44 protein-coding genes and 1 pseudogene (1 of these 45 only partly in view) are annotated in these 48,893 nt (G+C 66.4%); 31 read left to right on the forward strand and 14 right to left on the reverse strand.

Annotation, left to right across the window (positions count from 1 at the left end; translation table 11 throughout):
* On the reverse strand, positions 1-383 hold the 5' portion of the coding sequence (locus EF834_RS17605; RefSeq protein ID WP_127948513.1) for a 2'-5' RNA ligase family protein. Its footprint begins 145 nt before the window's first position; only the first 383 of its 528 coding nucleotides appear in the window; the start codon lies at positions 381-383; the stop codon falls past the left edge of the window.
* A 19-nt stretch (positions 384-402) separates the two neighbouring features.
* Between EF834_RS17605 and EF834_RS17610 the strand changes: the two genes are divergently transcribed.
* From EF834_RS17610 to EF834_RS17625, 4 genes are all read left to right on the forward strand, one after another.
* On the forward strand, positions 403-1,500 hold the full coding sequence (locus EF834_RS17610; protein ID WP_127948514.1) for an isocitrate/isopropylmalate dehydrogenase family protein: 1,098 nt from the start codon (positions 403-405) through the stop codon (positions 1,498-1,500).
* A 132-nt stretch (positions 1,501-1,632) separates the two neighbouring features.
* On the forward strand, positions 1,633-2,559 hold the full coding sequence (locus EF834_RS17615) for an ABC transporter substrate-binding protein (RefSeq protein ID WP_127948515.1): 927 nt from the start codon (positions 1,633-1,635) through the stop codon (positions 2,557-2,559).
* Positions 2,560-2,580: 21 nt separating this feature from the next.
* A complete protein-coding gene (locus EF834_RS17620; RefSeq protein ID WP_127948516.1) occupies positions 2,581-3,549 on the forward strand; it encodes an amino acid ABC transporter permease in 969 nt (322 codons plus the stop codon).
* Positions 3,546-4,307: an amino acid ABC transporter ATP-binding protein gene (locus EF834_RS17625; RefSeq protein WP_328590568.1), complete on the forward strand. Its 762-nt coding sequence runs from the start codon at positions 3,546-3,548 to the stop codon at positions 4,305-4,307. The genes EF834_RS17620 and EF834_RS17625 overlap by 4 nt, the downstream gene beginning before the upstream one ends.
* Positions 4,308-4,708: 401 nt before the next feature.
* Here EF834_RS17625 and EF834_RS17630 read toward each other — a convergent pair whose 3' ends face one another.
* Complete coding sequence (locus EF834_RS17630) at positions 4,709-4,945, reverse strand: hypothetical protein (protein ID WP_127948517.1); 237 nt, start codon at positions 4,943-4,945, stop codon at positions 4,709-4,711.
* A 377-nt stretch (positions 4,946-5,322) separates the two neighbouring features.
* On the reverse strand, positions 5,323-6,171 hold the full coding sequence (locus EF834_RS17635) for a class I SAM-dependent methyltransferase (protein WP_127948518.1): 849 nt from the start codon (positions 6,169-6,171) through the stop codon (positions 5,323-5,325).
* 318 nt (positions 6,172-6,489) lie between these two features.
* Here EF834_RS17635 and rpsA point away from each other — a divergent pair, with 318 nt between their 5' ends.
* Positions 6,490-7,965 carry a 30S ribosomal protein S1 gene (gene rpsA, locus EF834_RS17640; RefSeq protein WP_127948519.1) on the forward strand — a complete coding sequence of 492 codons (1,476 nt, stop codon included), beginning with the start codon at positions 6,490-6,492 and terminating at the stop codon, positions 7,963-7,965.
* Positions 7,966-8,107: 142 nt separating this feature from the next.
* On the opposite strand, the gene EF834_RS18555 is transcribed toward rpsA, so the two are convergent.
* Positions 8,108-8,320, reverse strand: coding sequence for a hypothetical protein (locus EF834_RS18555; RefSeq protein ID WP_127948520.1), 213 nt, complete (start codon positions 8,318-8,320; stop codon positions 8,108-8,110).
* 129 nt (positions 8,321-8,449) lie between these two features.
* On the opposite strand from EF834_RS18555, the gene coaE reads away from it, so the two are divergent.
* Positions 8,450-9,673 carry a dephospho-CoA kinase gene (gene coaE, locus EF834_RS17650; protein ID WP_206615324.1) on the forward strand — a complete coding sequence of 408 codons (1,224 nt, stop codon included), beginning with the start codon at positions 8,450-8,452 and terminating at the stop codon, positions 9,671-9,673.
* 17 nt (positions 9,674-9,690) lie between these two features.
* Here the strand turns inward: coaE and EF834_RS17655 are convergent, their stop codons facing one another.
* Positions 9,691-10,197 (reverse strand): DUF402 domain-containing protein, encoded by a 507-nt coding sequence (locus EF834_RS17655; protein ID WP_235871294.1) that lies wholly within the window; start codon positions 10,195-10,197, stop codon positions 9,691-9,693.
* Between the two features lie 181 nt (positions 10,198-10,378).
* Here EF834_RS17655 and uvrB point away from each other — a divergent pair, with 181 nt between their 5' ends.
* Positions 10,379-12,535, forward strand: a complete 2,157-nt coding sequence (uvrB, locus tag EF834_RS17660; RefSeq protein ID WP_127948523.1) for an excinuclease ABC subunit UvrB — start codon at positions 10,379-10,381, stop codon at positions 12,533-12,535.
* 43 nt (positions 12,536-12,578) lie between these two features.
* Here the strand turns inward: uvrB and EF834_RS17665 are convergent, their stop codons facing one another.
* Positions 12,579-13,778: an RNA-guided endonuclease InsQ/TnpB family protein gene (locus EF834_RS17665; RefSeq protein ID WP_127948524.1), complete on the reverse strand. Its 1,200-nt coding sequence runs from the start codon at positions 13,776-13,778 to the stop codon at positions 12,579-12,581.
* Positions 13,779-13,802: 24 nt separating this feature from the next.
* Here EF834_RS17665 and tnpA point away from each other — a divergent pair, with 24 nt between their 5' ends.
* The 3 genes from tnpA (at position 13,803) to EF834_RS17680 (ending at position 15,800) form a co-directional block, all read left to right on the forward strand.
* The gene (gene tnpA / locus EF834_RS17670; protein ID WP_127948525.1) at positions 13,803-14,219 is read left to right on the forward strand and encodes an IS200/IS605 family transposase; all 417 of its coding nucleotides are present in this window, start codon (positions 13,803-13,805) and stop codon (positions 14,217-14,219) included.
* Between the two features lie 103 nt (positions 14,220-14,322).
* Positions 14,323-15,192 (forward strand): SCO6745 family protein, encoded by an 870-nt coding sequence (locus EF834_RS17675; protein ID WP_127948526.1) that lies wholly within the window; start codon positions 14,323-14,325, stop codon positions 15,190-15,192.
* A 155-nt stretch (positions 15,193-15,347) separates the two neighbouring features.
* Entirely contained in the window at positions 15,348-15,800 is a 453-nt protein-coding gene (locus EF834_RS17680) for a universal stress protein (protein ID WP_127948527.1), read from the forward strand.
* 38 nt (positions 15,801-15,838) lie between these two features.
* On the opposite strand, the gene EF834_RS17685 is transcribed toward EF834_RS17680, so the two are convergent.
* Positions 15,839-18,121, reverse strand: coding sequence for a HelD family protein (locus EF834_RS17685; RefSeq protein WP_127948528.1), 2,283 nt, complete (start codon positions 18,119-18,121; stop codon positions 15,839-15,841).
* A 166-nt stretch (positions 18,122-18,287) separates the two neighbouring features.
* Here EF834_RS17685 and EF834_RS17690 point away from each other — a divergent pair, with 166 nt between their 5' ends.
* Positions 18,288-18,920, forward strand: a complete 633-nt coding sequence (locus EF834_RS17690; RefSeq protein ID WP_127948529.1) for a hypothetical protein — start codon at positions 18,288-18,290, stop codon at positions 18,918-18,920.
* A gap of 59 nt (positions 18,921-18,979) precedes the next feature.
* Here the strand turns inward: EF834_RS17690 and EF834_RS17695 are convergent, their stop codons facing one another.
* On the reverse strand, positions 18,980-19,672 hold the full coding sequence (locus EF834_RS17695; protein ID WP_127948530.1) for an MBL fold metallo-hydrolase: 693 nt from the start codon (positions 19,670-19,672) through the stop codon (positions 18,980-18,982).
* Between the two features lie 148 nt (positions 19,673-19,820).
* Between EF834_RS17695 and uvrA the strand changes: the two genes are divergently transcribed.
* Positions 19,821-22,778 carry an excinuclease ABC subunit UvrA gene (gene uvrA, locus EF834_RS17700; RefSeq protein WP_127948531.1) on the forward strand — a complete coding sequence of 986 codons (2,958 nt, stop codon included), beginning with the start codon at positions 19,821-19,823 and terminating at the stop codon, positions 22,776-22,778.
* A gap of 71 nt (positions 22,779-22,849) precedes the next feature.
* On the opposite strand, the gene EF834_RS17705 is transcribed toward uvrA, so the two are convergent.
* A complete protein-coding gene (locus EF834_RS17705; protein WP_127948532.1) occupies positions 22,850-23,227 on the reverse strand; it encodes a DUF1844 domain-containing protein in 378 nt (125 codons plus the stop codon).
* Between the two features lie 340 nt (positions 23,228-23,567).
* On the opposite strand from EF834_RS17705, the gene infC reads away from it, so the two are divergent.
* The 7 genes from infC (at position 23,568) to EF834_RS17740 (ending at position 30,040) form a co-directional block, all read left to right on the forward strand.
* Positions 23,568-24,221 carry a translation initiation factor IF-3 gene (gene infC / locus EF834_RS17710; protein ID WP_127948533.1) on the forward strand — a complete coding sequence of 218 codons (654 nt, stop codon included), beginning with the start codon at positions 23,568-23,570 and terminating at the stop codon, positions 24,219-24,221.
* A 53-nt stretch (positions 24,222-24,274) separates the two neighbouring features.
* Positions 24,275-24,469, forward strand: a complete 195-nt coding sequence (gene rpmI, locus EF834_RS17715; protein ID WP_127948534.1) for a 50S ribosomal protein L35 — start codon at positions 24,275-24,277, stop codon at positions 24,467-24,469.
* Positions 24,470-24,530: 61 nt separating this feature from the next.
* Positions 24,531-24,920 carry a 50S ribosomal protein L20 gene (gene rplT, locus EF834_RS17720; protein ID WP_127948535.1) on the forward strand — a complete coding sequence of 130 codons (390 nt, stop codon included), beginning with the start codon at positions 24,531-24,533 and terminating at the stop codon, positions 24,918-24,920.
* A 23-nt stretch (positions 24,921-24,943) separates the two neighbouring features.
* Positions 24,944-25,744: a TrmH family RNA methyltransferase gene (locus tag EF834_RS17725; protein ID WP_127948536.1), complete on the forward strand. Its 801-nt coding sequence runs from the start codon at positions 24,944-24,946 to the stop codon at positions 25,742-25,744.
* Between the two features lie 128 nt (positions 25,745-25,872).
* Entirely contained in the window at positions 25,873-26,943 is a 1,071-nt protein-coding gene (gene pheS / locus EF834_RS17730) for a phenylalanine--tRNA ligase subunit alpha (RefSeq protein WP_127948537.1), read from the forward strand.
* A gap of 65 nt (positions 26,944-27,008) precedes the next feature.
* Positions 27,009-29,498, forward strand: a complete 2,490-nt coding sequence (gene pheT / locus EF834_RS17735; protein WP_127948538.1) for a phenylalanine--tRNA ligase subunit beta — start codon at positions 27,009-27,011, stop codon at positions 29,496-29,498.
* A gap of 77 nt (positions 29,499-29,575) precedes the next feature.
* Positions 29,576-30,040: a hypothetical protein gene (locus EF834_RS17740; RefSeq protein ID WP_127948539.1), complete on the forward strand. Its 465-nt coding sequence runs from the start codon at positions 29,576-29,578 to the stop codon at positions 30,038-30,040.
* A 50-nt stretch (positions 30,041-30,090) separates the two neighbouring features.
* On the opposite strand, the gene EF834_RS17745 is transcribed toward EF834_RS17740, so the two are convergent.
* Positions 30,091-31,815, reverse strand: a complete 1,725-nt coding sequence (locus EF834_RS17745; protein ID WP_127948540.1) for an acyl-CoA dehydrogenase family protein — start codon at positions 31,813-31,815, stop codon at positions 30,091-30,093.
* A gap of 148 nt (positions 31,816-31,963) precedes the next feature.
* Here EF834_RS17745 and argC point away from each other — a divergent pair, with 148 nt between their 5' ends.
* The 10 genes and pseudogenes from argC (at position 31,964) to EF834_RS17795 (ending at position 44,085) form a co-directional block, all read left to right on the forward strand.
* Positions 31,964-33,046: an N-acetyl-gamma-glutamyl-phosphate reductase gene (gene argC, locus EF834_RS17750; RefSeq protein WP_127948541.1), complete on the forward strand. Its 1,083-nt coding sequence runs from the start codon at positions 31,964-31,966 to the stop codon at positions 33,044-33,046.
* Between the two features lie 47 nt (positions 33,047-33,093).
* Positions 33,094-34,296, forward strand: a complete 1,203-nt coding sequence (gene argJ / locus EF834_RS17755; RefSeq protein ID WP_206615325.1) for a bifunctional glutamate N-acetyltransferase/amino-acid acetyltransferase ArgJ — start codon at positions 33,094-33,096, stop codon at positions 34,294-34,296.
* A pseudogene (argB, locus tag EF834_RS17760) lies at positions 34,293-35,222 on the forward strand (acetylglutamate kinase); the annotation flags it as partial. The gene argJ and the pseudogene argB, both read left to right, overlap by 4 nt.
* A gap of 107 nt (positions 35,223-35,329) precedes the next feature.
* Positions 35,330-36,562, forward strand: a complete 1,233-nt coding sequence (locus EF834_RS17765) for an acetylornithine transaminase (RefSeq protein WP_127948543.1) — start codon at positions 35,330-35,332, stop codon at positions 36,560-36,562.
* Positions 36,563-36,566: 4 nt separating this feature from the next.
* A complete protein-coding gene (gene argF, locus EF834_RS17770) occupies positions 36,567-37,508 on the forward strand; it encodes an ornithine carbamoyltransferase (RefSeq protein ID WP_127948544.1) in 942 nt (313 codons plus the stop codon).
* Positions 37,505-38,023, forward strand: coding sequence for an arginine repressor (locus EF834_RS17775; protein ID WP_127948545.1), 519 nt, complete (start codon positions 37,505-37,507; stop codon positions 38,021-38,023). The genes argF and EF834_RS17775 overlap by 4 nt, the downstream gene beginning before the upstream one ends.
* Before the next feature lie 49 nt (positions 38,024-38,072).
* The gene (locus EF834_RS17780; protein WP_127948546.1) at positions 38,073-39,272 is read left to right on the forward strand and encodes an argininosuccinate synthase; all 1,200 of its coding nucleotides are present in this window, start codon (positions 38,073-38,075) and stop codon (positions 39,270-39,272) included.
* 2 nt (positions 39,273-39,274) lie between these two features.
* Positions 39,275-40,726: an argininosuccinate lyase gene (argH, locus tag EF834_RS17785; RefSeq protein WP_127948547.1), complete on the forward strand. Its 1,452-nt coding sequence runs from the start codon at positions 39,275-39,277 to the stop codon at positions 40,724-40,726.
* A gap of 89 nt (positions 40,727-40,815) precedes the next feature.
* Positions 40,816-43,800 (forward strand): acyl-CoA synthetase, encoded by a 2,985-nt coding sequence (locus EF834_RS17790; RefSeq protein ID WP_127948548.1) that lies wholly within the window; start codon positions 40,816-40,818, stop codon positions 43,798-43,800.
* A gap of 66 nt (positions 43,801-43,866) precedes the next feature.
* Positions 43,867-44,085 carry a Trm112 family protein gene (locus tag EF834_RS17795; RefSeq protein ID WP_127948549.1) on the forward strand — a complete coding sequence of 73 codons (219 nt, stop codon included), beginning with the start codon at positions 43,867-43,869 and terminating at the stop codon, positions 44,083-44,085.
* Here EF834_RS17795 and EF834_RS17800 read toward each other — a convergent pair.
* From EF834_RS17800 to EF834_RS17810, 3 genes are read right to left on the reverse strand one after another with little or no spacing between them, the layout of a single operon-like run.
* Positions 44,049-44,699: a TetR/AcrR family transcriptional regulator gene (locus EF834_RS17800; RefSeq protein WP_127948550.1), complete on the reverse strand. Its 651-nt coding sequence runs from the start codon at positions 44,697-44,699 to the stop codon at positions 44,049-44,051. The genes EF834_RS17795 and EF834_RS17800 overlap by 37 nt on opposite strands.
* Positions 44,699-45,454: an ABC transporter permease gene (locus EF834_RS17805; protein ID WP_164874173.1), complete on the reverse strand. Its 756-nt coding sequence runs from the start codon at positions 45,452-45,454 to the stop codon at positions 44,699-44,701. Before EF834_RS17805 ends, EF834_RS17800 begins: the two co-directional genes overlap by 1 nt.
* Positions 45,455-45,456: 2 nt before the next feature.
* Positions 45,457-46,224 (reverse strand): ABC transporter ATP-binding protein, encoded by a 768-nt coding sequence (locus EF834_RS17810; protein WP_127948552.1) that lies wholly within the window; start codon positions 46,222-46,224, stop codon positions 45,457-45,459.
* Between the two features lie 140 nt (positions 46,225-46,364).
* Between EF834_RS17810 and EF834_RS17815 the strand changes: the two genes are divergently transcribed.
* Positions 46,365-46,976 carry a DNA-3-methyladenine glycosylase gene (locus tag EF834_RS17815; protein ID WP_235871289.1) on the forward strand — a complete coding sequence of 204 codons (612 nt, stop codon included), beginning with the start codon at positions 46,365-46,367 and terminating at the stop codon, positions 46,974-46,976.
* A gap of 24 nt (positions 46,977-47,000) precedes the next feature.
* On the forward strand, positions 47,001-48,278 hold the full coding sequence (gene tyrS, locus EF834_RS17820) for a tyrosine--tRNA ligase (RefSeq protein ID WP_127948553.1): 1,278 nt from the start codon (positions 47,001-47,003) through the stop codon (positions 48,276-48,278).
* Positions 48,279-48,693: 415 nt separating this feature from the next.
* On the opposite strand, the gene EF834_RS18345 is transcribed toward tyrS, so the two are convergent.
* On the reverse strand, positions 48,694-48,893 hold a 200-nt coding region (locus EF834_RS18345), incomplete at its 5' end, for a hypothetical protein (RefSeq protein WP_206615322.1).

Consider the following 48,893-nt stretch of genomic DNA (forward strand, 5'->3'; position numbering starts at 1 on the left):
AGCGTCACGTGGGGCGTCCACTCGCCCGGCATGATGTGCGGGGGAACACCCTCGCAATCCATCATCAGCTCGTAGACGATGCGCTGGAGCGTCAACAGCTCGGTGGTGGGTACGACCAGTCGGGCCAGGGTGAGGCGGCGGCCGCCGAACACGACTACGCCGCCCAAGCGGATCGGCAGCGGCCCGCACGGAAGCTCCCGTTCGAGCGCGTCCTCGACATCGGGCGGAATGTGACTGGCGACCCCGAGTGTGACGTGCGGCCGGTTGGACTCGGCCGTGATGCGATCCTGGCTGGGCAGGCGCGCCTTCGACAGCCGACGCCACTCGGCTCGTACGGTCGCGTCGACATCACTGTCGAGCAGCAACTCCACGGACTGGACCATCGTCAGCAATGATGGTCCGATGGGGAGCGCGAGTACAGGAAATTTGGAGAATCCACGGATCGGCCTGCTGCTTGGTGACGGGATCGGCCGCGAAATCGTGCCGGCTGCGCGGGACGTCGTCGATGCCGCGGTTGCGGCGGTGGGGTTGCCGGACGTCGAGTGGGTGCCGCTCCCCATCGGGTTCGAGGCGATCTCCACCTACGGCACTCCTACGCCCGAGCACACGCTTGTTGCACTCGCCGAACTCGATTCGTGGATCCTCGGCCCGCACGACAGCGCCGCGTATCCCGAGCCCTTCCAGATGCAGCTCACTCCGGGCGGAATGATCCGCAAGCGCTTCGACCTCTACGCGAACATCAGGCCGGCGCGCGCTCTGTCGGGGACGCAGGCCGTGTCACCACGAATGGATCTGGTCATCGTTCGGGAGAACACCGAGGGCTTCTATGCGGACCGCAACATGTTCGTCGGCAGCGGCGAATTCATGCCGACTCCGGACGTCGCCATGGCGGTGGGGGTCGTGACCCGGCAGGCGTGCGAACGCATCGCTCGTGCCGCGTTCGACCTCGCGCGCCGTCGACGCAAGCGGGTGACGGTTGTGCACAAGGCCAACGTGCTCTCGACGACCACCGGACTGTTCCGCGACGTGTGCCGTGAGGTCGGTCAGAACTATCCCGACATCGCTGTCGACGACGAGCACGTTGACGCCATGGCCGCGTACTTGGTCCGTCGCGGCGAGGACTACGACGTGATCGTCACCGAAAACATGTTCGGCGACATCCTCTCCGACCTCGCCGGCGAACTGTCCGGCTCGCTCGGAATGGCTGCATCCATCAACGCGTCAGAAACGAAGGCGATGGCTCAGGCCGCGCATGGGGCGGCGCCCGACATCTCCGGCCGTAATCGTGCCAACCCGACAGCGCTGATCATGTCGTCGGCGATGCTCCTCGAATGGCTCGGTGCGGCCCGCCAAGAGGCCGGGCTCGGTGCCGCGGCAGCGCGGATCCGCAGCGCGGTGGAACGGACGGTCGAAGCCGGCGTCGCCACTGCCGACCTTGGCGGGCTGGCGTCGACGGGTGAGTTCACCGAGTCGGTGATCGCCCGGGTGTTCCGGCGATGAACCCGTGTGAACGAACACCCAGCTGAATGAACACCCAGAAGGATGAAGGTGGACCGCTTGTCCAGCCCCTCAGCCGCCGAGCCAGTAGGGTTTCTTTCAGTCGGCCGTTCGGCGACGTAGGGAGCACGGGCGATGTCCGGACCAGGTGCAGGTATCCGACCTGATGCGCGCAGGAACTTCTTCCGCGCGGCTGTGGCGACGCTGCTGGCACTCATCGTTTTCAGTACCGCGGGGTGCGTCGTCAACAACGAGGGACTGGTGCCGGTGGTCACCGGCGTTGACGTCCACCGCGTCGACTCGATTGCCGATCAGCTTCCGCCGCAGATCGCCGCGTCCGGCCGACTCCTCGTCGGCACGAACCCTCCCTACGCACCCAACGAGTTCAAAGACGAGAGCGGGACGATAGTCGGTTTCGATGTCGACCTGATGACCGCTGCCGGTCAGGTTCTCGGGCTCACCGTCGAACTCCAGGAAGCCGACTTCGACAAGATCATCCCGGCGGTGCAGGCCGGGACGTTCAACGTGGGGGCGTCTTCGTTCACCGACACGCTCGAGCGGGAGAAGTCGGTGGACTTCGTCACCTACTACAGCGCTGGCGTGCAGTGGGCCCAGCGACCCGACGACGACATCGATCCCAACAACGCGTGCGGGCTGCGGGTGGGGGTCCAGACCACCACGATCGAGGACATCGAGGAAGTGCCGGCCAAGAGTGCCGCGTGCGTTGCCGCCGGCAAGCCCCCGATCGAGAAGATCAAGTACGACAGCCAGGATGAGGTCGCCAACGCACTGATCCTGGGTCGGATCGACGCGCTGTCCGCGGACTCTCCTGTGACCGCCTACGCGATCAGGCGCAGTGACGGCCGGATCGTGCCCGCCGGTGAGGTGTTCGACGCGGCGCCGTACGGCTGGGTGGTAGCGAAAGGTTCGCCGCTGGCTCCGGTGCTTCAGCAGGCGATGCAGTACCTGATCGACGGCGGCCAGTACCGGGCGATCGCCGAAGCGTGGGGTGTCGAGGCGGGGGTGATCGAGACTTCGGTCATCAACGGCGCCATGAGCTGATGTCGTGAGAGGCGGACAGCCATGTCACACAAAGAGAGCCGATCTTCAGGGGTTTCGACGGAACCTGAGCCGGAGCCGATCGAGGCCGTCCCACTGAGGCATCCTGGCCGGTGGATTGCCGCGGTGATCGTGCTCGTGTTGTTCGGGCTGTTCGTCTACGGGGCCGCAACAAACGAGGCGTTCCGCTGGGACATATACGGCCAGTACCTCTTCGACAGACGGATCACGGAAGCAGCATGGGTGACGATCCAGCTGACGGTGCTGTCCATGACGATTGCCGTCGTGCTCGGCATGGTGCTGGCGATCATGCGTATGTCACCGAATCCGGTGTTGCGCGCAGCAGCCTGGGTGTACCTGTGGGTGTTCCGCGGCACGCCGGTGTACGTCCAGTTGGTGTTCTGGGGACTGTTCACGGCGATCTACCAGACGCTGGACCTTGGGATACCGTTCGTGTACCAGTTCGCGCACATCGAGCTGCACGGTCTCCACGAGGCATTCTTGTTCGCGGTGATCGGTCTCGGTCTCAACGAGGCCGCCTACATGGCCGAGATCGTGCGGGCCGGCATCAGTTCAGTGAGCGAGGGGCAGATCGAGGCGTCGACGGCGCTGGGCATGTCGTGGGCGCAGACGATGCGTCGCACCGTCCTGCCGCAGGCCATGCGCGTGATCATTCCACCGACCGGCAACGAGCTGATCGGCCTGCTCAAGACCACGTCGCTGGTGTCGGCCGTCCCTTACACACTGGAGTTGTACGGCCGAGCGCGGGACATCTCCGGAGCGAACTTCCAGCCCATCCCGCTGTTGCTCGTCGCCGCCACCTGGTATCTGGCGATAACGAGCATTCTGATGATCGGCCAGCACTACCTCGAGCGGTACTACTCGAAGGGCGCCTCTCGAAAGCTCACCGCGCGGCAGTTGCAGGCCCTCGCGGACGCAGAGGGCCGGCCCGTCGTCATCTCGCCGGATACGGCGGGAGGAGAACGGCAATGACGCCGATGCTCCAGGCCGACCGGGTGTGCAAGAACTATGGTGCGCTGCAGGTGTTGCGGGGAGTCTCGCTCGAAATCGAGCGCGGCCAGGTGCTGTGCTTGGTGGGTCCTTCCGGATCCGGCAAGTCGACTTTCCTGCGCTGCATCAACCATCTCGAGCGGGTGAATGCCGGCAGGTTGTATGTCGACGGCAAGCTAGTCGGCTATGCAGAACATGGCGGCAAGCTCCACGAACTGACCCCCCGGGCGGCGGCCCGCCAGCGGCGCGAGATCGGAATGGTGTTCCAGCACTTCAATCTCTTTCCCCACCGCACCGCGCTGGAGAACATCATCGAAGCACCCATTCTCGTCAGGAAGATCCCGCGGGCGAAGGCCGTCGAGCGCGCGCGTGACCTCCTCGCCCGGGTGGGACTGGTCGACAAGGCCGATGCGTACCCGGCGCAGTTGTCCGGTGGGCAGCAGCAGCGGGTCGCCATCGCCCGTGCGCTCGCCATGGACCCGAAGCTCATGCTGTTCGACGAGCCCACCTCCGCGCTCGACCCCGAACTCGTCGGTGAGGTGCTGTCAGTGATGAAGCACCTCGCGCAGGAGGGCATGACGATGGTCGTCGTCACCCACGAGATCGGATTCGCGCGCGAGGTCGCCGATCAGTTGGTGTTCATGGATGCCGGTGTGGTCGTCGAGTCGGGGGAACCTCGGGAGTTGCTGGCCAATCCCCAACAGGATCGGACCAAGGCTTTCCTGTCCACGCTGCTCTGACCGGCTTTCTCGGCGGCTTCGCTGACGGCCTTCCCCAGGCCTCGCGGTTGTCGGCGCGTAGCTTCTGGCTCTCGCGGCGCAGACGCCGGACCTCACCGAGAGTCGGTGGCAGTTGACCACTGGACTTGTCGGCCCCGCCGTCGCTCTTGTCCGCCTCGGTGGCGGCCGGTGCGTCGGGGGTGGGCCTTCTTGCCGTTCGACTTGATGATCGAGCCGATCGGCTGCCCGTACTTCTTCGCGCCCGAAGCGGTTTGGACCTTTTGAATCCTCTTCTTAGGACGGGCGGCGGCTCCTTCGGCCAACAGAAAAAGCCCGTCGTAGCGGGTTCTTCTCGGGGGCTGAACAGCACTCGGCCCCTGGTTCCTGGCGGGGAAGCCAGGGGTAGGCAAGTGTGGGCGGGTCTACGGTTTGGGGTGTTCGGCGTGGAATGCGTCCCACGCCCGAGTCACCGCGTCGGCCCGGTTGTCGGTGCCGGGGTCGGTGTCCATGACCTCGATCAGCGTGCCCTCGATCTCGTCACTGATAGGGGTGGGACAGCAATAGTCGATGAGCTCGCCGTCCTCGGCGTGCGCGAGTGCAACTTCGAAGGTGCGCCGCCACTCCTCGTAGGTCGGTGGGGTATCTCGCCGCTTGTACACTCACTTCCTCCGCTCCCGGATTTGTTCGAGGACCTCGAGTGTAAGGCGCGGGAGGCCTCGCTGGCGTACATGCCGTTGATCTCGACGTCGAGTGTCGCCGGCCCTGCGATGAAGCTAGACCGCCCGTCACAGCTAGACCGCTCGTCGAGGAGCGTTCGATACTGCGGGTGAGGGTCGCGTGGAAGCGTTCGTCGGGATTGCCATGCCACGATTCGGCTAGGGAGCCAGTCGATTTCGGTCACTGATCCCGCTCCATGTGACGTGGGGATCGGTCAGGTATCTGGCGTCTAGCGGTTAGCTAATGCCAGGGAAGGAAGCAATTCCTCGCCGCTCCGCTCTAACTCCGTGTCGCTCTAGCGGAGAGCTGACCGGGGGTCTCAGGCGGGCTTGCGGGTGACGAAGATTGCGGTCCCCGGGAACAGCTGGCCGCGCAGCGGACTCCACTGGCCCCACTCCCGGTCGAGCCACTCGGGCCACTCCGGCTCGACTATGTCGCGCACTTCGAGGCCGGCTGCGACTGCCTCGCGGACGCGATCGCCCATCGTCCGGTGGTGTTCGACGTAAGTGGGAACGCCGTCGTCGTCGATCTCGACGTAAGGGGTGCGGTCGAAGTAGGGGAGTGTCGCCGTCAGGCCCTGTGGTCCGGGGTCGTCCGGGAAGATCCAGCGTATCGGATGGTTCACCGCGAACACCCACGACCCGCCCGGTCGCAGCACCCGTGCTACCTCTTGCATCACCTGTGCGGAATCCGCGACGAACGGAACCGCACCAAAAGCCGAACACGCCAGGTCGAAGCTTGCATCCGAGAAAGGCAACGCCTCCGCGCCGGCCTGGACGAGGGCGACTCTCGGTCCACCCCGTTCCATCGCTGCGACTCCCCGCTCGAGCATCCCCATCGAGATGTCGAGTCCGACGACGTCGGCGCCCTCGGCGGCGAGCCAGCGCGCGCACGGGGCCGACCCGCAGCCGACCTCGAGGACCCTCTTCCCGGCGACCTCGCCGAGCAGACGGACGTCGCCCTCGTGAAGGCCCTCCGGGCACCACACGAACTCGCCGTCCGTCGAGTCGACGCCGAGGAACTCGCCGTGGGTGCGGTGGTAGTCGTCGGCGTCGGCGTCCCACCAGGCCCGGCTAGCGCGCTCACTGGCCTCGGTTCCGATCCGTGTTCGGCTCACACCGCTGGTGCCCAGAGCGAAGATGGCGGCGGCGTGACGATCGTCGGACATGGTGGCCAAGAGTAGACCGAGGCTGGGTTTGCCCAGCTAGCCCGCGGTCACGTACCCTGTGGAACGCGAGTGTCTTCGATGCAGCTTCTAAATGCTGCGACCCGACACAGTTTCTCGACGCGGCTCCTCGTTGGCCGATGTACAGGCCGTGAGGATTGCGTGGGGTCTGTGGGTGGGGCGTGCGGGGGCTGCGGAACGGCCTCGTAGCGGGTCAGATGGCCAGACGACTGCGGAAACCACCGTGATCGGAGGTCCTTCGGCCCGCGCATCTGACAGAAGACCAACCCGACTTTCAACCTGTCCGGAGCAACCCAACACATGCCCTCCAACACCGTGACCTCGCCGCAGGTAGCCGTCAACGACATCGGCTCCGCCGAGGACTTCCTCGCCGCCATCGACGCCACGATCAAGTACTTCAACGATGGCGACATCGTGGAAGGCACGATCGTCAAGGTCGATCGTGACGAGGTCCTTCTCGACATCGGTTACAAGACCGAAGGCGTCATTCCTTCCCGCGAGCTCTCCATCAAGCATGACATCGACCCCAACGAGGTCGTCTCCGTCGGCGACGAGGTCGAAGCCCTGGTCCTCACCAAGGAGGACAAAGAAGGCCGCCTGATCCTGTCGAAGAAGCGCGCACAGTACGAGCGTGCTTGGGGCACCATCGAGGAGCTCAAGGAGAAGGACGAGGCCGTCAAGGGCACCGTCATCGAGGTCGTCAAGGGCGGCCTCATCCTCGATATCGGCCTGCGTGGCTTCCTTCCTGCATCCCTCGTCGAGATGCGTCGCGTCCGCGACCTCCAGCCGTACGTCGGCAAGGAGATCGAGGCGAAGATCATCGAGCTCGACAAGAACCGCAACAACGTGGTCCTGTCGCGTCGTGCCTGGCTCGAGCAGACCCAGTCCGAGGTCCGCAGCGAGTTCCTACACCAGCTGCAGAAGGGCCAGGTCCGCAAGGGCGTCGTGTCCTCGATCGTCAACTTCGGTGCGTTCGTCGACCTCGGCGGGGTCGACGGTCTGGTGCACGTCTCGGAGCTGTCCTGGAAGCACATCGATCACCCGTCCGAGGTTGTCGAGGTCGGCACCGAGGTCACCGTCGAGGTGCTCGACGTCGATCTGGACCGCGAGCGTGTCTCCCTGTCGCTGAAGGCGACCCAGGAGGACCCGTGGCGTCAGTTCGCCCGCACCCACGCCATCGGCCAGATCGTGCCGGGCAAGGTCACCAAGCTGGTTCCGTTCGGTGCGTTCGTTCGCGTCGAGGAGGGCATCGAGGGCCTGGTGCACATCTCCGAGTTGGCCGAGCGCCACGTCGAGGTTCCGGATCAGGTTGTGGCCGTCGGCGACGACGCGCTCGTCAAGGTCATCGACATCGATCTCGAGCGTCGTCGTATCTCGCTGTCGCTGAAGCAGGCGAACGAGGACTACAACGCCGAGTTCGATCCGTCGAAGTACGGCATGGCCGACTCGTACGACGAGCAGGGCAACTACATCTTCCCCGAGGGCTTCGATCCCGAGACCAACGAATGGCTCGAGGGCTTCGAGAAGCAGCGTGAGGAGTGGGAGTCCCGCTACGCGGAGGCCGAGCGGCGCCACAAGATGCACACTGCCCAGATGGAGAAGATGGCCGCGGACGAGGCGGCCGAGGCGGCTGCCGGTGCGTCCGGCGGCGGCAACTACTCCTCGGAGTCGGGCGCGGACGAGGCCGCGGCCGCGGCTGCCGAGTCCGCAGGTGGCTCGCTGGCGAGCGATGCCCAGCTTGCGGCACTGCGCGAGAAGCTGTCGGGCAACGCCTGACGCTTGATCACCGAAAGACCTCGGTCCTGCTCGCAGGGCCGGGGTCTTCGGCGTTCGTGGCCAACTGATGGCAGCCACCTGACGACAGTGGCCCCGCTCCCGTGCGGGGAGCGGGGCCACTGTGCATGTCGTACACGGTCGGTCAGTTCGCCACGGCCGGCACCCATCGGGTAGGCATGGTCGCCGTACGCTTCCGGACAGCGGCAAAGCTGTGGCGGGCGGGAGTCAGAACACGGTGGAACCAACTGCGCCGATGCTCTGCGAGTGCAGCCGCAACCTCTGGGATGAGGATCGCGTGAACGCCGTTTTCCATGCCGAGACGGTGCCGACCGGGACGGGTGGAAGTACTGCGCATCTGCGGGTTCTACTCGTATCTCGAATCGGCTGGTCGGACGGTCGAGGAAAGGTTATCCGACCAGGTCGTCGCACCGCCACATTTGATCCACTGATGATCTTCGGTTTGATTGGTGCGACACTGGTCGGCGTGTTGAGAGTGGGCCTCACGGGAGGTATCGGAGCCGGCAAGTCGACCGTATCGAAAGTCCTCGCGGACCTCGGAGCGGTCATCGTGGACGCCGACATCATCGCGCGGGAGGTCGTCGAACCGGGCACACCCGGTCTCGCGGCGCTCGTCGAGGCGTTCGGTGCCGACATCCTGCACTCGGACGGTTCGCTGAACCGGCCGGCCCTGGCGGAGCGGGCTTTCGGAAGCGACGAGTCGAGGCTGCGGCTGAACTCGATCCTGCACCCGCGGATCGGTCAACGGACCGCGGAGATCGTGAACGGTGCCCCTGCGGACGGCATAGTCGTCCAGGACATCCCGCTTCTCGTCGAGGGGCGAATGGGCCCGGCATTCAACCTCGTGATCGTCGTGCACGTCGATACGGAGGAGCGGGTGCGCCGCCTGGTCGAGTTGCGTGGGATGACGGAGGCGGATGCTCGGGCGCGGATTGCGGCCCAGGCCACCGACGATCAACGGCGGGCCGCCGCCGACGTCTGGCTCGACAACAGTGGAACTGTCGAGCAGATCGAAGAGCAGGTGCGGTCGCTGTTCACCGGCCGGCTCGTGCCGTTCGAACGCAACCTGCGCAGCCACACCGTCGTGACCGTGCCGCCGGTCCTCTGTGGACCCGACCCGGAGTGGGAGATGCAGGGCGAGCGGCTGGTCGAGCGCCTTCGTGCGGTGTGCGGAGAGCGCATCGTCCGCGTCGACCACGTCGGCTCCACCGCGGTGCCGGGAATGGATGCGCGAGATCTGATCGATATCCAGATCACCGTCCCGGACCTGGCCGCGGCCGACGCCCTGAGCGAACCTCTGGCGGCGGCCGGCTTCCCGGCGCTGGCGGAGGTGACCCGTGACGAGCCGATCCCGACCTACGGGGTCGGCGGCGAGGCAGACCCGGCACTGTGGGACAAGCGGACGCACGGCGGGGCGGACCCCGGACGACCCGTGCGGATCGACCTGCGGGTCGATCGCTGGCCCGGCCAGCGGTTCGCGCTGTTGCTGCGCGACTGGCTGCGCGCCGACGCCCAGGCACGCACCGAATTCCTCGAGTTGAAGCGAGGCGCGGCGGCCAAAGCCGCAGTTGACGCGCGCGAGGGCGATCCCACGGTCACGTATGCGGACGTCCTTGCCCCGTGGTTCGACCTCGGGTACCGGCGGGCATGGGCGTGGGCTGAGTCCACCGGGTGGGCGCCCGAGCGGTAGTCCTCAGCGGACTACACTCAGCGCCAACTGACGGGCATTCCCTTCGACGCGAGCCAGGCTTCCACGTCGTGGCCGTGGCGGGCGATCCCGTCCACGGCCGCCATTGCGCGCTGGACTGCCCGGTTGGCAGTCTGCGGCGAGATGTAGCCGTGTGCAGCTGCCGAGATCAGTTCGTCTACGTCGAGTAGTTCCGTATCCCGGCCCGTCCGAACGACGAGGTCGAGGTAGTGGTCCTCGGCTTTCCACACGTCCGAGCCCCGTGTGAAGTCGCCGATGTCGATGTAGTGGTCCTGATCGCGGTCGTGATACGGGTGGAAGTGGAAGATCGAGGCGCGGATACCGAGGTCCGGTATCAGCCAGGATTCCAGATAGTGGAATCGCATGTGGTCGGCCGTCCGGGCCATGTACAGCCCCCATGGTTCCAGCCGGTAGTGCTCGACAGGACGGACGAACCCCTTGGGGTCGGTGTTGGTGCGCTCGGTGACGTTGAAGTACTCGACCTTGGGTCGATGTGCCGGAACCATGTCGAGCGTCGGCACGTAGATAGGTGCCGGGGGTTGGGGCAGGGAGGCTTCGGCGGTACCGGGTTCGACGTTCTCCATATAGTAAGAAAGTACCGTCAAACGGTTGGTCGGTCATCGGGCGGCGACCCGGCCGCCGACAGCGTTATGAGAACTTGTCAGAAGGGGCGCATACCCTGGTCTCATGGCGTTCGCATCCGAGCACCCCGTGGTAGCACACTCCGAGTTCCGGCCGGTCAGCGAGATCGAACGTTCCGACGGCCGTTTCGAGGTCGTCAGCGAGTATCAGCCCGCGGGCGATCAGCCGGAGGCCATCGAAGAACTCCAGCGCCGACTCGGCACGGGGGAGAAGGACGTCGTCCTTCTCGGCGCCACCGGCACCGGCAAGTCCGCGACCACGGCGTGGCTCATCGAACAGGTGCAACGTCCGACACTCGTGATGGCCCCGAACAAGACGCTGGCAGCGCAGCTCGCCAACGAACTACGGGAGATGCTGCCCAACAACGCCGTCGAGTACTTCGTCTCGTACTACGACTACTACCAACCCGAGGCCTACATCGCTCAGACGGACACCTACATCGAGAAGGATTCGTCGATCAACGACGACGTCGAGCGGTTGCGTCACTCTGCCACCTCGAGCCTGCTCTCGCGGCGTGACGTCGTCGTCGTGGCGTCGGTGTCGTGCATCTACGGCCTCGGTACACCGCAGTCGTATCTGGACCGATCGATTCAGCTCGAGGTGGGTGTGGAGGTCGACCGGGACGCGCTGCTGCGGCTCCTCGTCGACGTGCAATACACCCGCAACGACATGGCGTTCACGCGCGGTTCGTTCCGGGTACGAGGCGACACCGTCGAGATCATCCCGTCGTACGAGGAACTCGCGGTCCGTATCGAGTTCTTCGGCGATGAGGTCGAGGCGCTCTACTATCTGCACCCACTGACCGGTGACGTGGTGCGCCAAGTCGACACGGTACGCATCTTCCCTGCGACCCACTACGTCGCCGGTCCGGAACGGATGGAGCGCGCGGTTCAGGACATCGAGGCCGAACTCGCCGAGCGGCTCGAGGATCTCGAGAACCGGGGCAAGCTACTCGAGGCGCAACGGCTGCGCATGCGGACGCAGTACGACCTCGAGATGATCAAGCAGGTCGGCTTCTGCTCGGGCATCGAGAACTACTCGCGGCACATCGACGGCCGCCCGGCCGGATCCGCGCCGGCGACGCTCATCGATTACTTCCCCGAGGATTTCCTTCTGGTCATCGACGAGTCCCACGTGACGGTCCCGCAGATCGGCGCGATGTACGAGGGCGACATGTCCCGCAAGCGGAACCTGGTCGAGTTCGGGTTCCGCCTCCCGTCGGCCACCGACAACCGGCCACTCACCTGGGAGGAGTTCGCCGGCCGGATCGGGCAGACCGTCTACCTCTCGGCAACGCCCGGAGCGTACGAGCTGGGACGGACCGGCGGGGAGTTCGTCGAGCAGGTCATCCGCCCGACCGGACTTGTCGACCCCGAGGTGGTCGTCAAACCGACCAAGGGGCAGATCGACGATCTCGTCCACGAGATCCGTGAACGCTCCGAGCGCGACGAGCGCGTCCTCGTCACGACACTTACCAAGAAGATGGCAGAGGACCTGACCGACTACCTGCTCGAGCTCGGCATCCGCGTGCGCTACCTGCACTCCGATATCGACACGCTGCGCCGCGTGGAGTTGCTGCGGCAATTGCGGTTGGGCGAGTACGACGTTCTGGTCGGCATCAACCTGTTGCGGGAGGGCCTGGATCTGCCGGAGGTGTCACTGGTCGCGATCCTCGACGCCGACAAGGAGGGCTTCCTGCGCAGCACCACCAGCCTGATCCAGACCATCGGCCGCGCGGCGCGCAACGTCTCCGGCCAGGTTCACATGTACGCAGACAAGATCACCGACTCCATGCAGCAGGCGATCGAGGAGACCGAACGCCGTCGCGAGAAGCAGATCGCGTACAACCTCGAGAAGGGGGTCGATCCGCGACCGCTCCGGAAGAAGATCGCCGACATCCTCGACCAGGTGTACGAGGAGGCCGAGGACACCGAGGTCGAGGTCGGCGGTTCGGGCCGCAACGCCAGCCGTGGTCGCCGCGCCCAGGGTGAGGCGGGGCGCGCGGTCAGCGCGGGCGTCTACGAGGGCCGCGACGTCAAGGCGATGCCGCGGGCCGAACTGGCCGACCTGATCAAGGAACTGACCGACCAGATGATGAACGCGGCGCGCGATCTTCAGTTCGAACTGGCGGGCCGGCTGCGTGATGAAATCGCTGACCTGAAGAAGGAACTGCGCGGGATGGACGCGGCGGGCCTGAATTGACGTCCTCCCCGGCCTGAAGGCGGGGGATTCCCTACCGTGCCCCTCACGCGGCACCTCGGCGGGTTCCTGCTTCACTGCTGACCGCTTCGGTGGACCGAAGTCTTCCGTCTGCTCCACAGGCGTTTAGCCTCTCCGCGCGTCCCGCGGCGAGTATGTTCTTGGCTGCGTTGATGTCCCGGTCGTGGACGGCTCCGCACGGGCAGATCCACTTCCGAACGTGCAGCGGCTTCTTCGCCCCGGCCGCCCCGCACCCCGAACACAAGCGGGTAGACGGGAACCAGCGGCCGATCTTGACGAACGTCCGCCCGTGCCGCTGCGCCTTGTACTCGAGCATCGCCGTGAAGCTCGACCACCCGGAATCGTGAATCGACTTCGCCAGCCGGGTACGAGCGAGGCCGTTCACGGACAAGTCCTCGGCGTACACCGCTTGGTTTTCGCGGATGATCCGTGTCGAGAGCTTGTGGTGGAAGTCTCTGCGCCTGTCGGCCACCCGGGCGTGCGCGCGGGCCACCTCGAGGCGTGCCTTCTCCCGGTTCCTCGAGCCCTTCTGCTTCCGAGACAGGGCTCGTTGCGCCTTCTTCAAACGGCGTTCGGCCTGCCGGAAGTACTTCGGACTTGCGATCACCTTGCCGTCACTCGACACCGCGAACGAGGTGAGTCCGAGGTCGATGCCCACCTCGGTGTCGACCTGGGGCAGGGTCTCGTCGTCTCCGGTCTGTACCACGAACGAGGCGAAGTACCGGCCGGAGGCATCCTTGACGATCGTGACCGAGGACGGTTCCGAGGGCAGATCACGGGACCAACGGACCGCCACGTCCCCGATCCTCGGAAGACGCAGGCTCCCATCCTCGAGTACCTTGAACCGAGCGTTCTTGGTGAACCGGATCGCCTGCCGGTTGTCCCTGCGGGACCGAAACCGCGGCCGGGAGACCTTCGGCCCCTTCCGCTTCCCGGAGATCGAGGAGAAGAAGTTCCGGTAGGCGGTGTTCAGGTCCGCGAGAGCCTGCTGCAGGACGACCGCGGAGACCTCACCCAGCCAGGCACGCTCCTCGGTTTTCTTCGCGTCGGTGATGAGCTGCTTGGACAGCTCCTCGTCCTTCGGATACGGCAGCTGCTGCTCGAACGCCGACAACCGGACCGCGAGGGCGTCGTTGAAGACCACCCGCGCACACCCGAACGCCCGGACCAGCGCCTGGCGCTGGCCCGGGGTCGGGTAGACCCGGTAGTTGTATCGAAGCTGCACCAGAACAGACTAACCTGTCGGTTTATGGGAGAGCTCGATTCGATACGAACTGGAAGACAGTCCGTTTTGCTTCTCCATGCCCACTTGGTTTTCGTCACCAAATATCGGCACCCGGTCTTCTCGGACGTCCACCTGCGACGAATGGAAGAGGTCGTGCAGAACGTGTGCGAGGACTTCGAGTGCGAACTGGTCGAGTTCAACGGCGAGTCGAACCACGTGCACCTGTTGGTGAACTTCCCGCCCAAGGTCGCCCTGTCCAAACTGGTGGACAGCCTCAAGAGCGTCTCGCCTCGACGGATGCGGCGGGAGTTCCCCGAGCGGGTCGAGCACTACTGGCGGGCGCATCGGCTTTGGGTCGGTTCCTACTTCGCCGGTTCGGTAGGTGGCGCACCGATCTCCGTGCTCCGCCAGTACATCGAAGCGCAGGACCGTCCTGTCTAGGGCACGCTCGGGCAGGAGAGCCCTCCCGCGTGTGCCTTAACCACCACCCTGAAGGATGGAGCACTGGCGCACACCACGGTAGCGCCCGCTAACGTCTTCGAGCATGGATGCACGTCTGGCCGGTCGCACCGCCCGCTCTCTCGAACTGCTGCACTCGCTCTGCTACTTTGCGCCTGAGGTCGAGTCCGAGCTGGTCGGTGTCGGGCTGGAACCGCGAAGGATGACCTACTTCGCTGGTCGCGCTGCCCCGATGGGTGCGGTCGGAGGTGGTGTCGTTGCCGCTGCGTTCTACAACTTCAACCCGGAGTTGATCGCGGGGTTGATCCCGCGAGCCTGGAAGCTCGCCGACCCCGTCGAGATCACCCGGGCGAGGTACCGCGGCGTCGATGCCGCGTACCGCCAACTGTTCGGTGACGGCGTGTCCTCAACTGCCATGGCCGAAGCCGCGCAGCTGGCGGCGATCGCGGCACAGGCCATTCCCGGTGTCGACGGGCGCGCCTTGTACGCGGGGTACGCCGGCCTCGATTGGCCCGAGGAACCGCATCTCGTGCTGTGGCATTCGCTGACCCTCCTGCGGGAGTACCGCGGCGACGGTCACATCGCGGCTCTCCAGACCGCCGGGCTCAACGGGATCGAGGCATTGATCACACACACCGCGACTGGAATCGGCTTCGAGAAGGATTTCGCCCAGCGGCGACGCGGCTGGGACCAATCGGAATGGGACGCCGCCGCGGCCGGTCTTCGTGATCGCGAACTCCTCGACGAGCACGGCGACCTGACTGACGATGGATGCGAATTACGTGAGGTGGTAGAGGATCTCACCGATGAACTGGCTGCGGCGCCCTGGGTCGAGCTGGGGGAGGACGGTGCGGCACGACTCGTCGAAGTCTCGGAACCGTGGCGAAGGGCCGTGCGTGAGTCTGGTTTGTTCCCGCGCTCACTGTTCGGCCCGCGGTACGGTGAAGCACGCTGATGCTCGACTCCAGCGGTGTCGCCCGTGGTGAAATGGTTGTGCCGCAATTCCACCGGGCTGTGCTCTGAGGCTAATGTCAGCGCAGCGAGGTGTCGTCACGGTCGAACAGGGCACCAAAGCCGTTGTTCGCGATCAACGCACACATGGAGGGATCAATGAGCGCCTACGGGACCGTCGTCGTCGGAACTGATGGATCGGACTCTTCGTATCGAGCGGTGGACAAGGCGGCGGCACTTGCCAACGACGCCGAGGCCAAGCTCGTGATCGCGTGTGCGTACTACCCTGCCGATCCCAAGGACACCCAACCCGCCCAGGACGTGCTCGGCGAGGACGCCTACCAGGTGAGCGGATCGACCCCCACGTACGAGATCCTGCGGACGGCACGCGAGCGAGCTCTGGCTGCCGGTGCCAAGAACGTCGTCGAACGCGCGATCGTCGGCGAGCCCGTCGACTCGCTGCTCGCCCTTGTCGACGAGGTCGACGCAGATCTTCTCGTAGTCGGCAACCGCGGTCTGAGCACGCTGAGCGGACGCTTACTCGGTTCCGTGCCGTCGGATGCAGCGCGCAAGTCGACCTCCGACGTCCTGATCGTGCACACCGTGCCCTGATTTCAAGTTCGCGCCTGATTTCAAGTTCGCGCCTGATTTCAGGTTCTCGACGGAACCACGGACGCGTCGAGCGAGGAGAGGACGGTCGGTAGCGGTCGGGCGTGCACGATTCCGAGCCGTTGGGTCGCGCGGGTCAGCGCCACGTACAGATCGTTGATACCGCGCGGCGAGCCATCGAGCACATCCTGCGGCTCGACGATGATCACCGAATCGAACTCGAGCCCCTTGGCGTCCTTGACGGTCAGAACACTTACCGTGTCCGAACGCAGGTCTGCTAGGCGCTCGACCTGGTCGTGCCCCGCGAGAACGGCTGTCAGCCCGGGACCGGTCTCCTCCGCGACCCGGCTCCGGACCACATCGAGGAGGTCCGACGTGTCCACAAACTGTGCCCACGGGGCAAACCCGGATTCGCGAACCGATTGGGGCACGGTCTGATCGGGGTCAATCTCCTCGAGCACCCGGCGCGCAAGGTCCATGATCTCCGACGGTGTCCGGTAGTTCACAGTCAGTTCGGTCAGCTTCCAGCGCTGAGCCACATAGGGCCCGAGCGCGTCCTGCCACGACGAGCTGCCCGCCGGATCACCGGTCTGGGCGGTGTCGCCGACCAGCGTCATCCACCGATTCGGGATGCGCCGCATGAGCATTCGCCACGCCATCTGCGACAGCTCCTGTGCCTCGTCGACGATGACATGACCGTAGGTCCACGAGCGGTCTGCGGCCGCCCGCTCGGCGGTCGTGTACTGGTGGCCGTGGTCCTGGCGCTCGGCGAGCTGGCTGGCATCGATCAGGTCATACGCCATGAGGATCTCGGGATCGAGTTCATCCTCGAGATCCTGCGGAGCCGAACCGGTGAGAATGTCGAGCGCGCCCTGTGCTTCGGCGATCTGGGCCCGCCAGCGACGCTGCGCGCGTTCGCGTTCTGCGGCGTCGTCGACTCCAAGCAACTCGGCCAGCTCGTCGAGCAACGGTGCGTCGGCCGCACTGAATCCGAACCCCGCGCGCAGCAACGTCGTTCGCTCGTCCTCACTGAGATCAGGCGCAGCCGACGCGAGTCGTTCGGGGGAGGCGAGCAGGTCGGTGAGCACCTGCTGGGGTGTCAGGTCGGGCCACAGCGCGTCGAGCGCCTCCATGATCGCCGCGTCCTCACGCATCTCGTCGCGGATGTCGGCGATGTCGCCGCGGCTGAGCAGATTCCCGTCGTCGACGATGTTGGCGCCGAGTGTCGAGGCGAACTGCTCTGCCAGTGCCTCGATCGCGGCGGCGACGAAGATCGGGCGCGCCAGGTTGTGCGGACGCCGGGATGATCGGGCGCGCCCCCGCGCGCGGGTGACGATCTTCCGGTCGAGCGTGATCGGATAGGTGTCGAACCGAAGCTCGAGTGGTTTGCTCGGTACCTCCTGCCGATCCCGGACGGCCTTCTTCAGGACATCGATCATCGAGAGTGATCCCTTGAGTTCGCTCGCCTCGAGTGAGTCCTCCCGAGTGGCCCGCACCCCGGGGTAGAGATCGCCGATGGTGGACAGGAGTACTCCGGTCTCTCCGAGCGACGGAAGGACCTGGCCGATGTAGTCGAGGAAGGTCTCGCTGGGACCGATGATGAGCACGCCGGACTTCTCCAACTGCTGGCGATACGTGTACAGCAGGTAGGCCGCGCGGTGCAGCGCAACCGCCGTCTTCCCGGTGCCCGGTCCACCCTGCACGACGAGGACACTCTTGTGGTTCGAGCGGATGATCGTGTCCTGCTCGCTTTGAATCGTTTCGACGATGTCCCGCATGTGACCCGTGCGCGCGGCCTCGAGCGCAGCCAACAACGCACTCTCGCCCGCGACGCCGCCGGCCCCGGTGTCGCCGCCGTGCGCCTCGGCCGCGGCCAGGTCCAGGTACTCGTCGTTGAGTGCGGTGACCTGCCGGCTGCGGGTGCGGATGTGCCGACGGCGGGTCACACCGTCGGGCGCGGCCGGGGTAGCAAGGTAGAACGGTCGAGCGAGGGGTGCCCGCCAGTCGAGCAGCAGCGTCTCGTAGTCGTTCACCTCGTCGAGGATCCCGATCCGGCCGATGTAGCGCGGTTCGGTGCCGTCTTCGACGTCGATCCGTCCGAAGCACAGGCCGTTCTCGGCGGCGTCGTAGCGCGTGAGATCCTCGCTGTACATCCGGGTGAACGAGTCGCGTTCGCTCCGCGCCTGCGGCGTGCCGCCGGACTCGAGGAGAACCTGGCTGAGCCGCTGCTGCGCATACGAGCGCAGGTGATCGAGGCGCTCGTACAGCGCCGACACATATCTCTGCTCATGCTCGAGATCGGGGTGCACACGGGCGTCGGGCAAAAGGACTCCTCGGTTGGATGGGCCGGCAGAAAAGTGCCCGAGAAGTTTAGTGCCAAGTGCCGATATGTGCAGGGTGCCTGGTGAGGCGGTCGCCTGAATCCGGCGTCGCGGTCTCACAGCGACTGCACGAACGAGAGCGCAATGTGTGGTGCGATACTGGCGCGCGATGAAGAGCGGCAGGATCAACCGACGGGCGTGGATAGCACTTCTCACGCTCGGTCTCGTCCTCATGCTCGGTCTTGTCACTGCATGTTCCGCGGAGGAACCGGTCAACCCATACTCCGATGCCTCCGCGGCGGTCTTCTCGAGGAACGGCGATACCGGTCCACGGGACCTGCCCGAGGTACCTGAGCTCCCCACTTCGACGGTGCCGGGTGCGAGATTCACGCTCGACGGTCTGTGGTCCGGCACGGCGGTCACCGACGATCCAGCGGATCTGTCGTGTGGCTACGACACCAGGGACAAGAGGTGGACATACAGTGTCACGACTGAGGCGATGAAGCAGTTCTCCGGTGTCGACAACTATCCGACCGAGGACTTCTATGCCCTCCAGGTGGTCGTCTCCGATAATCCACAGTTCGAAGGCGAGGTCGAATGGACCGCGCAGGCTGTGGTGCTCTTCGCGGATTCGACAGGCACGTACGTCCGGATGGCGGCACCCGACCCCGACAGCATCGTCGCCTACGCCAACGAGGACAGATCCGCGGTCGCATTCTCGATGATCAATGCTGCGGAGGACGATCGAGGTAGGGGGTCGCCGACCACGGTGGTCGGCACCATCACGTGTCCGGCCCCGTGATTGCCGCTACAGTTCGACGGCCCGACGAGGCGTCGGCTCGGGGCTCGGCTTCGGTGCCGTCACCAGCCTCGCTCACGCCATTCGGCGAGGTGCGGACGCTCGGCACCGAGGGTGGAGTCCTTGCCGTGGCCGGGGTAGAAGGCGGTGTCGTCGGGGAAGCGGTCGAACAACTTGGCCTCGACGTCGTCCATCAGTGACGTGAAGTGCTCGGCATCGGGGGTCTTGCCGACGCCGCCGGGAAACAGCGAGTCGCCGGTGAACAGGTGGACACGTCCGTTCTCGTCCCGCTCCGTCAGTGCGAGTGTGATGCCACCGGGCGTGTGCCCACTCAGATGGATCACTTCGAGCACGAGATTGCCCACGGTCACCGTGTCCCCGCCCTCGAGGCTGCGCGCCGGCGAGACCGACAGGATCGCCGAGTCCAGCGGGTGCGCGGCGGTGGGTACGCCCGTCTTCTCGGCGACTTCGGCGAGTGCGAACCAATGGTCGTGGTGCTGGTGGGTCGTGACGATAAGTTCGAGCTGGGGGGCCTGTTCCTCGACGAGTTGCAGGATGCGGGCGGCGTCGTTCGCGGCGTCGACGAGCACCGACCTCCCCGTCTCGGAACACGTGATCAGGTACGTATTGTTGTCCATAGGGCCGACGGACATCTTGATGATCGTGGCGCCGGGAACGGTCCGCCGTTGCGCCGCGTCACTGTCGGAGAGGTCGCCGGTGTAGTCGTCGTCGATGGTGATGCGCTGCTGCTCCATGATCGGCAGGCTACCGTCGATTCGCGGTGCCGACGGTCACGGCCGCCCTCGCGAGCTCTGCTGGCAGGCGAGTTTGTCGGTGCCCGCGCCTACGATGGCTGCGCTCGGTCGACTGTCCGGGCGATGGCCGAACCGAGAAGGGAACAGTGTGGCGGACCGCCTGATCGTGCAAGGTGCACGCGAGCACAATCTGCGAGGGATCAACCTCGATCTGCCCCGGGACAGCCTGATCGTCTTCACTGGTCTGTCGGGGTCCGGCAAGTCCAGTCTCGCCTTCGACACGATCTTCGCCGAGGGACAACGGCGCTACGTCGAGTCGTTGTCGGCGTACGCGCGCCAGTTCCTCGGTCAGATGGACAAGCCCGACGTCGACTTCATCGAGGGGCTCTCGCCGGCGGTGTCGATCGACCAGAAGGCGACCAACCGCAACCCGCGCTCGACGGTCGGCACCATCACCGAGGTCTACGACTACCTGCGTCTGCTGTACGCCCGGGCCGGCACGGCGCACTGCCCGGTGTGTGGGGAGCAGATCGCCCGGCAGACGCCGCAGCAGATCGTCGACCAGGTCCTCGAGATGGAAGAGGGGACCCGGTTCCAGGTGCTGGCGCCGGTGGTTCGCACCCGCAAGGGCGAGTTCGTCGACCTGTTCGAGCAGCTCAACACCCAGGGGTACTCCCGGGTGCGCGTCGACGGCGTGGTGCACCCGCTCACCGACCCGCCGAAGCTGAAGAAGCAGGAGAAGCACGACATCGAGGTCGTCGTCGACCGTCTCACGGTGAAGGCGAGCGCCAAGCAGCGGCTGACCGACTCGGTCGAGACGGCCTTGCGGCTCGCCGACGGAATCGTCGTCCTCGACTTCGTCGACCGCGAGGAGGATGCCCCGGATCGCGAGCGTCGGTTCTCGGAGAAGCTCGCGTGCCCCAACGCGCACCCGCTGTCGATCGACGATCTCGAGCCACGCTCGTTCTCCTTCAACTCGCCGTACGGTGCGTGCCCCGAGTGCACGGGCTTGGGCATCCGGAAGGAGGTCGACCCAGACCTCGTGATCCCGGATCCGGAAGTGTCCCTCGCGGACGGTGCGATCGCGCCGTGGTCCATGGGCCAAAGTTCCGAGTACTTCGGTCGCCTGCTGTCCGGGCTCGGTGACGTCATGGGCTTCGGCATGGACACGCCGTGGAACAAGTTGCCCGCGAAGGCGCGCAAGGCGATCCTCGAGGGCAGCACCGAGCAGGTGCACGTGAAGTACAAGAACCGCTACGGCCGCACCCGCTCGTACTACGCCGAGTTCGAGGGCGTCATGCCGTTCCTGCACCGTCGGCTCGAGCAGACCGAGTCCGAGCAGATGAAGGAACGCTACGACGGCTACATGCGCGACGTCCCCTGTCCCGCATGCAACGGTGCACGTCTACGTCCGGAGATCCTGTCGGTCATGATCTCGTCGGAGACGTTCGGGCACAAGTCGATCGCCGAGGTGTGCGAGCTGTCCATCGCCGAGTGCTCGGCGTTCCTGAACAGCTTGACCCTCGGTGCCCGCGAAGAAGCCATCGCCGGACAGGTCCTCAAGGAGGTCCAGGCACGCCTGGGGTTCCTTCTCGACGTCGGACTGGACTACTTGTCGCTGGCGCGTGCGGCCGGCACCCTGTCCGGAGGCGAGGCCCAGCGCATCCGTCTCGCGACACAGATCGGGTCGGGATTGGTCGGCGTCCTTTACGTCTTGGACGAGCCGTCCATCGGGTTGCACCAGCGTGACAACCGTCGCCTCATCGAAACCCTCACGCGCCTACGTGATCTCGGCAACACACTCATCGTCGTCGAGCATGACGAGGACACCATCCGAACCTCGGACTGGGTAGTCGACATCGGCCCGTTCGCGGGCGAACACGGTGGCCGTGTGGTCCACAGTGGACCATACGAGGAGCTGCTCGCCAACCCCGAGTCACTCACTGGCGCATACCTTTCCGGTCGGAGCACGATCGAGGTCCCCGCGGAGCGTCGCGCCGCCGACCGCAAACGGCGGGTCACCGTCGTCGGTGCCCGCGAGAACAACCTGAAGGGGATCGACGTCACCTTCCCGCTCGGGGTGCTGACCGCGGTCACCGGTGTGTCGGGTTCGGGTAAGTCGACCCTCGTCAACGACATCCTGGCCACCGTGATGGCCAACAAACTCAACGGTGCCCGCCAGGTGCCCGGTCGGCACACCCGAATCAACGGACTCGACCAGCTCGACAAGCTGGTCCAGGTGGACCAGTCGCCGATCGGCCGGACGCCTCGCTCCAACCCGGCGACCTACACGGGCGTGTTCGACAAGATTCGTACCCTGTTCGCCGCCACCACCGAAGCGAAGGTCCGCGGCTATCAGCCGGGCCGGTTCTCGTTCAACGTCAAGGGCGGGCGTTGCGAGGCCTGCTCAGGCGACGGCACACTCAAGATCGAGATGAACTTCCTGCCGGACGTGTACGTGCCGTGCGAGGTGTGCCACGGGGCTCGCTACAACCGTGAGACGCTCGAGGTCCACTACAAGGGAAAGACCATCGCCGAGGTCCTCGACATGCCGATCGAGGAGGCAGCAGAGTTCTTCGAACCCGTCACATCCATCCACCGCTACCTGGCGACGCTGGTGGAGGTCGGTCTCGGCTACGTCCGCCTCGGGCAGCCGGCGCCGACGCTCTCAGGTGGTGAGGCACAGCGCGTCAAGCTGGCGGCTGAGTTGCAGAAGCGGTCGACCGGGCGAACCGTCTACGTCCTCGACGAACCCACTACAGGCCTGCACTTCGAGGACATTCGCAAGCTGCTCAATGTGGTGGGCGGGCTTGTGGACAAGGGCAACACGGTCATCGTCATCGAGCACAACCTCGACGTCATCAAGACCTCCGACTGGATCATCGACATGGGTCCCGAAGGGGGCTCCGGCGGAGGCACCGTGGTCGCCGAGGGCACGCCGGAAGATGTTGCAGCCGTTCCGGACAGCTTCACCGGGCGGTTCCTGAAGGAGGTTCTGCGGGCGCCTTCGGTCTCCGGGAACGGCGCGGTCTCTCAAAAGATCCCGGCGGGCAAGCCCGCCACCGCACCGCGCAAGCGGGCCAAGAAGGCGGCCCCGGTCGGATAAGGGCGGCGCGGCCGGCGAGTAGCCAGGATGGCTGCTAACTCAGTACACCGGTAACTCAGTACACCGGTAACTCAGTACACCGGGCCGGTGTACTTCTCGCCGGGACCCTTGCCGGGCTCGTCTGGATGGGCGGACGTCTCGCGGAACGCGCGCTGCAGGGCCTGTAGTCCTTCTCGGATCGGCCCAGCGTGCGGGCCGAGGTACTCGACGGATGCGGTGACGAGGCCGGCCAGCGCTGTGATGAGTCGGCGCGCCTCGTCGAGGTCGAGGTGGGGGCTGTCCGCGGGGTCGGGATCGGACAAGCCCAGTTTCTCGGCGGCCGAACTCATGAGCATGACAGCGGCGCGACTGATGACCTCGATGGCAGGTACGTCGGCGAGATCTCGCACGTCGGCGAGGTCGGCGTCGGCGTGCGCTGCGGATTCGGGCGGGTCTGGGTTCTGCGTCATGCTGCCAGGATTGCACCGTGATCGTCCGCCGAGGCGGCCGGGTGGCGGGGGCGGCGGCGATTCGATGGCCGGGTCGACAGATGTTAGGCTAGACGTCACGACCGCCCTGGACTCTGGCCAGGGCAGCAAAGTGGAGTCCGACTCCCACCTCTGCGCGGCACCGGATGGTGCAGTTCAGTGGTCCGGTCGCCACCGGGGCTCTTGCTCCGGATGGCTCCTTCGGATGAAGGGATGGCAGGTCCGAACCTGGGATCTGGCATCGTACCGGTCGACATCGGGCCCCGCACGGTGAGTTCTCACCGACGCGGGGCTTTCTTGTTGGGGATGCCGGACGCACGGGCTGCGGCGCGGTCACAACTGGACTGCACCGCACTACTTAGGAGGCCCCATCAGCACCGAGACCCGCATCAACGAGCGCATCCGAGTTCCCGAGGTTCGCCTCATCGGACCGGGTGGTGAGCAGGTTGGGATCGTGCGTGTCGAGGATGCGCTTCGTGTCGCACTCGAGGCCGATCTGGACCTGGTCGAGGTGGCCCCCGATGCCCGTCCGCCGGTCTGCAAGATCATGGACTACGGCAAGTTCAAGTACGAGACGGCGCAGAAGGCGCGTGAGTCGAGGAAGAACCAGCAGCAGACCGTCATCAAGGAGCAGAAGCTCCGTCCGAAGATCGACGATCACGACTACGAGACCAAGAAGCGGAACGTCATCCGCTTCCTCGAGGCCGGATCGAAGGTGAAGGTCACGATCATGTTCCGCGGTCGCGAGCAGTCCAGGCCCGAACTCGGGTTCCGGCTGCTGCAGCGCCTCGGTGCTGACGTCGCCGACCTCGGATTCGTGGAAACCTCGGCGAAGCAGGACGGCCGCAACATGACGATGGTGCTCGCTCCGCACAAGGGTGCGAAGACGCGCGCGAAGGCTCAGGAGGGCGCGCGGACAGCACGGCCGAAGCCCGAGGCGGGTGACGGCGACGCCGCTCCGTCGTCGAGCAGCTAGACCGATCACCGCACGCAAGACCGAAATACGCAAAACACAAGAACTGAGGACCCATGCCCAAGTCGAAGACCCATAGCGGCACCGCGAAGCGATTCAAGGTGTCCGGTAGTGGAAAGATCCTGCGCCAGAAGGCCGGACGTCGCCACCTTCTCGAGCACAAGAGCTCGCGGGTGACTCGTCGCCTCGACGGCAAGACCGTCGTCAGCGATCAGGACGTTCCGCGCATCAAGCGTCTGCTCGGAATCTGAGCTCTTCCCCTACTTGACCGCAGGGGTGCGTCCGGCGCCCCGAGATTGACAGGATTTTGCAGTGGCACGCGTAAAGAGGGCGGTCAACGCCCAGAAGAAGCGTCGTTCGATTCTCGAGGCCTCGAGCGGCTACCGAGGACAGCGTTCGCGCCTGTACCGCAAGGCCAAGGAGCAGCAGCTCCACTCGATGACCTACGCCTACCGGGACCGTCGTCAGCGCAAGGGCGACTTCCGCAAGCTGTGGATCGCTCGCATCAACGCCGCGGCTCGCGCCAACGACATCACCTACAACCGCTTCATCCAGGGCCTCAAGGCTGCGGGTGTCGAGGTTGACCGCAAGATCCTCGCCGAACTGGCGGTTTCCGACGCCGAGGCGTTCGCCGGCCTGGTGGCCGTCGCGAAGGCAGCTCTGCCGTCCGACGTCAACGCTCCCGCCGGGGAAGCAGCCTGAGTCAGCAGTTCCGGATTCGACCCGTGGACCCGTTCACCGAGCGGACTCCGCGGGTCGTTTCTGCTGGCAAGCTCCTGCGCGGCGCAGAGCGCAGGAAGGCGGGGCGCTTCCTCGCCGAGGGGGAGAATTCCGTCCTCGAGGCGCTCGCGTCCGCGACGGTGCACGAGGTGTTCTACACAGAGTCCGCAGGCGGGCGGTACCAGGAGCTGATCGGTACCGCGCGCAGGGCAGGGATCGCGGCGTCGCTCGTCACCGAGCGCGCGATCCGGTCGATGAGCGACACCGTCACCCCGCCGGGGGTCGTGGCTGTGTGCGATCTGCTGGACGTTCCGCTCGAGCGGGCACTCAGCTCGGGGGTTCGCCTGCTGGCCGTGCCCGTCGCAATCGCCGAACCGGGCAACGCGGGGACGGTGATCCGAGTGGCCGATGCGGTCGGCGCCGACGCGGCTATTCTCGCTGGTGACAGCGTCGATCCCCACAACGGCAAGTGCGTGCGGTCGTCCGCGGGAAGCCTGTTCCACCTACCGATCGTGCGTGAGCGCGACACCGACGCCGTCCTCGATGCGCTGACGGGGTCCGGGATCCAGATCTTCGCGACGGCCGCCGACGGCGAGGTGAGCCTCGATGAGGCCGATGACCTGCTTGCCGCTCCCACTGCGTGGCTGTTCGGGAACGAGGCGCACGGTCTCGATGCGGCGGTGGCGGCGCGGGCCGATCACCGGGTGCGGATCCCGATCCGGGGCCGCGCCGAAAGTTTCAACCTGGCCACCGCCGCGTCCATCTGCCTGTATGCCAGCGCCCGCGTCCAGCATCGACGCTCGTGACCGGTCCTGTCGAGCGTGGTCGAATCGCCCCGAGCCGATCGCCTAGGATTCGAGTGTTGTGCCCCGTGCGGTAGGGCATTGGTAGCTAGTCGGACTGATAGCGAGATAGATGAGGAGTTGCACCGGTCGTGGCTAAGAATGAGGGCGGTGTCCCGCCCACTGTCGATTCGAACGCGCTCACCGAGGAGGCGCTGAACTCGGCGGCTCTCGCCGCCGAGAAGGCGTTCGGGGCGGCTGCGAATCTAGACGAACTCGCCACGGTCAAGATCGAGCATCTCGGTGACAAGGCGCCGATCGCGCTCGCCAGGCGCGGGCTCGGTGCGCTTCCGAAGGAGGAGCGGGCCGAAGCCGGTAAGCGGGTCAACGTCGCCCGTACCCGCGTCACCACCGCGTTCGATGCCCGCCGCGAGATCCTGCTCGCCGAGCGCGACGCAGCGGTGCTGGTCGCCGAAGCCATCGACGTGACGCTGCCGTCGGACCGTCGGCACGCAGGTGCCCGCCACCCGATCACGATCATCTCCGAGGAGGTTGCCGATGTGTTCGTCGGCATGGGATGGGAGGTCGCGGAGGGCCCCGAGGTCGAGACCGAGCACTTCAACTTCGACGCCCTGAACTTCCTGCCGGACCATCCCGCCCGGACGATGCAGGACACCTTCCACATCGCGCCCGAGGGGTCGCGTCAGGTGTTGCGCACCCACACGTCCCCGGTGCAGGTACGCACGATGCTCTCGCGGGAGATCCCGATCTACGTCGTGTGCCCGGGGCGCACTTTCCGCACCGACGAGCTCGACGCCACTCACACACCGGTCTTCTCCCAGATCGAGGGTCTCGCGGTGGACAAGGGCCTGACCATGGCGCATCTTCGTGGCACGCTCGACGCTTTCGCCCGCGCACTGTTCGGGCCCGAGACGCGGACGCGTATGCGCCCCAACTACTTTCCGTTCACCGAACCGTCCGCCGAGGTGGACGTGTGGTTCCCGAACAAGAAGGGCGGCGCCGGCTGGGTCGAGTGGGGTGGCTGCGGCATGGTGAACCCGAACGTGCTGCGCGCGTGTGGAATCGACCCTGACGAATACTCCGGCTTCGCCTTCGGTATGGGCCTCGAGCGGACGCTGCAGTTCCGCAACGGCATCCCCGACATGCGCGACATGGTCGAGGGCGATGTGCGTTTCACCCTGCCGTTCGGCGTGCAGGCCTAGGCGTGGAGCCTGCCGAGCGGACCCGGACCTGAGTCCCGACTCACGAGCGAGAGAGCTGAGTAGACGTGCGAGTAGCGCAATCGTGGTTGACCGAGATCCTGCAGCGGGCCACGCCCGACTGGCAGGTGACCGCCGACGAACTCGACGCCGGGTTCGTCCGTGTCGGGCTCGAGGTCGAGGAAGTCGATCCGCTCGAGCCCGTGACCGGGAGCCTGGTCGTCGGTCGGGTCGTCGAGATCACCGAGCTCACCGAGTTCAAGAAGCCCATCCGCTTCTGCAAGGTGGATGTCGGTGCGGGCACACCACAGGAGATCGTGTGCGGCGCCCGGAACTTCGCCGAGGGGGACCTCGTCGTCGTCGCTCTGCCGGGCTCCGTGCTGCCAGGCGGCTTCGCGATCTCGTCCCGCAAGACGTACGGCAAGGTCTCCAACGGGATGATCTGCTCGGTGGCGGAGCTGGGCATCGGCAAGGACCACTCGGGCATCCTCGTCCTCGAGCCGGACACGGCCGCGCCGGGGACGGACGCGAACGAGGTGTTGGGGCTCGACGACACCGTGATCGAACTCAACATCACGCCCGACCGTGGCTACTGCTTCTCGGTGCGCGGTCTGACCCGTGAGCTCGCGTGCGGATTCGATCTCGAGTTCGCCGACCCGGCCGTCGTGCCGGAGCTGCCGTCCGACGGCGGTGAGGCGTGGCCGGTCGAGCTCGTACCGGAGTCCAAGGCGACTCGTTTCACCGCGCGCAGGATCACCGGCATCGATCCGAAGGCCGTCAGCCCGTGGTGGCTGCAGCGTCGCCTGCTGATGTCGGGTGTGCGCCCGATCTCGCCCGCCGTCGACGTGACGAACTACGTCCTGCTCGAGCTGGGCCAACCGTTGCACGCGTTCGACGCGGCCAAGGTTCAGGGCGCACTCGTGGTACGCCGCGCGAAAGCAGGGGAGAAGCTGACCACCCTCGACGAGGTCGAGCGTGCCCTCGATCCCGAGGACGTCGTCATCGCCGACGACTCCGGCGTCATCTCGCTGGCCGGCGTCATGGGTGGTGCCGACACCGAGGTCCACGACGGGACCACCGACATCCTCCTCGAGTCGGCCACGTGGGATCCGCTCGCGGTGTTCAAGACCTCCCGACGCCACAAGCTGATCAGTGAGGCCAGCAAGCGGTACGAACGCGTCGTCGATCCCGAGATCGCCCTGCCGGCGCTGGACCGTGCCGCCGCACTGATCGTCGAGATCGCCGGCGGCACGATCGAGCCCGTCCTCACCGACGTCGGCGGCGTTGCGCCGTCGGGGCAGATCCGGATGGACATCGACCTGCCGGACCGGGTCGCCGGTGTGGCCTACCCGAACGGGGCCGCGGCGCGGCGCCTGACGCAGATCGGCTGCACCGTCGAGGTCGGCGTCAGCGAGACCGGGCACGGCCAACTGGTCGTGACTCCCCCGTCGTGGCGGCCTGATCTGGTGCAACCGGCCGACCTGGTCGAGGAGGTGCTGCGGCTCGAAGGTCTCGAGCAGATCCCCTCCGTGCTGCCTCACGCACCGGCCGGTCGTGGCCTGACCCCTCAGCAGCGTCGCCGCCGCGCCGTCGGCCGCATGCTCGCCGCCTCGGGCTTCGTCGAGGTCCCGCCACCGGTGTTCCTGCCGCACGCCGTGTTCGACACCTGGGGTCTCGACGCCGAGGACCCGCGTCGCGACACCACCAAGGTGCTCAACCCGCTCGAGTCGGATCGGCCGGAGCTGGCGACAACTCTGCTGCCGGGGATGCTGGAAGTGCTGGCGCGCAACGCCTCTCGTGGTCAGCGCGACCTGTCGCTGTACGGCATCGCGCAGGTGGTGCAGCCGGGGCCGGACACCAAACCGGTCGAGGTGCTGCCGGTGGATCGTCGTCCGTCCGACGAGGAGATCGCGGAGCTGCTCAGGTCGCTGCCCGCACAACCGCTGCACTTGGCCATCGTCCTGTCCGGCCTGCGAGAGCCGTCCGGGCCCTGGGGGCCTGGACGTCCGGCTGACACGACGGATGCCTTCGCCGCGGTCCAGACTATTGCCGCTGCCGCCGGCGTCGAGCTCGAATTGCGGGCGGCGCAGCACCTCCCGTGGCACCCGGGCCGGTGCGCGGAGGTCGTGTTCGACGGCACCGTCGTCGGGCATGCCGGTGAACTACACCCGGCGGTGCTCGAGCGTTCCGGTCTGCCGGCGCGCTCGTGTGCGGTCGAGATCGATCTCGACGCCCTACCGGTCGTCGAAGTCCTTCCGGCCCCTCAGATTTCGCCGTTCCCTGCAGTCCTGCAAGACGTCGCCGTGGTTGTCGATTCTTCGGTGCCGGCGGCCGCGGTCGAGGCGGCGCTGCGAAACGGTGGCGGTGAACTCCTCGAGGACATCCGCCTGTTCGACGTGTTCGAGGGCGAGCAGGTCGGCGAGGGGCGCAAGTCCCTTGCCTTCGCACTGCGGTTCCGTGGTGTCGACCGAACGCTGACCGAGGACGAGGCCAGTGCGGCCCGTGACGCCGCAGTGGCAGCAGCGGCGGAGGCCGTGGGGGCCGTCCTGCGCGGATAGTCCGCGACAGCGGGTCGTGAACGACCGATGAGGGGCTCTCTCGGTAGCCTGGAAGGTGCCACCGGGAGGAGCCCCTCATGGTCGATACGGGAAGTGGATCAGGTGACGTGCTTGCGCGGTTGCGTCAGCTCACCGATGCGGACCTGCTGGCAATCGTGCTGGTGGTGACGGCCGAGCGTCCGGGTCTGTCGCCGGTGCACGCGGCCGCTGCCGCGCTGTCGGCGGGCGGGCTCGGCCCCGACTACCCTCCGGACCCGACGCGGCCAGCCGTCCCGCCCGAGGTTCCGCCACCGCTGACGACGGCGAGCGGACCCGTGACCGGCCCCGACCGCACTGTCTCCGACTACACCGATGCCGGTGTCCCGACCTTCGAGCGGGTTCGAGACCGTATCGAGGAACGTTTCGGGACGGCCCTCGGCTCGGAGGAACTCGAACGAGGCAGTCGGGCCGGGCGGGACCTCGACGAGAAGTGGCAGGCGCGGGAGAAGGCTGCGCACGAAAAGCTCGACGAGATCCGCCGGTCGATGAAGGACGACGGCTAGGGTCGCCCCCGACCCTCACTGCCGTTCGACCCTCTGTGCTGTTCGGGGGATCAGTGTCGTTCGAGGATCGCTGCGAAATCGGTTCCGGCGGGCAGGGATCCGTACTCGAGGTCGCGGTCGGCGCCGAGTCGCGCGCCGATGAACGCCTCCGCGACCGGGTTCGGTGCCCATCGCAACAGGAGCGAACCCTGTAGGCCGAGAGCCATCGCGGCGGCGACGGGACGCGCCCGCAGCTGTGCGGCGGCGGGCTCGAGCGTGGCGAGTTCGGCGAGCATCGCACGCACCCGATCCAGGTGGGCGTCGAACAACGATGACGCGCCGCGGGCCAGGTTCAGTTCGGCGTCGAAAGCCGCCACCGTCTCGGGTTCGCGGGTCATCGCGCGCAGGACGTCGAGGGCGATGACATTGCCCGACCCCTCCCACACCGCCATGACCGGCTGCTCCCGGTACCGGCGGGCCAGCGGGAACGCCTCCGTGTATCCGTTGCCGCCGAGGCACTCGAGCGCTTCGTAGGCGTGGTGCGGTCCGCGCTTGCAGATCCAGTACTTGCTCACCGCCGTGGCCAGGCGGCGGAACGCCTTCTCCGACTCGGAGGCGTCGTCGTCGTGGGCGCGGGCCAGGCGCAGGGCGGTCGCCGTCGCCGCCTCCGATTCGAGAGCCAGGTCCGCGGCGACGGCGGTCATCGCGGGCTGATCGACGAGCGTCGCGCCGAACGCGGACCGGTGCCGCACATGCCAGAGTGCCTCGGCGACCGATTGACGCATGCCCGCCGCCGATCCGTAGACGCAGTCGAGCCGGGTCCGGGCGACCATCTCGATGATCGTGCGCACGCCCCGTCCGGGCTCGCCGACGAGGTGGCCGATCGTCCCGTCGAGCTCGATCTCGGACGACGCATTCGACTTGTTGCCGAGCTTGTCCTTGAGCCGCTGAATCCGGAAGACGTTGCGGGTGCCGTCCTCGAGCACGCGCGGCACCAGGAAGCAGGACAGCCCCAGCTGTGCTGTCTGGTCGCTCCGCTCGTGTCTCCGGTCGCTCCGCGGGCTCCGCTCCTGCGTCTGCGCGAGGACGAGGAAGGCGTCGGACATCGGTGCCGAGCAGAACCACTTGTGTCCGGTGAGGACATACGTGCCGTCCGAGAGTGGTTGGGCCGTAGTGGTGTTCGCGCGGACGTCGGAGCCGCCCTGCTTCTCGGTCATCGCCATCCCGAACAGCACGCCGGGCTTGTCGCCGGGTGTGGCGAGGGTGCCGTCATAGCCCCGCGAGTACACCCGGGGGAGCCAACGCTCGGCGAGCTCCGGCGCGAGCATCAGTGACGGCACCACGGAGTGGGTCATCGAGATTGGGCATGCATGACCCGGCTCGATCTGTCCGAACAGCATGAACGTCGCGGCGCGAGCGACGTTTGCGCCGGCACGGGGCTCGGCCCAGGCGGACGTGTGTGCACCGTGCCTGACTGCGGCCGAGATGACTCGGTGGTAAGCGGGGTGGTACTCGACCTCGTCGATGCGGTGGCCGTAGCGGTCGTGCGAGTGGAGCCGGGGGAGTTCGGTGTTGGCGAGTTCGGCGGCGTGCTGGAACTCGGCGGTGCCGACGAGGGCGCCCACCTCGGACAGGTGTGCGACGGCCCACTCGGCGTCGTACCGGGCAGCCCCCTCGACGAGCGGTGTGTTGCTCGTGAACTCGTTGACGTCCACCCGTGGGGGCGCCTGATTGAACACCTCATGCGTTCGGTGGCCGCGTGGTGTGGCGCCCCTCTGGTCGCTGACTGTCGTCATTCTCGAGCCCTTCCGCAAAGTAATGAATCAGAATTCACCGCTTGCTGGTGACAGTAGAACGGGACAGTGCGAAGGGCAACGGAACCCGTAACACCCGGGGTACTCCCCGGGGATGAATTAGTTTGCATGATGGTGCATAATCATCCGCATGGGTACTTCTGCAGACTCTGGTGCTTCGGCGGCGGGCAGCCGGTTGCCGATCAAGGTCGCGCTCGCAGGGGCGAGCGGGTACGCGGGCGGCGAGATCCTGCGCCTGCTGCTCGGTCACCCCGCTTACCGCGACGGCTCGCTCGTGATCGGGGCGCTGACCGCGGGCGGTAACGCCGGCACCACGCTCGGCTCGCATCATCCGCACCTGCTGCCGCTCGCGGACCGCGTCCTCGGACCGACCGACATCGAAACCCTATCCGGCCACGACGTGGTGTTCCTAGGGCTGCCGCACGGCAACTCCGCGGAGATCGCCGAGCAACTCCCGGAGTCCACCGTCATCATCGACTGCGGCGCCGACTTCCGGCTGACCGACGCCGACGACTGGGAGAAGTACTACAAGAGCGCCCACGCAGGCAGCTGGCCGTACGGACTGCCCGAGTTGCCGGGCGGACGGGACAAGCTCGTCAGTGCCACTCGGATCGCGGTGCCCGGCTGCTACCCGACGGTGTCGTCGCTGGCGCTCGCTCCGGCGGTCGCCGCGGGCATCGTCGAGCCGCGGGTGAACATCGTCGCGGTCAGCGGAACGACCGGCGCCGGGCGAGCACCCAAGGCCGATCTGCTCGGCTCGGAGGTGATGGGCTCTGTGCGGGCCTACGGCGTCGGCGGCGCCCACAGGCACACCCCCGAGATCAAGCAGAACCTGTCGGCGATCGCCGGCGCCGACGTTACGGTGTCGTTCACACCGGTTCTGGCGCCGATGCCGCGCGGCATCCTCGCGACGTGCACTGCTCCCACCACCGCGACCGTCGACGAGATCCGGGCGGTTTACGAGAAGGCTTACGCGGACGAGCCGTTCGTCCACGTGCTGCAGGAGGGACAGCTGCCGCAGACCGGTGCCGTCGTCGGATCCAACGTCGTGCAGATCGCCGTCACCGTCGACACCGACGCAGGACTCCTCGTCGCGATCGCCGCGATCGACAACCTCACCAAAGGCACCGCCGGGGGTGCCGTCCAATCCATGAACCTGGCCCTGGGCCTGCCCGAGACCGATGGTCTCTCGACTGTGGGAGTTGCTCCGTGACCACCGAATCCGCATCATCTGCCACGGCCGAGCCCGGTACCACCGAGATCGCCGGCGGTCGGCTGCTCCGCACCCAGGGTGTCACCGCCCCCGCCGGATTCCGCGCCGCGGGCATCGCGGCTGGGATCAAGGCCAACGGCAACTCCGACCTCGCGCTCGTCTTCAACGAGGGCCCCGAGCTCGCTGCCTCGGGCGTCTTCACCTCCAACAAGGTCAAGGCGGCTCCGGTCCTGTGGTCGCAGCAGGTGCTCACCACCGGACGCCTGCGGGCCGTCGTCCTCAACTCCGGTGGCGCGAACGCGTGCACGGGGGCTCCCGGCTTCCAGGACACCCACAAGACGGCCGAGCACGTCGCCGCGTCGCTCAGCGACTGGGGCACCGAGACCGGGGCGATCGAGGTGGCCGTGTGCTCGACCGGACTGATCGGCGACCGGCTACCGATGGACAAGGTCCTCACGGGAGTCAGCGAGATCGTGCACGAGCTGGCCGGCGGGATCTCCGGCGGCACCGACGCCGCACACGCGATCATGACCACGGACACCGTTCCGAAGCAGGCCGCGCTGCACCACGCCGCCAAGTGGAATGTCGGCGGCATGGCGAAGGGCGCGGGCATGCTCGCGCCGGCTCTTGCCACGATGCTCTGCGTCCTCACCACCGACGCTGTCGCCACCGCCGAACAACTCGACGAGGCGTTGCGGCACGCGACGCGGATGACATTCGATCGGCTCGACGTGGACGGCGCGGCCTCCACCAACGACACCGTGCTGCTGCTCTCGTCCGGCGCCAGCAACCAGACGCCGTCGCAAGACGAGCTCAATGCCGCCGTGCTCGCGGTCTGCGACGACCTCGCGGAGCAGATGATGGCCGACGCCGAGGGCGTCACCAAGCGGGTCCGGGTCACCGTCAACGGTGCCGCGTCCGAACAGGACGCCCTCGTCGCGGCTCGCGCCGTCGCCCGCGACAGTCTCGTCAAGACCGCGCTGTTCGGTTCCGATCCCAACTGGGGTCGCGTGCTGGCCGCCGTCGGCATTGCACCGATCACTCTCGACCCGGACCGGATCGCGGTGTCGTTCAACGGCAATCCGGTCTGCATCGACGGCGTCGGCACGCCCGGCGCTCGCGAGGTGGACCTGTCGGGCGGCGACATCGACCTCACCATCGAACTCGGCATCGGCGAACACACCGCGTCCATCCGTACGACGGACCTCTCACACGGGTACGTCGAAGAGAACTCGGCGTACTCGTCATGAGCAGCGACATCGGCACAGCGCCGAGCACCGGGGAGTCGAGCACCGGGAAGCCGAGCATCGAGAACCTCACGGCGAGCCAGAAGGCGCACGTTCTCGCCGAGGCGTTGCCGTGGCTCCAGCGCTTCCGCGACAAGATCGTCGTCATCAAGTACGGCGGCAACGCGATGATCGACGACGGACTCAAGACCGCGTTCGCGGCGGACATGGCGTTCCTGCGAACCATCGGCATTCATCCGGTCGTCGTGCACGGCGGTGGACCGCAGATCAACGCCATGCTGAAGCGACTCGGCATGGAGGGCGAGTTCCGGGGCGGCTTCCGCGTGACGACACCGGAGGTCATGGACGTCGTCCGGATGGTGCTGTTCGGTCAGGTCGGCCGCGAACTCGTCGGCCTGATCAACACGCACGGGCCGTACGCCGTCGGCATTTCCGGTGAGGACGCGAAGCTGTTCACCGCCACCCGTCGCACGGTGCAGGTCGAGGGCACGGCCACCGACATCGGACTCGTCGGCGATGTCACCGCGGTCAATCCCGCGGCGGTGCTCGATCTCATTGCAGCCGGACGCATCCCGGTCGTGTCGACGATCGCGCCCGACGAGGACGGCGTCGTGCACAACATCAACGCCGACACCGCGGCTGCCGCGCTCGCCGAGGCCATAGGCGCCGAGAAGCTAGTCGTCCTCACCGACGTCGAGGGCCTCTACACCGACTGGCCCGATCGCTCGTCGCTCACGACCCAGATCGCCACTCCCGAGTTGCGTCAACTGCTCCCCAGTCTCGACGCCGGCATGGTCCCCAAGATGGAGGCCTGCCTGCGCGCCGTGGAGGGTGGCGTTCCCACCGCGCACGTCATCGACGGCCGCGTCGCGCACGCAGTCCTGCTCGAACTATTCACGGGCGAGGGCATCGGCACCATGGTCACGCCGGCGCGCGGCCTCGACGCCCGGAACCCCGACGCCCGGAACCCCGAAGCCCGGAATCTCGAAGACGGCGAACTCGACGGCCAGAACCTCGAAGGCCTGAAAGGACAACCATGACCACCACAGCGGATCTCCAGCAGCGCTGGTCCGGCGCGCTGATGAACACCTACGGCGTGCCGCGGGTGGCCCTGGTCCGCGGCGAGGGTGCGGTCGTTACCGATGCCGACGGCAAGCAGTACCTGGACCTGTTGGCCGGCATCGCGGTCAACATCCTCGGCCACGCACACCCGGCGATCATCGAGGCCGTCACCCGGCAACTGTCGACCCTCGGCCATGTGTCGAATCTGTACGCCAGTGAGCCGGCCGTCGCCCTGGCCGAGCAGCTCCTCGCACGCCTCGGCGCCGGAGACTCCGGTGTCTCCGGTGTCTCCGGGGGCAGCGTCACCGGGCGGGTCTTCCTGTGCAACTCGGGCACCGAGGCCAATGAGGCCGCGTTCAAGCTGGCGCGGGCAACCGGCAGACGGAAGATCATCGCCGCCGAGAGAGCGTTCCACGGCCGGACGATGGGGGCGTTGGCACTCACCGGTCAGCCCGACAAGCGGGCCCCGTTCGAGCCGATGCCGCCCGGCGTCGAACACGTGCCCTACGGCGATCTGGAGGCGCTCGACCGTGCGGTCGACGACGACACCGCCGCGGTGTTCCTCGAGCCGATCCTCGGTGAGTCCGGCGTCGTGGTTCCTCCCGAGGGCTACCTCACCGGCGCCCGCCGGATCACCGCCGAACGCGGCGCCCTGTTGGTCCTCGACGAGGTGCAGACCGGTATCGGCCGCACCGGGTGGTTCTACGCGCACCAGGCGGTTGGCATCGTGCCCGACGTCATGACACTCGCGAAGGGGCTCGGCGGCGGTATGCCGATCGGCGCCTGCATCGCGACCGGCGCGGCGGCGGAACTGTTCGGCCCGGGTAAGCACGGCACCACATTCGGCGGTAACCCGGTGTGCGCGTCCGCCGCACTCGCGGTCCTCGAGACGATCACAGCCGACGATCTACTCACCCGCGCCGACATGATCGGCAAAGTGCTCGCGACGGGCATCGAGGGCCTCGGGCACCCGCTCGTCGACCACGTCCGTGGGGCGGGTTTGCTGCTGGGCATCGTGCTGACCGAGGACCTCGCACCGGCCGTCGAGGCAGCAGCCCGGGACGCGGGCTACCTCGTGAACGCTGCCCAGCCCGGCGTGATCCGTTTGGCACCCCCGCTGATCATCACCGAGGAGCAGGCGGAAGGATTCGTCGCGGCGCTGCCGGGAATCCTCGATGAAGCCGGCGCGGGAGCAGGAGGCAAGTGAGCAGATGACCATTCGACACTTCTTGAGGGACGACGATCTGACCTCGGCAGAGCAGGCCGAGGTGCTGGCGCTCGCTCGTGAGCTCAAAGCGGATCCGTTCTCGCGGAAGCCGCTCGCCGGTCCGCGAGGCGTGGGCGTCATCTTCGACAAGAACTCGACCCGCACACGGTTCTCGTTCGAGATGGGCATCGCGCAACTCGGTGGCCACGCCGTCGTGGTCGACGGCCGCAGCACCCAGCTCGGCCGAGACGAGACCTTGCAGGACACCGGTCGAGTGTTGTCCCGTTTCGTCGACGCGATCGTGTGGCGCACGTTCGGCCAGGAACGGCTCGAGCAGATGGCCGAGGGCGCGACGGTACCGATCGTCAACGCGCTGTCGGACCAGTTCCACCCCTGCCAGGTGCTGGCCGACTTGCAGACGCTCGCCGAGCGCAAGGGCGAGCTGAAGGGCTTGAGGCTGACCTACCTCGGTGACGGCGCCAACAACATGGCGCACTCGCTGTTGCTCGGTGGCGTCACGGCCGGTGTGCACGTCACTATCGCAGCTCCGGTGGGGTTCGCCCCCGACCCCTCGGTCGTCGACGCTGCACGCGTGCGCGCCGAGCAGACCGGCGCGATGATCACGCTCACCGACGATCCGCAGGCCGCGGTCGTCGGGGCCGACGCGCTCGTCACCGACACCTGGACGTCGATGGGACAGGAGGACGACGGCCTCGACCGTGTCGGACCGTTCCGGCCGTTCCAGATCAACGCGGACCTGCTCGACAACGCTGCACCGGACGCGGTCGTGTTGCACTGCCTACCAGCGCATCGCGGCGAGGAGATCACCGACGAGGTGCTCGACGGTCCGCAGTCGGCAGCGTGGGACGAGGCCGAGAATCGGTTGCACGCGCAGAAGGCGCTGCTCGTGTGGCTACTCGAAAAGGGATCGGGGGGAATGTCGTGACTTCCGTCCCAGGGGACGGCAGCGCCCAGCCGACGGTGCCGGTGGCAAACACGCGCGCCGGACGGCAAGCGCGGATCGTCGCGCTCGTCGCCGAGCGGCATATCCGCAGCCAGGCCGAACTCGCCGCGCTGCTCGCTGCAGAGGGCATCGACGTCTCGAACGCGACGTTGTCGCGCGATCTCGAGGAACTCGGCGCGGTGAAGCTGCGCGCCGCGGACGGCGGTCCCGGGGTGTACGTGGTGCCGGAAGACGGCTCGCCCGTGCGGGGCGTCTCCGGTGGCACCGACCGCCTGTCCCGGCTTCTGGGGGAGCTGTTGGTATCGACCGCCGCCAGCGGCAACCTCGCGGTTCTGCGAACCCCACCGGGAGCCGCTCACTACCTGGCCAGCGCCCTGGACCGGGCGTCGCTCACCGACATCGTCGGCACGATCGCGGGCGACGACACCATCCTCGTCGTGGCGCGCGAACCGCTCACGGGAGCAGAGCTTGCCGCCGAGATCGAGCGCCTGGCCTGACCACTAGACTCACCCCCGAACACTTCGAACTCTAAGGAGCACACTCACCATGGCTGATCGCGTCGTACTCGCCTACTCGGGCGGGCTGGACACCTCCGTGGCCATCAGCTGGATCGGCAAGGAGACCGGCAAGGAGGTCGTTGCCGTCGCGATCGATCTCGGCCAGGGCGGCGAGGACATGGAGGTCGTGCGTCAGCGTGCCCTCGACTGCGGTGCAGTCGAGTCGGTCGTGGTGGATGCCCGCGACGAGTTCGCCGACGAGTACTGCCTGCCGACGATCCAGGCCAACGCGCTCTACATGGACCGCTACCCGCTGGTCTCGGCGATCAGCCGTCCGCTGATCGTCAAGCACATCGTGAAGGCCGCCCGCGACCACGGCGGCACGGTGGTGTCCCACGGTTGCACAGGTAAGGGCAACGACCAGGTGCGCTTCGAGGTGGGCTTCGGCGCCCTCGCGCCCGACCTCGAGGTCATCGCTCCGGTCCGCGACTATGCCTGGACCCGCGAGAAGGCCATCTCCTTCGCCGAGGAGAACAACATTCCGATCAACGTCACCAAGCGCTCGCCGTTCTCGATCGACCAGAACGTGTGGGGCAGAGCGGTCGAGACGGGATTCCTCGAGGACCTGTGGAACGCCCCCACCAAGGACGTCTACGACTACACCCAGGACCCGACGCTCAACTGGAACAGCCCAGACGAGCTGATCATCAGCTTCGAGGGGGGCAAGCCGGTTGCTATCGACGGCAAGTCCGTCACCGTGCTCGAGGCGATCCAGGAACTCAACAAGCGTGCTGGAGCGCAGGGTGTCGGCCGTCTCGATGTCGTCGAGGATCGTCTCGTCGGTATCAAGAGCCGTGAGGTCTACGAGGCCCCGGGCGCGATGGTGCTCATCAACGCGCATCAAGAGCTCGAGCACGTCACCCTCGAGCGCGAACTGGGCCGCTACAAGCGTCAGATGGAGCAGCGGTGGAGCGAGTTGGTCTACGACGGCCTGTGGTTCTCGCCACTCAAGACCGCGTTGGATGCGTTCGTGCAGAAGACCCAGGAGCGGGTCACCGGCGACATCCGCCTGTTCCTGCACGGCGGAGCGATCACAGTCACCGGCCGCCGCAGCTCCGAGTCCCTGTACGACTTCAATCTGGCGACCTACGACGAGGGCGACACCTTCGACCAGTCGTACGCCAAGGGATTCGTCAACATCCACGGCCTATCCTCCAAGGTCGCGGCAAAGCGCGACCTAGGCCTGTAGCCGTGTCCGGACAGGGCTATACCGGGGGCGCTTCCCACGAAGGCGCCACCGTCGAAGGAGCGCTGTGGGGCGGGCGGTTCGAGTCCGGGCCGGCCGCCGCTATGGCGGCCCTGAGCAAGTCCACCCACTTCGACTGGGCACTGGCCCCGTACGACGTCCGGGCCTCGCAGGCGCATGCGCGCGTGCTACACAAGGCCGGGTTGCTCAGTGACGCCGACCTCGCGAGCATGCTCGACGGACTGGCGCGGCTCGCCGACGACGTTCAGAGCGGGGCATTCGTTCCTGCCGAGTCCGACGAGGACGTGCACGGCGCACTCGAGCGCGGACTGATCGAACGTGTCGGCCCGGAGGTAGGCGGCCGGTTGCGCGCAGGTCGTTCCCGCAACGACCAAGTGGCCACACTGTTCCGCATGTGGCTGCGTGATGCCCTACGACGCATCGCCGACGGGGTCCTCGACATCGTCGACGCGCTCGCCACGCAGGCCGCGGCGCACCCGGAGGCCGTGATGCCCGGTAAGACGCACCTGCAGGCGGCGCAGCCGGTGCTGCTGGCGCATCATCTGCTCGCGCACACCCATCCGCTGCTGCGCGACGTGGAGCGCCTGCGGGACCTCGACAAGCGGGCCGCTGTGTCACCGTATGGGTCTGGCGCGCTGGCCGGGTCATCGCTGGGGCTGGACCCTGACGCGATCGCGGACGAGTTGAGCTTCGACTCGGCCGCGGACAACTCGATCGACGCGACGTCGTCGCGCGACTTCGCTGCCGAGGCCGCCTTCGTCTTCGCCATGATCGCAGTGGATCTGTCTCGGATGGCCGAAGAGGTCATCATCTGGAGTACACCGGAATTCGGCTACATCACGCTCTCCGACGCCTGGTCGACGGGATCGTCGATCATGCCGCAGAAGAAGAACCCGGACGTGTCGGAGCTCACCCGGGGCAAGGCGGGGCGGCTGATCGGCAACCTCACCGGACTGCTCGCGACGCTCAAGGCCCAGCCCCTTGCATACAACCGCGATCTGCAGGAGGACAAGGAGCCGGTCTTCGATTCGGTGGCTCAACTCGAACTGCTCCTGCCGGCCATCACCGGTCTCGTATCGACCCTGGAGTTCCACACCACTCGTATGGAGGAACTCGCTCCGACGGGCTTCACTCTTGCGACCGACATCGCGGAATGGATGGTGCGGCAGGGCGTCCCCTTCCGCGTGGCGCACGAAGCTGCAGGTGCGTGCGTGCGGGTCGCGGAGGCGCGCGGTGTGGGTCTCGACGAGCTCAGCGACGCGGAGTTGGCAGGCGTCGATCCCGCACTGACTCCCGCGGTCCGCGAGGTACTCACCGTGCACGGTTCGATCGCGTCGCGGAGCGCGCGGGGTGGTACGGCCGGGGTCCGGGTCGCCGAACAGTTGGGTGGTGTCCACCGCTCCGCGAATGCGTTACGTGAGTGGGTGCGCGCGTAGCTTCGAGACGAAGACCATTCGGGCAACCGCAACCGCCACTTACGCAGTAATGTGAAGGCTCATCGAAAAGGATGTGACGCAAAGTCACGATGAGTTGGTGGGGGAGTGCGCTCGTGGGTCTCAGCTCCGACTACTTGGCGGCTTCGTTGCGGCGGGTCGTCGCCACGGCACAGAACGGTCTCGAGGTGGTTCGTCTCGGCGGTCTGGAGACGGGGACAACACCGTCCCCGTTCCAGGTCGTCGAACGCGCCCCGATGTACCGGTTACGACGGTACTTCCCGGATATCGATCCGGCCGATGCCGGTCCACCGATCGTCCTCGTCCCCCCGATGATGATGTCGGCGGATGTATACGACGTCACCCGTGATCACGGCGCGGTGGGCATCCTTCGCAGGATGGGGATCGATCCGTGGGTGGTCGACTTCGGCTCTCCGGACACCGAGGAGGGCGGTTTCGATCGCACCCTCACGGACCACATCGTCGCCATCAGTGAGATCGTCGACATAGTCCATGAACACACCGGCCGCGACGTCCACCTGTCCGGCTACTCACAGGGCGGCATGTTCTGCTATCAGGCGGCGGCTTACCGCCGGTGCCGGAATGTTGCCAGTATCATCACGTTCGGTGCGCCGGTGGATACCTTGGCGGCGCTTCCGTTCAACATCCCGGCATTCGTCGCCACCAGAGGCGCCGACCTCCTGGCCGACCACGTCTTCAATCGCTTGTCGATAGCCGGTTGGATGGCTCGCACCGGTTTCCAGTTTCTCGATCCAATGAAGACGGCGAAGTCACGTATCGACTTCCTCCGCCAACTGCACGACCGCGAGGCGCTCCTTCCGCGGGAGCAGCAACGTCGTTTCCTCGACCAGGACGGCTGGGTGGCCTGGTCCGGTCCGGCTGTCGCGGAACTGCTCAAGCAGTTCATCGTCCACAACCGGATGATGACCGGCGGCTTCGTCATCAAGGATGCTGCCGTCGGTCTTGCCGAGTTGTCGTGCCCGATCCTCGCGTTCGTAGGTGAGGTCGACGACATCGGGCAGCCTCTCGCGGTGCGCGGTATCAAGCGGGCGGCGCCCCACGCGGACGTATTCGAGTCGACGCTGCGCGCAGGACATTTCGGTTTGGTGGTCGGATCGGCCGCGGCCTCCCGTACTTGGCCCACCACCGGTGAGTGGGTGCGCTGGAGAGAAGGGATGGGTAAGCGTCCTGGGCCGGTGGACGCGATGATCTACGACGAGCCCTCCGGGCGTGACAGCGGTGTCAGTTTCGCGGACCGAGTCACCCACGCCGTCACGTCGATCGCCGAGGTAGGCGTCGGTGCGGGCAAGGGAATCGTCGACTTCGCGACCGACACCGTACGCACTACGCGTGAAATCTCGATCGAGGCGGCCCGTGCGCTGCCGCGACTGGCCCGTCTCGGGCAGTTGCAGCCACACTCACGGATCTCGCTCGGACTGCTGCTCGCCGAACAGGGACGTCAGGCACCGCGTGGCGAGTTCTTCCTGTTCGATGACCGCGTTCACACGAACGCCGCCGTCAACACGCGGATCGACAACGTCGTGCGCGGCCTCATCCATGCCGGCGTCCGGCCTGCAAGCCACGTCGGTGTCCTGATGGAGACACGCCCGAGTGCGCTCGTCGCGATCGCCGCGCTCTCGCGACTAGGCGCGGTGGCCGTCCTCCTGCCACCCGGCGGTAGCCTCGACCAGGCGGCCCGTCTCGGCCGCGTCGACCGAATCGTCGTAGATCCCGACAATCTCGAGGACGCCGTTGCCACCGGCAAAAAGGTCCTCGTTCTCGGAGGCGGCGAGTTCCGGGGGCTCCCGGTCGAACTCGGACCGGACGTCATCGATCTCGAGCAGGTGGACCCAGGTTCGGTGGAGCTCCCCGGGTGGTACCGCCCCAACCCGGGCCGTGCCGGTGAACTTGCCTTCGTGATCTTCAGTGGGTCGTCGGGAAGCCTCGAAGCGAAGTTCATCACAAACCACCGGTGGGCTCTATCGGCGTTCGGCACCGCTTCGGCTGCGTCGCTCACTCGTGGCGACACCGTGTACTGCCTTGCCCCGCTACATCATTCGTCAGGCCTCATGGCGGCCCTCGGCGGCGCGGTCGCGGGTGGCGCTCGTATCGCGCTCTCACGTGGACTCGATCCGGACCGCTTCGCAGAGGAGATCCGCCGTTACGGCGTCACCGTCGTCAGCTACACCTGGACGATGATGCGGGACATACTCGACGCCACGCTTCCGCTCGAGGACGGGTATCCAGTCCGGCTGTTCATCGGATCGGGCATGCCGCCGGGACTCTGGCGTCGCACGACCGAAAGGTTCGCCCCTGCAGGAGTGCTCGAGTTCTACGCATCCACAGAGGGTGATGTCGTCCTCGCCAATGTGTCGGGTGCCAAGGTCGGTTGCAAGGGTCGGCCTCTGCCCGGCAGTGCAGAAGTCCGCCTCGGCGCGTACGACCCGATCGAGGGTCGCTTGATCGAGGATGAACGGGGCTTCGTACGCGAGTGCAAGGATGGCGAGGTCGGCCTGCTACTCGGCCGCCCGGGTGCCCATGCGGAGTCGGTACCCGGCGTGATGCGCGGAGTGTTCGAGGCCGGTGACGTCTGGGTGCCCACCGAGAACCTCTTCCGCCGCGACGCCGACGGCGACTACTGGCTGGTCGACCACAAGCGCGCCGTGGTGGACGCGGTACGCGGTCCGGTCTTCACGCAGCCGATCGTCGACGTGCTCGGCGAGATGCCTCAGGTCGATCTCACGGTTGCCTATGGTGTGCCGGCAGGGGAGCGACAGGTGGCAGTCGCCGCCTTCACGGTGCGCGACGGCCGCGCGCCCAGGGCGGCGGAGATCACCGCCGCGCTCGGGCAGTTGCCCGTGGCGGAGCACCCGGACGTCGTCCACGTCGTCGAGCAGATTCCGCTGGGAGCGTCGTACCGGCCCAGTTCCTTCGCGCTGCAGGCCGCGGGTCTGCCGAAGCCGAGTGTGCGTGCGTGGTACCTCGATCCGGATACCGGTAAGTACAAGCGATTCACCAAGGCGGTCGCGGCACATTTCGAAGGGGTGCCCGCATAGCGGGGCAGGGTCCGGCTTGTAGCCTGGTGGACCAGCGGCGAACCCTGACGGCCCGAGAGGACTGAAGTGGCTATTGATTCCACCCTGCTCAGCATTCTGGCCTGCCCGCAGGACAAGGGTCCGTTGCTGTTGGTCGGTGACGAAGTGCTCTACAACCCTCGGCTTCGCCGCGCCTACCCGATCGAGAACGGCATACCCGTGCTGCTGATCGACGAGGCCCGTGAAGTAGCCGACGCGGAGCACGAGGATTACGTCGCACGCGGTATCGCGTCATCCGTCGACTGATCGGGTTGGTCCAGCGGTCCGGTGAGATACCGCTGCAGCGTTGGCGCGATGAGTCGGGTGACCTCTTCGGTGTCGAGGTTGCTGAGCGCGTCGATCCTCAGGAGATGCCGAGTCAGGAAGAGCCCCGTCATCTGTGACGCGACCAGAGCGGCACGCAGTTCGCCGGTCCCTTTCGGCGAGTCGACCCGCGGGATGATGTCACGCAGCACAACGTCGAGTAGGGCGCTGCGGATCAGGTCTTCGCGGCCACCGGTGAGAACCGAGCGCGCTGCTGCGACAACTGCCGCTTGGTGTGCAGAGTCCCAAACTCCGATGACGGTGCGCGCGAGCGCCTCACCGAGTGCGTCGACCGGGACGGCGACGAGCGGTTCCAGGATCGATACCGGATCCCACGGAACTGCGATCGCTTCTACGAGCAGGCGTTGTTTGGTCCCGAAGTAGTGATGCACGAGCGCGGAGTCGACGCCGGCTGCGGCCGCGATCGACCGCACTGTGGTGTGCTCGAACCCCTTGTCAGCGAACTGATTCCGAGCGGCCTCGAGGATCCGCTCGCGCGTCGGGGCCGAGCTGGGTCGACGCTCGTGTCGCGTCGGCGGGGTCGTGGGACCGGTCATCAGGGTGTACGTCGGCGGAGCGTGGCGGCCGCTAGGACCAGCGACACGATCACATACAGCACGACGATGCCCAGGTCGCGCAGCATCAGTGCCGTAGGACTGGGGTGCATGGCCACCTGCTGGAGCGCTTCGACCGCATAGCTGAGCGGGAGTGCGTTGCTGATCCACTCCAGCCACTGGGGCAACTGGCCTCGGGGTACCAGCAGACCGCACAGCAGGAGTTGGGGAACCGCAATGACAGGCATGAATTGCACGGCCTGGAACTCGGTGCGGGCGAATGCGCTGGCCAGCAGGCCGAGCGAGACGCCGAGCACCGCATTGACCACTGCGATGAGGATGACCCAGGCGACATTGCCCTCGGTGGTCAGGTTCAAGAACCCGAACGCCACGCCACAAGCAAGGGCTGCTTGGGCGGCGGCGCCTATCGAAAAGGCAGTGCCGTAGCCGCCGAGCAGATCCAACTTCGACAGGGGGGTACTGAGTAGTCGCTCGAGCGTTCCGGAACTGCGTTCTCGTTGCATCGCGATCGAGGTCACCAGGAACATCACCACGAAAGGAAGGATCCCGAGCATCGTGATCGCGATCCGGTCGAACAGCGGGATTTGGCCAGGGGTCGTCGGCACGTTCTGATACATGAAGTACAGCAGCACCATCAGCAACGCGGGCACGAGCAGGATCATGGCCACCGTGCGGTGATCGTTGCGGAGTTGCCGCAGGATTCGGATGGTGCTCGACGCGTAGATGCGGGGGTTCATGATCATTGGTCGACTCCCACCTGTTCGTCGCGGACCAGTGCAAGGAAGGCCTTCTCGAGGTTCGACTCACCGGTTCTGCTTCGCAGTTCGTCCGGTGGCACGTGGGCAAGGAGGTGTCCCTCACGTAGGAGGAGGAGACTCTCGCAGCGGTCGGCTTCGTCCATGACGTGACTCGACACGATCAGCGTCACTCCTGCTGCTGCGAGGGTCGAGAAGTGCTCCCACAGCTCGTCCCGCAGAACAGGGTCGAGACCGACGGTCGGTTCGTCGAGCACGAGTAGTTCAGGTCTGCCGACGAGAGCGCACGCGAGCGACACCCGGCCGAGCTGGCCACCGGACAGATCGCCCGCCCGATGGTGGGTGTGGGTGGACAGGCCTACGGCCTCGATCGTCTCCGCCGCAACGTCATGTCCCTGTCCATAGAGGGAGGCGAAATATCGCACGTTGTCTCGGATCGTGAGATCGAGATACACGCTGGGCGCCTGCGTCACGTAGCCGATCCGCCTGCGCAACGCCGCTGATCCTGCAGGTCGGCCCAGTACGGACACCGAACCGGACTCGACGATCTGGCTCCCGACGATGCATCGCATCAGCGTGGTCTTGCCGCACCCGGACGGCCCGAGTAAGCCGGTGACGGCGCCGAGGGGAATCGACAGGCTGACGTCGCGCAGAGCGTGGATGCCCCCACGGAAGACATTCAGCCCCTGGACCTCGACTGCAGGTGCGGCTTCGGTCGGGTCCGCCGTGAACTTCCCAGGTTTGCCGGTCATGTCGATCTCGATTCATCCGCTGATGAAATCATCACATGATGAATTATTGGCCCCTTGGGTGCTGACGTCAATAGGTGGCCGGTCAGGTGGTCGGTCGCAGGATCACCGAGACGAAGGCGCCGAGATGGAGAATCGGAACCGTGATCGATTCGGGACGGGAGATCTTGAGAGTCGCCCAGCATCCGCTCAGCGCTGCGCGGGCGATACTCGGAGGGGTGCTTTCCGTCGGCACGGTCCGGGCCCGGATCGTCGAGGTGGAGGCCTACGGCGGCGATCCGTCCGGCCCGTGGCCGGACCCCGCATCCCACTCCTATCGTGGCCGGTCCCCACGGAACGCGGTGATGTTCGGCGAGGCCGGGCACCTATACGTGTACCGCAGCTACGGGATGCACTTCTGCGCGAACGTGTCGTACGGACCCGATGGGGTGGCCGGCGGCGTACTGATGAGGGCGGCGGAGATCATGCAGGGCCACGACCTCGTGGCGTCGCGGCGACCTGGGGTGCGCCGACCGGCCGACGTCGCCCGCGGACCGGGGAATCTCGGATCGGCGCTCGGAATTTCGCTTGCCCACAACGGCTTCGACCTGTTCGGGACCGACCCGGGCCTGCGCCTGGAACTGGGAGACGCAGCGGACTACCGGAGTGGACCCCGGGTCGGAATTGCCGTCGCGGCGGACTGGCCTTGGCGGTTGTGGCTGCCGGACTCGTCGGCGGTGTCGGCGTATCGCCGCAGCCCGCGCGCACCCGACTGAAGTTGGCGGTGGGATGATCGAGAGGTGACTGAGAACATCCTTGACGAACTGACCTGGCGGGGGCTGATCGCCCAGTCGACCGATCTGGAAGCACTGCGTCGGGAAGTGGAGGCCGGTCCAGTCACGTTGTATGCCGGGTTCGATCCCACCGGACCGAGCTTGCACGCCGGTCACCTGGTTCCGTTGCTTGCGCTCAAGCGTTTCCAGCGGGCGGGACACCGTCCGATCGTTCTTGCCGGCGGCGCCACCGGCATGATCGGTGACCCCCGCGATGTCGGCGAGCGCTCCATGAACTCGGCTGAGACGGTCGCGGACTGGTCCGATTGCATCCGCTCGCAGCTCGAACGCTTCGTCGACTTCGACGATTCACCTACCGGCGCCGTCATCGAGAACAACGCGAACTGGACGTCGAAACTCACCGCGATCGACTTTCTGCGGGACATCGGTAAGCACTTTTCTGTGAACGTGATGCTCGCCCGCGACACCGTCAAGCGGCGTCTCGAATCGGATGGCATCTCGTACACCGAATTCAGCTACATGTTGCTGCAGGCCAACGACTTCGTTCACCTGAGGCGCAACTACGGCTGCAGGCTCCAGGTCGGCGGCGCGGATCAGTGGGGCAACATCATCGCCGGCGTCGACTTGAACCGAAAGCTCGACGGCGAGGCGGTGCACGCGCTGACCGTGCCGCTCGTGACCTCGGCCGACGGAAAGAAGTTCGGCAAGTCGACCGGCGGAGGCAGCCTGTGGCTCGATCCCGAGATGACGAGCCCGTATGCCTGGTACCAGTACTTCGTGAACACCGGTGACGCCGACGTCGTGCGCTACCTGCGTTGGTTCACCTTCCTCACCCGGGACGAGCTGGCCGAACTCGAGGTTGCGACCGCGGAGCGTCCGCAGGCGCGCGAGGCGCAGCGACGACTCGCGGCCGAGATGACGACTCTCGTTCATGGTCAAGCCAACACCGACGCGGTCGAGCTTGCGAGTCAGGCACTTTTCGGCCGCGCCGAGCTGTCCGATCTCGACGAGCCGACTCTCGCATCCGCGCTGACCGAGGCATCGGTTGCCGAGGTACGTGCCGGTGACAGCAACACGATCGTCGAGCTTCTCGTCGCGAGTGGGCTGTGCGAGAGCAAGGGTGCTGCTCGTCGGGCTGTGAAGGAGGGCGGCGCGTACGTGAACAACAACCGCATCCCAGCCGAGGACTGGGTGCCGGAGACGACCGACATGCTGCATGGTCGGTGGTTGGTCCTCCGTCGCGGTCGCAAGAACTTTGCCGGCATCAAGGTTCTGCTGGGCTGACGTGTCGGGCGTCACAAATTGTTTGTTTGTTGATGCATTACCGGATGTTGGTCTGTGACCTGCGTGTATGTGGTCAATGTGGTTGGCCACCTGGTGGTTTGACGGTGGGGAAACGCTGGCGTAACTTGGTTCGGGTCAGAGCGACACGGACACCGACCCGGACGCGATCGTTGGTTGATCGGCGTGGGTAAACGAGGTTGGACGGGGAGCGCCTGATTTTCCCGGTTGGTTGGACCGTCCCTTGTTGTAGGGGGTGGTGGTGGCGTGCCGGGGTGGTTTGCTTCGAGGGTTGGGGTTTGTGTCCGGTTCTCGGGTGGGCTAGAATGGAGCGGTTGCCCCGGAGCGAGGGACCTTGCGGGTTTCTGGTTTTGGTGTGTGCGTGTTCTTTGAGAACTCAACAGTGTGTCGATGAATGTCAGTGCCAAATTTTTTTGTTTGGTGGCCTGCACTCTTTTTGTTTGGGTGTGGGTGTTGCTGGTCGTCTCGTATCTTCCGTCCGGGGCGGCTGGCGAAATGCTAGTTTGAGTTTTTCATGCTGGTGATTTGACTCGATGTCGTATGGCTGATTGCCGGCTGGTCCGGTTGATCGAGAGTCTTCAACGGAGAGTTTGATCC

Origin of the sequence: Rhodococcus spongiicola (assembly GCF_004011835.1) — a bacterium.
GTDB classification, from domain to species: Bacteria; Actinomycetota; Actinomycetes; order Mycobacteriales; family Mycobacteriaceae; genus Prescottella; species Prescottella spongiicola.

Bases quoted from the DNA above. Each gene is read 5' to 3' on its own strand.
- tnpA (WP_127948525.1), top strand. From the start codon at position 13,803: ATGGGAGAGCTCGATTCGATACGAACTGGAAGACAGTCCGTTTTGCTT.
- EF834_RS17610 (WP_127948514.1), top strand. From the start codon at position 403: ATGGGGAGCGCGAGTACAGGAAATTTGGAGAATCCACGGATCGGCCTG.
- EF834_RS17800 (WP_127948550.1), bottom strand. From the start codon at position 44,699: ATGACCGGTCCCACGACCCCGCCGACGCGACACGAGCGTCGACCCAGC.
- EF834_RS17780 (WP_127948546.1), top strand. From the start codon at position 38,073: ATGGCTGATCGCGTCGTACTCGCCTACTCGGGCGGGCTGGACACCTCC.
- EF834_RS17615 (WP_127948515.1), top strand. From the start codon at position 1,633: ATGTCCGGACCAGGTGCAGGTATCCGACCTGATGCGCGCAGGAACTTC.
- rpsA (WP_127948519.1), top strand. From the start codon at position 6,490: ATGCCCTCCAACACCGTGACCTCGCCGCAGGTAGCCGTCAACGACATC.
- EF834_RS17745 (WP_127948540.1), bottom strand. From the start codon at position 31,815: ATGACGACAGTCAGCGACCAGAGGGGCGCCACACCACGCGGCCACCGA.
- EF834_RS17740 (WP_127948539.1), top strand. From the start codon at position 29,576: ATGGTCGATACGGGAAGTGGATCAGGTGACGTGCTTGCGCGGTTGCGT.
- EF834_RS17680 (WP_127948527.1), top strand. From the start codon at position 15,348: ATGAGCGCCTACGGGACCGTCGTCGTCGGAACTGATGGATCGGACTCT.
- EF834_RS17635 (WP_127948518.1), bottom strand. From the start codon at position 6,171: ATGTCCGACGATCGTCACGCCGCCGCCATCTTCGCTCTGGGCACCAGC.
- EF834_RS17695 (WP_127948530.1), bottom strand. From the start codon at position 19,672: ATGGAGCAGCAGCGCATCACCATCGACGACGACTACACCGGCGACCTC.
- rpmI (WP_127948534.1), top strand. From the start codon at position 24,275: ATGCCCAAGTCGAAGACCCATAGCGGCACCGCGAAGCGATTCAAGGTG.
- EF834_RS17705 (WP_127948532.1), bottom strand. From the start codon at position 23,227: ATGACGCAGAACCCAGACCCGCCCGAATCCGCAGCGCACGCCGACGCC.
- argF (WP_127948544.1), top strand. From the start codon at position 36,567: ATGACCATTCGACACTTCTTGAGGGACGACGATCTGACCTCGGCAGAG.
- EF834_RS17790 (WP_127948548.1), top strand. From the start codon at position 40,816: ATGAGTTGGTGGGGGAGTGCGCTCGTGGGTCTCAGCTCCGACTACTTG.
- EF834_RS17620 (WP_127948516.1), top strand. From the start codon at position 2,581: ATGTCACACAAAGAGAGCCGATCTTCAGGGGTTTCGACGGAACCTGAG.
- EF834_RS17805 (WP_164874173.1), bottom strand. From the start codon at position 45,454: ATGAACCCCCGCATCTACGCGTCGAGCACCATCCGAATCCTGCGGCAA.
- EF834_RS18555 (WP_127948520.1), bottom strand. From the start codon at position 8,320: ATGCGCAGTACTTCCACCCGTCCCGGTCGGCACCGTCTCGGCATGGAA.
- EF834_RS17765 (WP_127948543.1), top strand. From the start codon at position 35,330: ATGACCACCACAGCGGATCTCCAGCAGCGCTGGTCCGGCGCGCTGATG.
- uvrB (WP_127948523.1), top strand. From the start codon at position 10,379: ATGGCGTTCGCATCCGAGCACCCCGTGGTAGCACACTCCGAGTTCCGG.
- argC (WP_127948541.1), top strand. From the start codon at position 31,964: ATGGGTACTTCTGCAGACTCTGGTGCTTCGGCGGCGGGCAGCCGGTTG.
- EF834_RS17690 (WP_127948529.1), top strand. From the start codon at position 18,288: ATGAAGAGCGGCAGGATCAACCGACGGGCGTGGATAGCACTTCTCACG.
- EF834_RS17655 (WP_235871294.1), bottom strand. From the start codon at position 10,197: ATGGTTCCGGCACATCGACCCAAGGTCGAGTACTTCAACGTCACCGAG.
- EF834_RS17810 (WP_127948552.1), bottom strand. From the start codon at position 46,224: ATGACCGGCAAACCTGGGAAGTTCACGGCGGACCCGACCGAAGCCGCA.
- EF834_RS17675 (WP_127948526.1), top strand. From the start codon at position 14,323: ATGGATGCACGTCTGGCCGGTCGCACCGCCCGCTCTCTCGAACTGCTG.
- EF834_RS17625 (WP_328590568.1), top strand. From the start codon at position 3,546: ATGACGCCGATGCTCCAGGCCGACCGGGTGTGCAAGAACTATGGTGCG.